The sequence below is a fragment of the Adlercreutzia muris genome (assembly GCF_008831045.1).
In the GTDB taxonomy this organism is placed as follows: domain Bacteria; phylum Actinomycetota; class Coriobacteriia; order Coriobacteriales; family Eggerthellaceae; genus Adlercreutzia; species Adlercreutzia muris.
In genome coordinates, this window is record NZ_WAJS01000002.1 from 115,344 (window position 1) to 170,094 (window position 54,751).

Annotated in this window: 20 protein-coding genes (1 of these 20 running past the window's edge); all 20 read right to left on the reverse strand. The window is 63.4% G+C overall.

Annotated elements, in window-relative coordinates; all coding sequences use genetic code 11:
- Nucleotides 1-317, reverse strand: the 5' end (the start) of a protein-coding gene (locus tag F8D48_RS01280) for a hypothetical protein (protein WP_151429635.1). The gene continues 850 nt to the left of window position 1, outside the view; only the first 317 of its 1,167 coding nucleotides appear in the window; the start codon lies at nucleotides 315-317; its stop codon lies beyond the left edge, outside the window.
- Between the two features lie 153 nt (nucleotides 318-470).
- Nucleotides 471-38,309: a hypothetical protein gene (locus F8D48_RS01285; protein ID WP_151429636.1), complete on the reverse strand. Its 37,839-nt coding sequence runs from the start codon at nucleotides 38,307-38,309 to the stop codon at nucleotides 471-473.
- A gap of 379 nt (nucleotides 38,310-38,688) precedes the next feature.
- Nucleotides 38,689-40,080 carry a peptidylprolyl isomerase gene (locus F8D48_RS01290; RefSeq protein WP_151429637.1) on the reverse strand — a complete coding sequence of 464 codons (1,392 nt, stop codon included), beginning with the start codon at nucleotides 40,078-40,080 and terminating at the stop codon, nucleotides 38,689-38,691.
- A 583-nt stretch (nucleotides 40,081-40,663) separates the two neighbouring features.
- Entirely contained in the window at nucleotides 40,664-41,710 is a 1,047-nt protein-coding gene (locus tag F8D48_RS12065) for a GH25 family lysozyme (RefSeq protein ID WP_151429638.1), read from the reverse strand.
- Entirely contained in the window at nucleotides 41,691-42,395 is a 705-nt protein-coding gene (locus tag F8D48_RS01300) for a C39 family peptidase (RefSeq protein WP_151429639.1), read from the reverse strand. Before F8D48_RS01300 ends, F8D48_RS12065 begins: the two co-directional genes overlap by 20 nt.
- Nucleotides 42,382-42,666: a phage holin gene (locus F8D48_RS01305; RefSeq protein ID WP_151429640.1), complete on the reverse strand. Its 285-nt coding sequence runs from the start codon at nucleotides 42,664-42,666 to the stop codon at nucleotides 42,382-42,384. The genes F8D48_RS01300 and F8D48_RS01305 overlap by 14 nt, the downstream gene beginning before the upstream one ends.
- 10 nt (nucleotides 42,667-42,676) lie before the next feature.
- The gene (locus tag F8D48_RS01310; protein WP_114538741.1) at nucleotides 42,677-42,997 is read right to left on the reverse strand and encodes a hypothetical protein; all 321 of its coding nucleotides are present in this window, start codon (nucleotides 42,995-42,997) and stop codon (nucleotides 42,677-42,679) included.
- Nucleotides 42,997-43,434 (reverse strand): carbohydrate-binding protein, encoded by a 438-nt coding sequence (locus F8D48_RS01315; protein ID WP_151429641.1) that lies wholly within the window; start codon nucleotides 43,432-43,434, stop codon nucleotides 42,997-42,999. The genes F8D48_RS01310 and F8D48_RS01315 overlap by 1 nt, the downstream gene beginning before the upstream one ends.
- A 70-nt stretch (nucleotides 43,435-43,504) precedes the next feature.
- Nucleotides 43,505-44,614: an RNA-directed DNA polymerase gene (locus tag F8D48_RS01320; RefSeq protein ID WP_151429642.1), complete on the reverse strand. Its 1,110-nt coding sequence runs from the start codon at nucleotides 44,612-44,614 to the stop codon at nucleotides 43,505-43,507.
- A 210-nt stretch (nucleotides 44,615-44,824) separates the two neighbouring features.
- Entirely contained in the window at nucleotides 44,825-44,932 is a 108-nt protein-coding gene (locus F8D48_RS12210) for a hypothetical protein (RefSeq protein WP_366143068.1), read from the reverse strand.
- A 42-nt stretch (nucleotides 44,933-44,974) separates the two neighbouring features.
- Nucleotides 44,975-45,382: a hypothetical protein gene (locus F8D48_RS01325; protein WP_151429643.1), complete on the reverse strand. Its 408-nt coding sequence runs from the start codon at nucleotides 45,380-45,382 to the stop codon at nucleotides 44,975-44,977.
- 63 nt (nucleotides 45,383-45,445) lie between these two features.
- Nucleotides 45,446-46,348: a DUF6273 domain-containing protein gene (locus F8D48_RS01330; RefSeq protein ID WP_151429660.1), complete on the reverse strand. Its 903-nt coding sequence runs from the start codon at nucleotides 46,346-46,348 to the stop codon at nucleotides 45,446-45,448.
- A 13-nt stretch (nucleotides 46,349-46,361) separates the two neighbouring features.
- Nucleotides 46,362-47,471, reverse strand: a complete 1,110-nt coding sequence (locus tag F8D48_RS01335; RefSeq protein ID WP_151429644.1) for a BppU family phage baseplate upper protein — start codon at nucleotides 47,469-47,471, stop codon at nucleotides 46,362-46,364.
- On the reverse strand, nucleotides 47,468-47,869 hold the full coding sequence (locus tag F8D48_RS01340) for a hypothetical protein (RefSeq protein WP_151429645.1): 402 nt from the start codon (nucleotides 47,867-47,869) through the stop codon (nucleotides 47,468-47,470). The genes F8D48_RS01335 and F8D48_RS01340 overlap by 4 nt, the downstream gene beginning before the upstream one ends.
- A 10-nt stretch (nucleotides 47,870-47,879) precedes the next feature.
- Entirely contained in the window at nucleotides 47,880-49,820 is a 1,941-nt protein-coding gene (locus F8D48_RS01345; RefSeq protein ID WP_151429646.1) for a phage tail protein, read from the reverse strand.
- The gene (locus F8D48_RS01350; RefSeq protein ID WP_151429647.1) at nucleotides 49,799-50,536 is read right to left on the reverse strand and encodes a distal tail protein Dit; all 738 of its coding nucleotides are present in this window, start codon (nucleotides 50,534-50,536) and stop codon (nucleotides 49,799-49,801) included. The genes F8D48_RS01345 and F8D48_RS01350 overlap by 22 nt, the downstream gene beginning before the upstream one ends.
- A complete protein-coding gene (locus F8D48_RS01355; protein ID WP_151429648.1) occupies nucleotides 50,526-53,078 on the reverse strand; it encodes a phage tail tape measure protein in 2,553 nt (850 codons plus the stop codon). Before F8D48_RS01355 ends, F8D48_RS01350 begins: the two co-directional genes overlap by 11 nt.
- 280 nt (nucleotides 53,079-53,358) lie before the next feature.
- Nucleotides 53,359-53,766: a hypothetical protein gene (locus F8D48_RS01365; RefSeq protein WP_151429650.1), complete on the reverse strand. Its 408-nt coding sequence runs from the start codon at nucleotides 53,764-53,766 to the stop codon at nucleotides 53,359-53,361.
- Nucleotides 53,766-54,404: a major tail protein gene (locus F8D48_RS01370; RefSeq protein WP_151429651.1), complete on the reverse strand. Its 639-nt coding sequence runs from the start codon at nucleotides 54,402-54,404 to the stop codon at nucleotides 53,766-53,768. The genes F8D48_RS01365 and F8D48_RS01370 overlap by 1 nt, the downstream gene beginning before the upstream one ends.
- A 15-nt stretch (nucleotides 54,405-54,419) precedes the next feature.
- Nucleotides 54,420-54,638: a hypothetical protein gene (locus tag F8D48_RS01375; protein ID WP_151429652.1), complete on the reverse strand. Its 219-nt coding sequence runs from the start codon at nucleotides 54,636-54,638 to the stop codon at nucleotides 54,420-54,422.
- Nucleotides 54,639-54,751 lie beyond the last annotated feature (113 nt).

Genomic DNA, 54,751 nt, shown 5'->3' on the forward strand with positions numbered 1-54,751 from the left:
TCATCGGCCCGAACGGCTGCCGGAGCCTCGACCTTGGCTTCCGCGGCGCCCGCCGCAGCCTCAGCACCCGCCACCGCCTCAGCACCCGCCACCGCCTCGACCGGAGCCCCGCCGTTGGCACTGTCGGCACCATCGGAGGCCATCGGAGGCATGACGGGCAGACCCCCGTCAGTGCCGCCCGATAGGAGGGCCGAGGGGGCGATCGCAGAGTCAGAAGCGGCAGCCGCGGCGGCCGAGGATGTCGATGGCAGGCCTGAAAGGGGCTGCGCGGGCGAAATACCCGGACGCTCATCATCGGGGGAAAGCAAATCGGCCACAGTGGCCTCCTTTTCAAAACACGGGAACAAGGCACGGAATATGCTCCAAGCCAAGAATACCCCATAAAGCGGGGAGCGGCCCTCAGGACCGCTCCCCTCCTCGCTTAATCTAGACGATCAGCCGGCTGCTCCGTCCGAAACGGGCCCGGCGCCCTAGATGGTGATATCCACCCACCGCTCAGGCTCCTCCTCTTCACGGCGACGCAGCAGCGAGAGAACGAGCATCATGGCCGCAAGCCCTGCCAGGGATGCCAGGATGAGACGCAGCAGCGAGGCAGGATCACCGGTCTGGGGCAGCAACTTGTGCGTCACCTTCGCCAGCCAGTCCTTCTGGAAGATCTCCGTCATCCAGTCATCTTCCTCTCCAGGATCGGGAACAGGATCAGGCTCCACGTAGTAGCCCGGATCCACGGCCCGTCCAGCATCGCGCGTCCACTGCTGGGGCGCGAGCACCTGGTAGGCGACGCCGTAGGCATTGGGAGCGCCCCGCGGGCTCAGCACGCCGAGCGGCTCACTGATGCCCACGTTGTCGTCCACATCCTCACCACGCAGGTTCATATGGGCCACATCGTTGTCGAGGTTGTCGTCCTCGCCCACATTCAGCGGCACCCATTCCGCATCCGTCGGTTTTTCCATGCGCACGCGATACACATAGGGACGACCATAGCCATCCACCGCCGGCAGGCCGACGAAGGAATAGCCGCCCTCCAAGTCGGTCTTGGTCGCGGCCACCCGCTCCCAGATGCCCTCGGAGAGCACGCCGTCATCCTGGTTGCGGTCGAGGCCGGCCGCTGGGTCGGGCACATCCATGGCCAGCAGCTTCTTGAGCCGCGCTGCGGCCTGACCCTCCCCGTCGTCGGCGTTGCCATCGTCTGGGTTATCGGCATCACTTCCGCCCGGGACGCCGTCGCCGGCATCACCGCCAGAGGCGTCCCCACTCGGGGCATCGCTGCCGCCGTCGCCGGCATCACCGTCGCCCGTGCCATCGGCCCCGTCGTCGAGGCCGTACACCCGGGTCACCCACGTCAGGGCCGTCACGTACGCCGGCTCATCAGCCGCATCGTCCCCGTCGGCCCCTTCTGCGGGATCGCCGCCGGAACCGGTGTCTCCCTCGGAATCAGCGCTACCCTCGCTGTTGCCGCCATCGGGATCAACCGGGCTCTCGTCCTCGTCCTCATCGGGACTGCCGGGAACCTCGTCCCCGCCCGAAACGGGCGGCTCTTCCACAGGCGGCTCCGCGCCGTCCACGATCCAGGCGATATCCAAGTAGCGCTTCGTTTCCTGGAGCGGGTTGCCCTCAGCATCCAGGTCGCTGCCCGGCGCACCGTCGGTGATACGGCTCATCCAGCCCGCATCGACCGCATCGGCGAAGGTGGCCACCGAGCGCTCCAACACCACTTCTGCATCGATCACGAGCTCGTCGTCTTCGGCCTGGAGGCCGTCTTTGTCGGCGTCCTTCCACACCCAGCCGCTCACGCTCGTGCCCGCGAAGGGAATGAGGCCGGCATCGTTGAAGTGGCTCGACCGCGACCCGAGCGTGGACCAGCGCAGCCCATCGGGGCCGTCCACCTTGGACTCCTCGGCATCGGCATCGTCGGCGGCCATGGCGAGCACCATAAGACCGTCCACAGCCACCTCGCCCTCGGGATCGAGGCGCGTCGTGGCCTCGTCGAGATCGGAGTCGGTCTCGATGTCCTCGCCGTTGTTCAGACCCGTCACGGCGAAGCCGCGCGGCATATCCACCACGTTCACGCGGTAGCCGTAGACCACCGTCTGCTCGGCATTGCCGATGACGCGCACCTCCGTGGCGGGCAAGTCGTTGAATTCGTAGTAGCCCTGGGGATACTCGATGACCTGCTCCTCGCCGAGGAAATCTTTCACGCGGCGCTCGAAACGGCCGGTGGTCACCACCCGGCAGGTGCTGGCCTGCTCCTCGGCGGAGAGATACACCGTGGCGCCGCCCGGCTGCACCACATTGCCCTGGGCGTCCACAAGGCGGTTGAAGTCGCGGTCGAAGACCCACTGGTCCTCTTCCCCGTCATACCAGTAACGGGTCAGCTCCACCGTGGCGCCGGTGATGCCGGCCTCTCCTTCCTCGCGCAGCCCGTTGCGGTTGCCGTCGTTCCACACGGTACCGGAAACGGTATTCAGATTCGGGGCCTTCGCGCCGGCGTCGAGCACCGTGCCACTGGGAGCGGGCACGTCGAATGCCACCTTCTTGTCATCGGCATCGTCATCGTACTGGGAACCGAACACGGAATCCGGCTTGTTAGTGCTCTCGCGGCTCAGGTAGGCATAGCCATCGTCGATGGTCATGCCATTGCGATAGGTGATGGCCTGGCGCAGGGTAAGCGCCCCCTCCTCGCTGCGGGTGAGGTCGGAATCGGGGCCGCCCACATGGAAGCGGGACATCACATAGCCGTTGTTCAGCTCTGCCATGTAGACGCGGTAGCGCGTCTGGAACACCTCGTCGGCGGCACCGGGCACCCCGTAATCCACCAAATCGCCCGCCGCGTCCTTCTGCACGTAGCACTGGAGGGCGCCGAAGCGGTAGCCGCCATCGGCACCGGTGGTGGTGGAGAGCGACCCGGGAGGCGCCGGCTTCACGGAACCCTGGCGGTTCTCGGGGGTGTCGGGCAAGCCCTCGGGCAGATAGCCGTTGGAGTCGCCCACCTTATCGGCAGGGGTGCGCACGGCCCATACCTCGGTTCCGTCGGGATCGGGGAAGATCACGGCGTCACGAGCGCGGGTCGCTGCGATCCGGGAGGCCTCGGATCCCTCGGAATCGGTCGGGTCGCCGGCCGTCCTCAGACGGGCCACCAGCTGGTAACCCGTGCGCTGGGCCAGGCCCTCGATGGAGACGATTCCGGCCTCGTCGGCTACCGCCCAGGAGCCGTGGGCCGCGATCTCAGCTGCCGTGGCTCCCTCGGGGACCGCTGCGTACTCCCAGCCGTCCCAGGCGGGACCGGCTTCAACGTCGGCAATGGCGTCGTCGCCGACCTCCTTCCACCATCCCTCGCGCTCCGTGAAGGTAACCGCTGCGGCAGTCACATCCACATCGCCCTCGGCAAAGGGTACGCCAGCCACCGCCGTGGCCCCGCGGGTGGCCACGTAGAAGGGCTGCTGGCTCGTCACCAGGTTGCCGTCCCGATCCTGCTGGCGGCAGATAACGCCGTACTGGGTGTTCGGCCTGATCTCGATGGTGTGGGTCGTTCCATCGAGAGCCGTCACGGTCATGCCGTCGCGGAAGCGGCCCGGATACTTGTCCTCCCAGGGGAATACCGTGACGAAGTCGGCATCTTCCGCATCGGCGAGCCACAGCGGCTGCCAGTCGCCGTTCCCGTCGGTGTACCCGAAGCCCTCGATGGAGTATTGGGTGTTGTCAGTCACGTGGCGCACGCTCACGGAGCTGTCGGTAGCAGTCAGGTCGCCCGGGTGGGGATCGTCCACCGGATTGCCGAAGGCCGGGTTGTGCACCCACGCCCCGGCCCCGCCTGCAGCGTGGGGATCGTAGTACTCCTGAGTCAGGTAGATCGTCTCGCCCACAAGCGGGTCTTCCAGGGGAACGAGCGTGCCCGGCTCCTCGCCGTCGTCGCCCTCGCCCGCGTCGCCGTTCTCCTCACCCTCGCCGTTGGCCCCATCGCCGGCGGCATCGTCCTCGCCCGGGACGACGCCGTCCTGTCCCGAGCCACCTTCCTCCGTCTCACCGCCGATGACCTTGTAGTTGCGAATACCATCGTAATTGGCATCGTCCCATGCCACGCCGGAGATGACCGCCGTGCCGAAGGGGCCGAAGCCGCCGTTCATGCAGTCGGCATCGCGAATGGTGGACAGGTCGAAAGCCATGCCGTTGGCTCCCACGTAGTACGCGGGATCCGTCGCACCCACCGGATCGGCCTCGGTCGTCGCCCGATCGGCCAGAACCAAGCGGCCGTCGAGCACCGACTTCTCCTCATCCTGGGCGTTCACCTCGCTCAAGGTGATGGCGTAGTAGTCTTCGCTGTAGCCGGCATCGTTTGCAAGGCGATCATTCAGCACAGCCGCATCCCCGGGACGGTGCACCTTGGAGGCCGCCGCGCTCACCGGCTCGTCGCCGTCATCGGATAGCAGGCGAGTCACCGGCATGCCGCGCACGGTGCCGTCCTGGCCCGCGCGGCCCTCCACCTGCAACGTATAGCCGAGCAGATACCACTCGTCCCAGTCGTCGGTCACGAGCACGTCATCGTTGCCCTCGTCGTTGCCCGCCTTCACGTTGCGCGTCGCCGCGGGCAGGTCGTCGAAGGCGAAGCGACCCTCGGCGTCGGTGATGGCCCGCACGGTGCCGTTGGGCTCGGGCACCCATTCGTAATGGTAGCCGGCCATGGGCTGGCCCGCGGCATCCCGGGCCTCGATGGCACCCGCCGCTGCCGGCCACGATCCCTCGTCGCCGGCAGCGGGATCATCGCAGGCGCACTGGTCGTCGGCCACCAGCTTGAGGCCCCAGGCCCGCAGGTACACGTGCTTGCCCGCCAGCTTCGGCTCGTCGGCCTGGTTGATGCCATCGTAGTTGCCGTCCTGGAACAGCACGCCTTCGATGGTGGCGGTCTTGCGCTTCAACAGGGCCGCGTCGTTATAGGCGCGATCGCTGCCGGCACCCAGGTCGTAGCGAGCACTCACAGCCGCTTCCCCGACCGCCGATGCCGCGGGCAGCGCCGCCAGAGCACGGGCCACCGTCGCGGCGGCACTGCGGGAGGCGCCCCGGGAAGCGGGCTTCTTCTGGGCCAGGGCCTCGTCCAAGGGCAGCAGGCCCTTGTCCTGGTTGTCGTTGTTGGACGGATTGCCCTCGGTCAGGTTGCCCAGTACCGAGCTCTCGTCCTGGCGGTTCAGCAGCACATCGTACTCGTCGGCCTGCATGAGGTTGGCATTGACGTTGATGAGGTCGGAGTCCTGGGTGAAGTTGTCCTTCTGCTGGTACTTCGCAATCATCCAGGCCCGCTGCTTGAAGCCGGCATCGGTATAGCGCACCTTGTAGCCGTAGATGATCTTCTCGCCGTTGGCACCTGCCCGCTGAGTGGGCAGATCCTCGAAGCGATAGACGCCCGAGCGCACCACCGGATCGCCGCCCTCGACCACCGGGGCGTACTCCTGCACCTTCGTATACTGCACGTGCTGGGGGTCGCTGCGCCAGGCCGTGGTGGTGTTCTGGTCGTAGTAGTCCGGGTCGGCATTGCCGTCGGTCCAGCCCTCGCCGGGCAGCGCCCACTCGGGATCGCGCACCCAGTTGCCGTTCTCGTCGGGGATATAGCGCTCCAGGGTCACTCGGGCGTTGTTTATGCCGTCCTCGCTGGCATTCTCGTCATAGACGGTGCCGTCGCGGTAGGCGGTGCCGCCCACGGCCTCTTCCGGCTCGTAGACCACCGGCTCCTCGATGCCCGTGAGCTCGTTCGCGCGCATCACCGGGGTCTCGGCGCCGGCATCGTCCACGGCGTACAGGTGGATCAGGCCGTCGGGCTCCAGGCGCGAGCGCTTCACCACATCGCCCTTCATGAGGGGAGCGCCCTCCCCCTCGCCGTCGGTCGGCGTGATGGCCTCGTACACCGTGATAGTGCCGTCCTCGGCGTACTCGATGAGCAGCGGCACGAGCTTATCCGGATCCGCGGGATCCGCAGCATGCACCACGGGCAGGCCCGTGGCCTCGTCGACCGATTGCACGCCGTCGTTGTCGGCATCGTTCCAGAAGATGCCCACGATGTCCTGGGTCGGCGGGGGCAGCTCGCCCACATCGCCGGCCTTCACGGCGTCATCGCCCGCGGCATAGTCGCGGGCGTCCATCCAATCGAAGGTGAGCCGCCCGTCCAGATCGTTCTGGAAGTCGGTGGCGGCAATGGTCTCCTGGGCCGTGGCGCTGCGATCCTTGCCCTGGGCGGCCAGGATGATCTGACCCTCCAGCATCTCCTGGCGCTGACCGAGGTAGCGCTTGGGAGTCGTAAGGGGCGCGCCATCGGCGCCTGTGCCCTCCTCGGCCACGAAGGCCTCGCGACCGATGATCGGATAGTGCTCGGTGATGCCCAGATTGTCCGGCAGGTCGGAATCCACCGTCAGGGCCCGCTCCTCGGTCCCCTCGTGGTAGCGGGTCATCATCCAGGCGCCCTCCTCGGGCATGCCGTAATGGTCGCGGTCGTAGTTCTCAGTGAGGCGATCCAGCTTCACGCGATAGGCGGCCAGGTACTGCTTGCCGGCATCATCGGTGTAGGCGCAGGGAAGGTTGTCGAAGCGGTAGACGCCCTCGTCGTTAGTGCGCACGGCCACCGTACCGTCGGTCACGACGGCGTCGGCGGTATCCCAATCGCCGGTCACCAGGGGGTGGTCGCCGTCGCGCAGCGTCGTGTATATATCAGTGCCGAAGTCCTCGTTGCGGAACCAGTGGCTCGTGTCATAGCTGGCCGAGATCTTCCCCGACAGGTTCAAGGTATCGTAGTCGAAGTCATCGGTGAGGAAGACCGGAGCGCTGTCGGGATTCACCGCATCGGGATCGTAGTACCACTGCTCCAAGGTGACGATCTGCCCCTTAAGGCCCTCCTCCACGAGCTTGGTCGTCGTGGAGCCGTCGGGCAGCGCCACCTCCTCGGTCGTCTTCATATCCTGCAGGCCATCGTAGTCGGCATCGCGCCACACGCGGCCGGTGAGCGAGCGGGTGGGCACCGGCAGCTCGCCGGCATCGCCGCCATCGTAGCGATCGGCCCGCGCCCGCATAATATCGAACACCACCGAACCGGTCGCATCGCTGATCACCTGGTTGTGGGGCACCGTGACCAGGGTGGTCTTGTCGGCAGCCAGGGTAGCGTCGGCATCCTTGGGGGCCGCGAGGATGATCTGGCCATCCTCGGCGCGCGTCCCCTCGTCGATGGCGCTCTCGAAGGCCCCCTCGCGGCCAGTGAGCGGGTAGGGCACCACGGTGTCAACCGGCGTCGATCCGAGGCCATCGTCGATATCGGAATCGCTCGCGAGGGCGCCCTCGTGGTAGCGGGTCATCATCCACGGAACGCGGGACACGACGTTGCCCGCGCCATCGCGCACGTCGGTCTGCTCCAGCCCGTTCAGGGTCAGGCGATAGGAGGCCAGATAGAAGGCACCGGCATCGTCCACATAGGCCGTAGGCAGGTTCTTGAAGTTGTAGAGGCCATCGCCATTGGTGGTCAGGGTCACACGGCCGTCATCGCTCAGCGTGGCCTCATGGGGCTCGCCGGCAGCCCAGTCGTCGGTGGCGATGGCAGCCAAGGCGTTCATGGCATCGTGGCCGAACTGCTCGTTGCGCTTCCAGGTGCCGTCGGCCGGGTCGAAGTACCATTGGGTAAGGGTCACCGACTCGCCCTCGATGCCCGGCTCGTCGTAGCGCTTCACCGTCCGCTTAAGCGGCTCGCCGTTCTCGTCGAGCACCTCTTCCTCCACTTCCGTGTAGGCCTGCTCGCCATCGTAGTCGTCGTCGCGCCATACCCGGCCGGAAATCTCGCGACGAGGCACGGCGATCTCGCCTACGTCGCCGCCCTGGACCTCGGCAGCTCGACGGGTCAGGTAGTCGTACTTCACCGTACCCGTCGCGTCCTGGTACACATCAGCGAGCGGGATGCTCACCTGGGAGGGCTGGTAGGCGTTCTCGCGGCCGGTGCCCACCGGAGCCGCCAGGATGATCTGGCCGTCGCGGTCCAGCGATCGCTGCTGCACGGCCGTGCCCGTGCCCGTATGGTCGAGTTCGCGGCCCACGATGCGCAGGGCCGGCGCCTGCTGCCCCTGGTTGTCCTCCACGTCCGAGTCGCGCTGTTCATCGTCGCCCTGGTGGAAATGGGTCATCATCCACGGCGTCTCGTAGAGCAGCTTGGTCGGGTCGTCCTCGTCGTACTTCTTCTCGACGCGCAGGCCGTCCAGGCGCACACGGTAGGCGGCCAGGAAATGCTCGCCCTCATCGTTGGTGTAGGCCGTGGGCAGGTTCTCGAAGGTGTAGGCGCCCTTGGCATCGGTATGCACAGTCACCCAACCGCCGTCCTGGGTCTCGCCGATGGGCAGCGTAGATTCCTCGTTGGTCGTCTCGGACTTCGCAAGGGCGCCCGTGGCGGCATCCAGGTAATCGCGTACCCACACCGTATAGTCCTTGCCCTGGAAATCCTGGCGAGTCTCGGTCTTCCAGCTGGCAGCCACCGAGGTGCGCACATCGTTGCCGAAATTCGGGTTCTGCACCCAGTTGGCACCGTCGTAGTACCACTGGCTGATGGACACCGCCTCGCCGGCCAGGCCCTCCTCGTCATCGGCACGCACGCCGTCGTAGTCCTCGTCGTTCCACACCACGCCGGTCACTGAGGAGCGCGGCACTTCCACCAGGCCCACGTCCCAATGCTCGATGCGCTGGGCGGCGCCGAGGTCGTAATCGTAGGTAATGGTCATAGGGCCGTTCTTGCGGGAGACGCGGCGAATGTTCTCGCGGGCCGTGGTCACGTCGTCGGCACCGCCGGCCATGACGATCATCTGATCGAAGGATACATCGTCGTCGTGACCGCCAGTCACGGTCAGCGGACCGGTGCCGGGCGCCGGCGCCTCGGTAGAGCCGGATCCGCTCTCGTTCAAATAGTAGGCGTAGACCTCTTTGCCGTCGCGCACGTAGGGGTTGCCGTCGGCGTCCCGCACGAGTGTGGCGCTCATGGCGGCATCGGAGTCCAGTTCCTCGTCGAATTGGCCGGTCAGCGGATTGGTCGGCGCGTTGCGCAGGGAGATGCCCCAGTCGCGCTCCGCGGCCTTCAAGTTGTCGCGGTCGATGCGCACGCGATAGCCGGCCAGATACTTGGTCTTGTCCTCGTCCTTCACGGTCTTCGGCGCGTTCGGGTCGGCCACGTAGGTGAGCACGCCCTTGAACACATAGCTGCCGGCCGAGGAGGTGCGGGCCGTCTTGTACTCCAGGTCGTTGAGCACCCAGCGGCCCCGGCCGTTGCCGTTGTCGCCCGGGGTGCCGGGGTTGTAGTCCCGAGCCGCGAAGGCATCGGCGTCCTCGGGCAGCCAGTAGTACTGCTCAAGGGTCACCGTCACCGCGCCCACGCCGATGTTGGGCACGTCGCCCTGGATGCCGTCGTAGAACACCGGGTTGCCCGCAGCGTCAACGCCGTCGTTCTTGTCGCTCCACACGTAGTTGCCGAGGAAGCCCTTGGTGCCGTCGATCCAGCCCAGGGCCAGCTTGTCGTAGACCTTATAGCCCTTCCACGGGTTGCGCGGATCCTCGTAGACCGCATGGCCCTTGGCGTCCACGGGCACCGCCGCGTAGAAGCTGTTGGTCTCGCCGATGCCGCCCTTGAGCCACAGGTCGTTGTCCCACATGGCCGCCACCCGGTCGGTCGGGTTGCCCTCGGCATCCGCTGTCTGATCCTCGGCATTGGCGACCGGGCGCTTCAGAGGATCGTTCTCCCAGGCCATAACCGATGGCTTCAGCACGCGGTTCTTAGTATCGGTGCAGACGATCTTGTAGTTGTGCTCCGGCTCCAACGAGAAGCTGAAGGCACCGGAGGCGTCACCCTCTACGGGCTCCCAACGCCAATCTAGGTCATCCAGGTTCTCGGCCGCCACAAGCTTGTTGCCTGCGTCGTCGAAGGCGCGAGTCCACTTGTTCTGACCCTTCTCCGACACCATGAGCACGCAGTCGGTCTGGACCTCGGCGCGGTTGCCGTCGGTATCGTAGGCCTGCTCCCATGTGTCGGTGTCCTCGTCGTACACCTTCACGGACACCTTCATGTTCTTGAGGCGCAGCTCATCGACGGCCAAGCCGTACTCATAGGGATTCGACTCGTCCAGGTTCACGTTCACCCAGTCGAGCACGCCGTCGATAAGCTCAGGGTCGACCGCGCCGTCATTTTCGACGTACTTGTTCAGGTTCAGGGTCAGCTTGCCGTTCACCATGATGAATGGCGGCAGCTCGCCCTTGGAGGCGTCGTAGTCGGGCACGTTGTCCGGCGTGAGCGACAGCGGCGCGATGCCGGCATCGTCCCCAGAGCCGCCGTCCTGCTCACTCGTTGCGACCGAGGCGCTCTGCGGGTTGAAGATGTCGCCACCGCCGTCGCCGCCGGGGTTGTCGCCGCCGTCACCGTCGCCCTCGTCGCCACCCTCTTCGGGATCCTCTTCCATATCCTCGTAGCCAGCCAGCTTGTCATCGCGGAAGGCCACGCCGGAATACACCACCGGGCGCGCGATGCCCACGTTATAGCTGGTCATCTTCGCGTCGTAGATCTCATTTTGCGGATCGGCCCCCACAGCGTAGCGGTCGGCGTCGAAGGCCACCGCATCCACGCGGATCACCTCGGAGGTGGCCGTCATGGCATCGCCGGTGCGGTTTACGGACAGGTAGGAGGAGATGTCCTCCGTATCTCCGGTGGGAGCCCCCTTCTCGTTGACCACGGGCGCCGAGGCCGCGCCGATGTGCTTGGTGGTGAGCGCGTAGTTGGCGTACTGCCGCGGGAAGGTGAAGCGCAGGCGGTAGTTGCCCGGCTTCAGCATGGAGAACATGTAGTAGCCGCGGTTGTTGTAGTAGTCCGACTCGGTGGTGTACACATAGGCGCCCAGGTCGACGCCCTCGGCCGTGGTAATGGGCTCGTAGCCGTAGATGCCGCGGATGGGCTTGCCGGTCTTGGCATCGGCCTTCACCCAGATCATCTTCGAGGACGTGGTGCTCTCGCGCACCTGGGCCACGGCCTCGCCGTTGCGGTTCACCGGCACGCCCCACTCGTTGAGCAACTCCACCTTCACGCCGTTCACGCCCGGATCATCCGGCTTGCCGTCGTAATCCAAGTCGCGGAACAGGGCGCTGGTGTCCTTGCCGCCGTCGTAGGTGTAGGCATAGGCGCCGCGAGCACTGTCGATGGACTTCTCCGTAGACAAGATGTAGCGGCCGTTGGCCCCCTTGTGGTACGTGGTTTCGTTGCCCAGGGTGTCCGTGGTCGTCTCGCCCAGGGTATCGTTGGTCAGGCCGTCCCAGTTGTTGTCGAGCCACACGTAACTGCCCAGATAGCCGTAGCCTTCCGGAGCATCCACGTACACGCCGGCCGGCTTGTTCTCTATCTTGCGGTAGGTCAGGCCGCTCTCGCTGGAGCGGTAGTCGGCCATGGACATGAAGGTGTTCCACTGACTCGTCTCCCACAGGCGCTTCTGCAGCTCGGTGGCATCTTCCTTCAAGCCATCGATGGACTTGTAGGTCTTGCCGGCGCCGCCGAGGTACTTGGGCAGGTTCAGCGGGGCCGTCAGCTCGTACTTCAGGCGCACGTCACCGTTGTTCGTCATGAGGTACAAGTCGTCGTCAAGCACGCGGCACCAAATGGTGCCGATGCAGCGGGTGAGGGCCTCGGCCTCGTCGGGATGGGCCTTCACGTAGGCCTTCAGGTCGTTGAGATCCACGAGGTTCACCTCGGCCATAGCGGCGGCCACTGCGGTCTCGCCGCCGTTGCCGGTGACGTGGGCCACAGTCCACTTGGTGATGTACTCGTCGATTTTATCGGCTTCCATCTCGGTCGCGTCGAGGTTGGCGCTGGCGATATCGATGGGCTCCACGATGTCGTCGGTGGTCAGGGGCCGGTAACGCACGTTGGCACCGCTGCCCTCGGTGGCGATGGGCCCGACCCACACCTGGCCCTGGGCGTGGATCTCCTGACCCGTCACCTTGTCGTAGCCATCTTCCAAGGCCAGCTCGTATTTGCCCTTGATATCACCGACGGTCTCGTCGTAGGTTGTGTCCGTGTACTCCATCTTGATGGAGTCGAGGTTCTTGAGCCAGCCAGACCACTGGGACTGGCGCAGATTGTACTTCTTCGCGTTGTTGTCGTAGGTGGAGGCCTCCTTGTCGCCGACATGGGGCAGCGTGTCAATGAAGGTGGAGTGCTTATAGAGCATAGCCGTCGAGGAATTGTTGCCCGTGTACTGCTGGATGAGCTCGTAGATATAGGTGCCTCCCTCGGGCACGGCCGCTGTCTGGGTGCGCTTGGAGAACTTCTCGTCAGTATAGGTGGGCTGCACCATCTTCTCCTGCACCACCTGGTCGTTATTGGTCCAGCCGATGGAGTCCACGTCCTTGCGCAGCAGCGTCTCGGTGCGGTCGCCGTTGCCGTTGCCGTCATTGAGGTCGGAGCGGTAGGAGGAGTCCTTGGAAACCGCAGTTTCCGGATCGTTCAGCGTGGCCTTGTCCACGAGCACCGTCTGCTTCGTCTGGCTGTCAATGCGGAAGAGGGGCCAGTCGTAGAAACTGTAGGAGCCGGCTTTGTCGGCATAGGCCGACAGCACCAGGGCGCTGCCCACATCGGTGGTGGCCGAGGAATTCGGGTTGAACTGCATGGTGAAGTCGATGATGATGGCCTCGCCGGCGTTCAGGGTTCCGCGGCTGCCGTTCTCGCCAGTGAAGTTCCAGGTAAAGCTGCGGCGGGTGTTGGACGTCGCGGCGCCATCGCCCTCGCTCGGCGCCACGGCGTCGTCTTGCGGAGAAACGGAGGCTTTGGAAGCGCTGTCGCCGTACAAGTAGGCGAACTCGTCCTTGGCCGAGAGGGTCGTACCGCCGTTGGCAATGAGGCCGCCGCCGAGCTGGGCCATGCCCTCTTCCTCGCGCAGGGCCGCCGTGGAGCCGGTAATGGCCACCGGATCGGACTCGGTAAAGCTGCCGTACTCCACCAAATCGCCCACGGGCTTATCGGGAATGGGCTTCTCTTCGGGAGCAGGGGCCTCCCCCTCGTCTCCGCCATCGCCTTCCCCGCCATCGCCTTCCCCGCCGGAGCCATCGGCGTCGTGGATGTTGCGGATATAGGTGTAGCTGTCGTCGGCGTTCTTCGTCCACAGGTTGCCGTCGTCGTCGCGCAGGTACTCCTTGAAGCGCACGACCCGGTAGGTCCACTGCGGAACCTGGGTGTTCATATGCACCGCATCGCCGGCCGAGGGCGACGAGGGATCGTGGCGGTAGTTCTCGTTCAGCGGGCTCGCAGGCTTGCCGGCGGCGTCCGTCTCGAACATCTTCTGGTAGGGAACGTACTCGAACACGCGGCTGTAGGGCCGTTCCTTGGACACGCGGTTGATGAGGTTGTTGCCCTGCACCACGAGGTTGCGGCCGACGGATTTCGCATCGGATGCCTTCACGGTGCTGATATCGTAGTAGGGCTCGGTCACCTGGCCGGTATCCGGATCAACGGTGCGCGGGTGATAGCCGATGATGGTCTCGGCCTGGGCAGCCACCGTAGTCTTGATGGCCTCCACGGCCTCCTTCGAGGTTTCGGGCACGCGATCGCCGGAGATGATGTCGATGGCCTTCAGCCGCCCGCTCAGCTCCTTCAGCTTCGCCTCGAAGGCGGCGCGGTCGGTATCGACGAGCCCTTGCAGCTCCCGACCGATGGCCTGGATCTGCTCCGCCTGCTGCTCGCGCAGCTTCTGATCGGCCGTCTTGTCCGGCAACTTCGAGAACATGGAGCCCGGCGTGGGCCCGAAGTTCTGGATGCGGGGCAGCAGCGTGGAGACCGAGGGATTCGTGCACGTATCGCTCGGGTACTCGTCCGCATCATAGCCGAGCAGCGTCATCTGACCTCGGGAGATGTTGTACAGGGTAATCTCGTAGCGCATGAACAGCGAGTCCTCCGGATCGAGCATGATTGACTCGCTCGTCCAGCCGTAGCCGTTGTTGGCCGTGCCGGCGAAGTACCACTGCTTCGCATCGATCTTGATAGTGGGCCGCTCCTCGGAGCGGAAGAAGCCGGCGCGGCTGCGCTCGAAGGAGGCGTACTTGGTGTCGTCGTAGCGCGGAACCACCGTGGCGAAGTGGTTCACATGCACCGAGTCGGACACGGTGACCGTGGGATCCTGCCCGTCATCAGCCGCCGTCTGGACGTTCACATCGGCGCCGTTGGCCGTCAGGGCGTCGGCCACGGTGTCGGTCACCTCAGCCGGGGTGTCCTCATCGGCCAAAAGCGTAATGGTCTGGCCCCGATCTGGCGTACCGAGGGAGAACTGGCGCCCGAGAGGGCCGGTCACCTGGATCTTGGGCATCTCGGTGATGAAGGCCGATCCGTGGACGCCCGCGGCGTTCTTCGTCACCGATTCGGGCAGCGAGCTGCCCACTACCCATTGGGGCTTGTACTCGTCCACGAGCAGGTCGCCCTGCATGGTACGCACCCAGCAGTCGTCGCCGCCCACGGCGGGGTTGGGAGCCACGCCTTGCTTGGCCGCTTCCATCTCGGCCGCCGACAGGGTGCGGTCGGCTCCCTTGCCCTCCTTGGTGGTGATGATCTCGCCGTAGAAGTAGAGGGTGTTCGGGGCGATCTTGTAGACCTTGCTCATATCCAGGTAGTTGATGTTGCCGAGGTTGCGCTCGGTGTATTTGTAGATGACCTGGTCGTTGTAGTCCTTCTGCTTGGCCCAGGCGGTGTTGTTGCGGTTCGGGTCCACCGCGTCGGGCTCTTCCACCTCAACGGTATCCGGATCGGCATCGGTGGCCAAGCGGAAGCCCGAGGGCACCGGCACCTCATGGGAGAGCGTCTCGTCGTCGAGGATGGGACGGCCCGCCTCATCGGTCTCGCACGCGCGAATGACCCAGCGCACCTGGCGCACCTGCTTGCCGGTGGCTGCCACGCCCTGGGTGAAGGTGATGTTCTGCTTGTCCGACACGCGCGCAGAGCCGACGAACTGCCAGGTGCCTGCGGCATCGTCGGCGGTGTTGAAGTCCGAGGCGTCGTCCTCGCCGAAGAAGTAGTCGCGGTCGGCGTCGGTGCCGGGCACGGCGAAGTTCTCGCGATCCTGGCGAACCGCGCCGTTCTGCTCCACGTAGCCGTTGTTGGGCTTCGTGACGTTGGTGGTGTTGTGGCGCACGTACACGAGCACGAAGAGCTTCTCCTCGATGGCGCGGTTGGCCTCGGCCTCGGGCGTGTCCACGGGCACGCGCACCGTATCCACCGGCAGCACCCAATCGATCTCGTCGGTGTAGACGATCTCGCCCTTGCTGTTGGTCACCACGTTGCCGGCGGCATCGGTCTGGGGCTTGGTCTGATGGTGGTTGTCGTCGTCCTTGAAGTAGGCGTACCAGGTCTTTCCGTCGATCACCTTGGTGGTCTTGCGGTCTACGCGCCAGGCGCCCACCTCGGCGCCGACGGCGTTGAAGTAGTAGGTGCCCTGGCCGGCATTCCGCTCGGCGCCGGTCACGGGATTCGTCAGCTTATGGTAATAGGTGCCGGGAATCTCCCACACGCCGGACTTCACCGAGGTGATGGTGGGAGCCACCTTGCCCGTGGGTATGGTGGCGCTGTTCAAGGGCGCGTTCTCCGCTGACTGGGTGCCCAGGGCCCACAGAGGCACCTGCCAGTCCACGATGAAGCTGTTCACCGCGGCGCCGGTGTTGATGGCCTGGGTCACGAACAGGTCGTTATCGCCCGATTGCGTGCAGTCCGTCGAACTCGTGTCGTTAGTGGGCACGCGCACGGTGCCCGTGTCCACGCGCACCGAAGCCGAGGGCTTGCGAATGTCGAAGGTGCCGGCCCTCGAGCTCATGTGGCGCTCGGGACGGCCGCCGCTCTCGTACTTGCCGTCCTGGTCGTAGTCCACAGCGGGCACCACATCCTGGGTGTCCGGGTCCACGTGCTCGGCGGCATCGTAGACCAGAGAGTCCTCGTCGTTGTACTGGAAGTACTCCGGAGATTGGTTGTTGAAGCCAGACACGCCGTACTGCTCCTGGGAGTTGGCGCCCACCGTGGGCTTGTAGTACAGCTCGCCCTTCTTGAAGGTAACGGTGCCGTCGGCATTGCGGCTGACGGGCACCGTCTCGGGGAAGCCCGTCTCGTTGTACTTGATGGCGCCGTTCTCCTTCACTGCCTGGAGGATCTTCGCGTCATCGGCCACGGGCACCGTCATGTCCTCGGCGAAGCGGTGCGACCAGCCCGTTTCCGTGGGCAGCCAGGTCACATCGCGGCTCTCCGTGGCGAAGTAAGCCGTGGAGGCCTCGGTGGACCAGGTGCGGATGGCATCGATCTGCTGGTAGTAGGGCAACGGCTCGCCGTCGGCGTCGGTCAGGTCGGCCAGGGCCTCCTCCTCGTCGCCGAGGTTGTCGATGCGGGTGCGCACCTTCACGGTTACGGAATCGCCGGCACCCACATAGCCATCGGCTCGCACCTGGGCCCAGAAGGCGGCCAGCAGGCTGTCGTGCTTCACGAACTCCTTGTCGGAAGCGTCGTCGGGAGGCGTCAGCTCGAAGACGATAGTCTCGCCGCCGTGACGGCGCACCTTCACATCATCGCTGTCAGGCATATCCTCCGGATCGTCCACATCGGGCTTGCCGAAATCGGCGTGCTTGCGGTCTGCGGCGCCCGCGATGCCGTAGCCGTCCCTATCGTAGTCGGGCTGCACGCGCACGCGCACGGTCCAGCCGGCCTCCACCAGCTGCTTGGGGGTCAGCCGCTCGTACTTCACCGTCTGCTGTTCGCGCTTGGGATACAGCGCCTCGCCCGTGTCGGGATCGCGCACCTCGGTCTTGCCCACGAGGGCCGTGTCGGTGTGGCGATCGCGGTAGGTGCGCTCCACATAGAAGGAGAAGTCGTCGCCCTCGTAGTCGGTGAACAGGCGCTCGTACTGATCGGGCGTGCCCACGGCCTCGCCGAGGTTCTTCAGCTGCTCCTCCTGGTAGAAGGTCACCTGCTCGGGCAGGTACAGGGAGAACACGAGCTTGCCGTGGAGCAGCGCGCCTTCCTTGCCCTGGTTGCCCGAGGCGGCCTTGTCGCCGATCACGGCGTTCTTGAACGTGGCCGCCAGCCAGATCTCGTCATCGTACTCGAAGGCGCCCTTCTTCGCATCCGGATCGGCGTCGGCCAGTTTCTGGCCCTCGGCCGCCCCGGTGCCGGTCACCGCATGACCGGGCACGGAGGTGGTGCCGTTGCTGTCGGAGGGCAGGTCGGCCGGGGTGTTCTCAATCTCGTAGGCCGAGCCCAGGGTGGGGGTCTTCAAGCGCAGCTTCGTGGCGGCGAACACGCCGCTATCGGTGTGCACTGCCGCGGTGCCCCCATCCCGCAAGGCGAAGGCCTCGGCCTTCTGGGCGTCGGAGTTCGTGGAGTCGACGGTGGGGCGCCCCTCGCCATCGACATAGTTGTTGTTCAGGTTCTTCGTGGTGGTCTCCGATAGGCCGTACTGGGTGCGCCAGTTGAACTCGGAGATGTTCAGGCCGCGATTGTCGGCCGGACCCGTGAGCGGGGTGGCCGCCGTACCCACCCGGGCACCGCCGCCCTCAGTGTAGGTACCGAAATAGCCGTTCAGATGGTTGTACTGCACCTGGTCGTTGGTCTGGGTGCCGGAATTGTAGAAGTTGTACTTCAGGCGATCGACGAACTCCACATTGTTCCACCAATGGCTGCGATGGTACCACGACCCGTTGGACTGGATGTAGCAGCCGTTGTGCTGATAGGTGTAGGAGCCGCTGAACACGTTGTCGTACTCCCACTGGAAACGGTAGGCGTCCCAGCCGTGGGCATCGCGATACAGGGCGGTGCCCAGTTTGGAGTCGGTGCGCCACACGTTGTTGTTCCAGTTGCCGTTGTTGTCCCAACGGGTCGCATAGGCCGCCGACAGGGCATCGAGGCGCACATCGCGCTGGCGCGAGTCGCCGGCGCCGCGATAGCGGGCCGGAGCGCCCACGGTGTAGGGGTCGGCGCCGCAGCTCGGATGGGAGATATCGTTGTCGGTCAGAGCCGCATAGCCGGTCATGGCGCTCGTCACGTAGGTGCGGATGGATTCCGTGGCCCGGGCCGCCTCACGGTGGTCGGGCAGCTCCGGCCACTCCGGCTCGTTGGTCATGGCGATGGAGAACTTGAACGTGTCCATCTGATGGGAGCGGATGCGCTGCTCCTCATCGGGGTCGCCGTTCAGATCGTTACCCTTGGGCAGGAAGCGCACGACGAAGCGATAGTTGTCGTTGTTGATGTCGGCAGCCGGGTACTCCTCCGGATCAGCCTCCACCTTCTCGTAGGTCACCGTGGCTCGGAAGTTCTCCTCGAGCCACGCCCGGGTCTCATTGCGGTTCACCTCGCCGGCCGCGCCCCACTGGGCGTTGGTCGACTGGGCGATGTCCCAGTCCTCGTAGAGGAACTCCTGCACCCGGTCGGGCCACAGACCGTAGGGCTGGCGGGTGGTACGGTGCACCGGCGCGATGCCGTAGGGCAGCACCACGGTCACCACGGGCAGCACCAAGTCGCCCATCTGGCCGCCGATCTTGGAATAGGTGGCCCAGCGGTTCTCGTTAATAACGTAGCCGCGGTAGTTGTTGTCGGCATAGACGCGCGTGAAGGCGTCCCACCAGAAGCGGTTCTCCACATGCACGTTCACCTGGCGCGTGTCGGTCTCCGTCTCCATGTAGTAGTTGCCCGAGGTCACACCTACGCCATCGGTCACCGATCCGGCGTCATCGGTCGCGACCTCCAGCACGTCGGGCAGACTGATGGAGTTCCACACACGCACCACGGGCTTGCGCATCACGGCGCTCGTGCCCGTCTGGGCATAGAGTACCGGTCCGGTGGTGGTGGCGTCCTTGTAGGCCCTCTTCCAGAAGTCCAGGTTGGGGGCGGCGGTGCCCATGACGTCTACAATCTCGCCGGTGCTCGCCGCATCGGTGGTGCGCACGGTATTGTTCTGCACCGTCCAGCCGTTGACTGCCGGCATGTTGGGGGAGCCGGCTAGCTGCATCTCGCCGTTGCGCAGGTGGTAGCGTTGGAGCGTGTACTTGTAGTCCATGCCGTAGGGCTGCATATGGCGGGTGCGATCGCGGGCCAGGCCCTCGTAATGGTCGATGTCGAAGATCTGATAGTAGGCGCTCGACCGGCTCGGCTCCTCGCCGGCGGCCGTGTCCTGGCCCTCCCGGTACAAGTTCACCGCCCGCTCGGCGCTCGTGGTGAAGGTAGATGCCTCGGGGGAAGACGCCTCAGTGCGCTCCCAGGGACGGGTGAGCACGCGGTCGTACCAGGCACCGCTCTCGTTGTTGCCGAAGACGTGGGAGGGGATGTTCACCTTGATCTGGTAACCGCCGCCACCGGCCAGGGCCGCCTTGATCTCCTCCGCCAGGCGGACGTACTTGGCCGCCTGGCCCGCATGGACGTAGTCGGGGTCGGCCGCGTCGGTGGCGGTGCCGTCGATGGTGCGGCCGTACCACTTGGCCAGATCCTGCTTCACCGTGATCTTGAGCACCCAAGGCTGGGAGCTGTCACGGTAGCCTACGGACTGGTTCGACGTGCCCGCCGCCGCATCCACGTCCTGGGCCGCCACGGCGGTATAGCTGCTCTTCTCGCTATGGGTGGTGGCATCCACCGTCGAGCGGATGGGATCCTGGTGGGAGGCGGGCGCATAGTAGGTCACGCCGTCGTCGGCCTTGGCCGTGGGGGTCTGGATCACCTCCACCTCCATGAGATCGGAAATGTCGATCCATTCCGACCCCACCTGCGGGTCCTGGGAGTAGTTGCCGGCCACTGTCGTGGTCTTCTTCAGCAGGTAGGCCTTGGGCTTGATCTGCCGAGCCAGCTTCTCCAGGTCGGTGGTGTCCACCTCGCTCTCGGAGGGAGCCACCCCCTCCTCGCCGGCACGGGCCATGGTGAAGAAGGCCGTGTCGTTCTCATCGGCGGTAAAGGCATCGGCGGGCATGGTGGGATCGGCCGTCGACACCTCGGCGCCCACACTCTCCTCCAGGGAGGTGAGGGAGGCGAGGAACGCCTCGTCGCCCTCGGGACCCGGCGCGGTGGCGTCGGGCTCGGCCAGAGCCGAGGAGAGCGCCGCCCAGGCAGAGGGCTTGCCCGTCACGCGTCCTTGGGGCGTGACGGTGGCAGGAGCCGACGCAGACGGCGTCGCGCCATCGCCGGCCGGCGCCTCGCTGGCGCCGGGGGCCTCTTCGGCCAGGGCGGCCAGGGGCGCCACGGCCTGGGCCACTTCGCAGGCGGCCTCATCGGCCAGGGCCGCCAGAACGCCCAGGCCGAAGGAGGCCGCGGCGGGCTCGGCAGTCGCGCGCACATCGATGGCCTGGCGCACCGGGGCCGCCGTGCCGTTCACCACGAGGGCCGTGCTCCACAGATAGGGGGCGCCGGACCAGGACTGCTCATCGATGACCAGGGTATAGGCGCCCGCAGCCAGGGTTCCGAGGACCATCTCCTCGCTCACCCCGGCCGTCCGCTCGTCGACAGGGGTGCCGGAGGCATCGTTGATGGGGACGCGGTTACCCGCGCTGTCTTCCACATGGAAGGTGAAGGTGGCACCAGCCGGGAAGGAAGTCCCCGAGGGCGCCGCGCCGACGGTCACCGTCACCGGGCTGCCGTTAGCACCCCGCTCCAAGGTCGTGGCCACATCCACATGGGTGCCGCCCTCGGGCACGGTGAACTCCACCGGCTCGGCGGGCAGGGCGAAAGTGCCCCCGTCGGGCAGCAGCGGAGACTCGGTGAAGTACAGCCGGTAGGTGCCCGGCTCGAGGTTGCGCAGGAGCACCGGATGGTTCAGGCGCACAGTCTGGTTCTCGGCGATGGTGGACTCGCTCTCCACGGCCTCGTCACCCTCGCCGGAGACGGCAACGCTCACCAGGCGGTACTTCGCCTCGGCATCGGCGCCGGCGCCCTCCGCGCCAATGAGGGCGCGAACCACGGAGGTGCCCGCCACCACGGAGGGCGCGTCGCCCAGCTCGCAGGGAAGCGGCACCTCGATGACGGCGCCATGGCCGTCGGCGACGATCTGCGCGGCATCCTTAGGCGCCCGGTACTCCCACGTGCCCGTCTTCTCCATGGGCACATTCGCACCGGAGCCGTCCTGCTCCACCACGGTATAGGTGTAGGACACCACCGGCGCCTGCACGAGCGACACGGTGTAGGAGCCGCGGGGCAGCGGCGTGGGCAGCTGGGTCGTGCCATGGGGGGCCACGACGATGCGATAGGGCTCCTCGTCCACCACGTCCTCGCCTTCGGCGGGCAGCACCGGCAGACCGGTGGCGCCGTCGATGACATCCCCGTTCTCATTGCGAATGATCACGAAGGTGGGGGCATCGTCATCGGCGTAGGGGGCATCCACCGTCACCTGGACGGGGCTGGCGTCCCACACATGCTCCAGGGTATAGGGCTCAAGCTCCACTGCGTCCCCGAGGCCCACAACGTAGAAGTGCTGCACCTCGGCAGGCAGGGTATAGCCCAGGCCGCCCTGGCCCGCCTCGGGGGGCATCTGAGGCGAGGCGGTGAACTTCAGGCCGTAGTGGCCGCGGGGCAGCGTGGCGATGACCGCCGGCGCGTTGGCCACGATCTCCACCTCGGCCACCACCTCGCCGGTCTCCTCGTAGGTCACCACTTCCTCGGTCAGGGCCTCGCCGTCCTCGCCCACCACCGGTTCGCCGTCCTCGCCCACCACCGGACGAGTCTCGCGCTTCTCCTCCATGGCCACAATCTGGGCCTTGGCAGGGAAGTCGGGGCTGGCGCCCTCGGCGTTCACGGTCACGGAGACCGCGCTCTCCCGCTCGATACGATTCAGGGTCAGCTCGCCGCTCACCTGAGAGGGCACAGCGGCATCATAGTCATCGATCTCGACGAAACGGCCGTCCTCGGTGCATGTCACGTACTTGCCGTTGGGATCCTTCACGTAGGTCTTGGTGCCGATGGTGACCACTTCGTCGTTCTCGCCCGGCACGCCCTCCAACTTCGTGAGGCGCACCGGCTGGCCGTCCTCGGCGTACACCTTGCGCTTCTCGCCCTTCAGGGCGCCGCTCACATCCACGGTGATGCCCGTGGGAATCTGCTCATTGTTCTCGCCGGTCGTGAAGGAGGGGTTCTTCTCGGCCATGGCATCGTGGGCCACGATATGGAAGCTCAGCGGCTTGAAGGCGGTCGTGCGCTCCTCCACTTTGCCGTCGACGAGCACCCGATAGGTGTAGGAGCCCTCCTCGAAGGGCAGTCCCTCCGGAGTGGTCCCCACCGATTTCACGACGATCCAGTAGTCGCCCTGGGGCAGCTCCATGTCGTCGCCACCGAGGGTCATCTTCTTGTTGGGGGTCAGCTTGAAGTTCTCCACCACCACCGTTCCCGTGGCGCTCACCACGTCCACGATAATGGGATCCTCCAGGCCCTCGGCGTTCACCGTGAGGGATACCTGGCCGGAATAGGATACCTCGTCGGCATCCAAGTCCTCGCCCGGCCCGGGCACTACGGTGATGGAGCCGTCGAGCATTGGCTCCACGCCGCGGGGCATGATGTAGGTGAACTCCACGCCGTCCAGGTTGCGGTCACCGTAGTTGTAGGCGGTCAGCTCGCTGATGAAGTCCTGATTGTACTGGAGAGCCGTGGTGTACTGACCCCTCAGCACACCACGATGGGCCTGACGGTACTCGTCGGCGTAGTCGTAGTTGGCCGTCCTCCAGCCCGCATAGGTATCCTCGGTCTGGTAGAAGCGCTGGGTCTCATAGTTGGATACGCCAGAGCCCTCGGTGGCCAGAGAGCCGGAGATGAAGCGGCTCGAAGTGGCGAGCCACGCCTTCTGCATGTGCAGGCGCGTCTCCGACCACACGAGCGGTGTGGAGGAGTGCCAGCGCGTGCCCGCGGGAACCTCGATGGCCTCGCCGGTCTCCTCGTCGGTGCCGGGGGTGGTGTCCAGGGATGCAGAGCCGAAGGTGCGGGCCTTGGTCACATAGTGGTACCAGTCGCGCACATAGCGATCGGCATTGCGCAGGGCGCCGGCGCCGTTCTCCAGGTCGTTCTCGGCAATCTGCGCCTGGTACCCCGTATTGAAATCATTGTGGCCGTAGTACCACCACAGGTAGTGCACATCGTTGGGCAGCTCGGAGGCGGCCTCGTCTTTAGTCGATTGGCGCGGCCGCGGCGTATAGCGTACCACCTGGCGGTTGTTGGATACCTTCATGTCGGTATCCAACAAGTAGCCCGCCTTGTAGCTGTCGGCGTTGCCGTTGGCCGTGCGCAGGTAGCCGTCCTCGTAGGGGGTCATGCCGTTGGTGCCCCAGCCGTTCACATCCAAGCCGTTGTAATGGCCATAGGACAGGCCCTCGCCGGGAATATAGGTATAGGAGCCGTCGAACATCTCCCAGGTATCGGTGTTCTCGGGCTTGTCGCCGGAGAAGGCCGAGTCCAGCATCAGGTAGTCCATATCCATGAGCACGTCGTTGGTGACGACCTGCCAGGCGGCCTGGCTCTCGCCCACATGCTGCATATGGTAGCTCGCCCCGGGCGTGTTCAGATTATAGTTGCGATAGTAGCTGGCGCCGATGTTCCACGCCCCCGAGCCCGTGCCCCCGAGCGGGCTCACATGACCCGGCCAGTTGCTGCCGTAGTTCGGATGCCAGTCGGCGTAATAGTACTCGCCCACCCGCGGAAAGTAAGCCGGCTCGAGGCCCGCCGTGCCACCGCCAGTCAAATCCTGAGCGCCTGTGATGTTGTTGCGCTGGTACACCTGAGGCAGGTTGTCCACCGAGGCGTACACGTCGAAGTACAGCTCGATGACGTCGCCCACCTCCATGCGGGTAGAGCCGGCCTGCACGAGGTCGACGGGACGGTCGTAGGCCAGGCTATCGCCGATAATAGAGCCCGATTCCGCCCCCGCACCCGGCGCCGGCACGCTCGACATGGGGCGCTTCACCTCTGCCGCCCCGGCGGGCAGCGGCTCATCGGCAGCGATCCAGGCGATCTTGAACAGGGTGAACTTCGTGTCCCGGCTCACGCCGGCAGCCCGCGGGTCCATATCGGCGAAGTAGTCGCCATGGCCGCCGAAGACGTTGGAAAAGCCGTTGTCGTAGGTCATGGCCCCGCCATAGTCCGGCATCTCGTAGCTGTCCACGGGGACGACGATGAGCTTCATACCGTGGGTGCGGGCGTTGTAGACGTCCTTATCCTTCACAGTGACCGGATTGTTCGGATCGGTCATATCGGTGCGGTTCTCAAGCCACTTCACCTGGAGATGATCGGCCAGGTACCGGGCATCGAGGGTGCCGCCGGCCTCGTTCTTCAGGTATTCCGTCGGAATGAGCTCGTAGAAGACGGGGTTGTACAGCTCTCCCTCCAGCTTGGTGATGCCGGCGTTGGTGCGCTTCGGCACGTTCTTGAGGGTGTTCTTGTACCAGAACCGCTCGCCCGCCACGTATCCGGTCTTCTGGGCCGCCTCGGGGTCGTAGGCGGCAGCGGCCTGGGCCTCGGTCTGGAACACCTGGGACTGGAAGCGCATGACCGGCGTGCGGCGCCACACGGTGGTGACCTTCTTCTTGGCCTCATCCTGCTTGGTGAGCAGGGTGTCGTGGGTCACGGGATCGTTGGCCGCGAGCACCGTCGCGCCCGAGGCGTTGCTGGCAGCCACATCCACGAAGTCGAGAACCGTGGCCTGGTTGTCGCTATGGGTGAAGCCCACATCCACCGAGCCGTAGGGTTTCCACAGGTTTTCCTGCTCGCCGCCGGCATGGCTCACCGCCGTGCTGTCCTGGCGCGTGTCCTGATAGCGGGCTACGCCGAGCAGCGACACATCGTCGAGGGGGAAGGCCACCACGTCAGCGCCGGAGTTGTTGGCACGGGCCACGGCGGGCACGTCGTAATAGGTCCAGCGCACACCGGTGACGTCGCGGAACAGGTTGCCGTTGGCAGTGTGGCCCTCGTCGGTGGCCTCCTGGCCGTAACGGTCGCCGCCCACATCGTAGCGGGCCGCCAGCTCCTCATAGGTGACCCAGGCCCCCTCGCCGCTGGCCGCATTCGTGGCGAGCGGGGTGATGGAGGCTCGCTCATCGTAGGCCGCGGCCGGGGATGCGGCCGGGGTGTTCCAATCGGGCACGTAGTACTCGATGGCCACGGCGGGGCGGCCCGGGTCATCCAGGTCGGGGCCCGCCTGGCTGTCGGGCAGCAGCGCCTGGGCGCGATCGGCGGCCGAGGAGGTGTGACTCAAGCCGAGCACCTGGGCCGGCGTGGTCTGACTCCAAGCGGCCTGGGCGGTCACATCCTGGCCGAGGGAACCGTCGGAAGTGGGATAGCCCAGCTCGTCGATGGTCTCATCAGCCACATAGGTGGGCTTGCGCGTCAGCTCGAAGTAGCGCTTGCCGGCAGGATTGCCGTTGGCGTCGAAGCCCGCCGTGCCGTCGCCGTCGGCACCCTGGACGATGCCGGTACCGTTCACAGATCGCATGAAGGACACGGTCACGGTCATCGTGGACTCGTGCCAGGTGGTGTTGCGAATGTTGGAGATGCGCAGGCGCATGCGGTTGCCGTCGGCATTGGCCGCCTCCCCGGAAGAGGATACCGGGTCGAGGGTCTGGGTGTCGGGGTTCCAATACTCCGGCGTGATGTCGATACGGTCGGTGCGATGGCGGTGGAAGGCCACGCTCGAGTAGTTGCGGGCCGTCAGCTGTTCCTTATCGCCGAAGGCCAAGTCCGTCGTGGAACCGTCTTCGGCCCCTGCCGCCGGGGCGCCGCAGGACCAGGAATAGCGCAGCAGCGAGGCATCGCGAGCGCCGGCCATATCCGTCGAACCGCAGTTGTCCGTCGTCTGGCCCCCGGCGGCCACGGTATGGGCGCCGGTGATATGCCCCAGCTCGGCGGCATCGGAGCCGTAGGGTTGTCCGGCGTTGTTGCGGGAGCCGGTGCCGCTGTTGTTCGTCACCCGATACTGGGCAAAGCCGTGCAGGGGCGCGGCCGTGGCGTAGAAGTTCGCCTGGAGGTGCTGGCCGCGGTAGCTCGGATGATCCGAGCCATCGGATCCGTTGGCCTCGTCGTTGTAGGCCGGATCCTCTTCCAGCTCGTCGGTCACCTGGGTAATGACGCGGACCCAAACGCCCTGGCCCGGCTGAATCTGGCTCGTGGCGTTGCCGTTGTCCTCATCGGCTTCGTAGGCCTGACCCACCGAAAGGCGCAGCACGCGATTGCCGTCGTACTGCTCGGTGGCATTCGGCCCGTCACCGAAGGTGCGCGAGGCACCGTCCACCGTGGCCTTCGAGAGATCCGTTTGCTCATCGACGGCCACCGCGTCCGTGCCGTCGGCAGCCGACAGCTCGGCCGTCACTCCGTGGCCCGTGGTGTTGTTGTCGGCCCACCGCGCACCGGTCTTGGTCTTCTCCACTTCCCAGCCGACGATGCGCTGGCCACGGGGCACCTCGAAGCGGGCGTCCACGTGCTCAAGAGGGAGGGCCTTCTGGCTGAAGGTGCCGCTGTGGCTTCCCTGCAGCGTGCCCCGATCGGTGCCGATGTCCCCCGAGCCGGCTCCCACGTAGAGGCGGTACTCCACGTAATCGCCGGCGTACAGATCGCCGTTGGGAATGCCGTTGCCGTTGCCGCCCTGGGTTGCGGCGGGGTCGTAGCTCACGGGCGAGGACACCGAGCGGTCGTCGAAGTCGTAGGCGAAGATGGACTGGGTCGTCCCGTTCATCTCCACCTTCTTGCCGCGCTGCATGTCGGTGACCAGCGAGCCCAGACGGTGGAACAGGTCGTAGCCCCGATCGTTGGCCTCGCGCTTGGTGAGGCTCTTCTTGTTCGGATCGCGAGTCACCACGTTCGACACCGTCAGGTGCTCATTCATGTGCATGCCGCCGAAGGCGTTGCCCTGCTTGTCGAAGGTGGGCGTGCTCCAATAGTTCCATTTGCCGGCGGCCAGATCGGTGCCCGTGGCGCGGGCGGTGCGGAAGTCCTCCACGGGACGGTCGGCGTACACGCCGTCATAGGCGAAGGCGAAGTTGTCGCTATTGGCCGCCCCCGGCACGGTGGCGTTGTCCGCGTCGTTGTCGTTGTAGTAGATCGCGCCGTCGCTGTGCTCGCGGTAGTTGGCCTTGCTCGCGTTGCGGTTGGCGCCGAGCACCTGACCGGAATCGAGCATGGTCTCGGGGCGCTCGCGTGTGGCATTGGGCGAGGAGAAGGTGAACTGGACGCTGGTCACATAGGGCGCGGCGTAGGTGCGGTTCACTGTCTGGTCGGCCGCCCAGCCAGAGCCGGGCAGCGTATTGGTCTTCTGCACGGCGGTGTAGTAGCCTACGATGCCGTCGCGCACGGCGTCCACCACCTGTTGCTGGGCGGCGGCCTCCGTCAGACCCGCCGTGGCGAAGTCGTAGCCGGCCAGGTTCACGTCGTAGTCGGCCGCCAGGGCCGCAAACAGCTCTGCGGTGGTGATGGCGGGGTTGTCCGCCTTCAGCGCGCGCTTCGCCTCGGTCATGCGCAGGTACTTCTCCACATCGATGACGTAGCAACCGCCGTAGCGGCCCTCGCCGATGCGCGGATCGCCCGTGAACGTCTGAGCGGTGCCCGCGCCGGCCACGGTGCCCGACAAAAGCCCCAGGTTCACCAGGTCTGCCCAGCTGAGGGTCACGGGGGCCGAGGTGGTCTGGGTCGTGGTGTTGTAAACGGTGAACTGGAAGCCGTCGGCCTGGAACCAGTCGTCGTCACGGGCGGTGAAGCCGTCGTTGCCGGCCACGGCGGCGGGCACGAACTGGGCCGGCACGTACACCTTCTGCAAACGGATGCCATCGGGATTCGGATCCCCGTTGTTGTTCCCGGTGAACCACGGGGACCAGTGGCTGTTCAGCGTGACCGCGCTGATATGGGCCACGCGGTTCTCGTCGTCTTTGGCCTCGTCCTTGTCGATGTTGTTCCAGAAGCGAGCCTCGAAGGTGGCCACGTTCGGCGTCAAGTTGTCATCGCCGTAATCGGCCATAGAGGGATGGTCCGTGCCGTTGGCCTCCAGGGAGAGACGGGAATTGTAACCGAAGGGGATGAGGTAGCCGAGGAAGTAGGCCGTGTCCTCGTTGCGATGGGTCACGCTGGCGTTCGAGCTGCTCTTCCAGTTGCTCGCCCCGGGATGGGTGCCGTCGCTGTTCAGGGACAGACTCTGATTGAAGGGCGCGTTGTCACCCTTGGAGGTGCCCAGCTTGGCGAAGCTGTAGCCCCAGGCATAGGCGTAGTTGAGGGCGTCCTTCTTGTCGCCGCAGCTGTCATGGGCCGCGCCCTTGAACGCCGGATGCTTCTGCCCCTTATATATGTAGGGCCGGCCGAGCAGCTGGATGTCCACGGTACCCTCGTTGGCATCCCGATCCACGTTATGGCCGGCGCCCTCGGCGGTGATGTCGCCGTTGCCGGAGTAGGGACCCAGGTCAATCTCGTAGCTGGTCACGAACTCGTTGGTGGCCAGGGGCAGCGCCACCACATCGCCGGTCTTCTTCAGGTCCACGATGGCGCTATGGGAATCCTCGCCGGGGCGGGCGAACTCCAGATAGGCCACGTCTGCCTTGCCTCGGGTCAGGTGATCGATGCCGAGATCTCCCACGCGATCGTCCTTGCCGCCGGTAATGTCGTAGACGCCATCGCGGCGCACCTGGTAGGTATGGGCGCCGGCGGCGTCCTCCTCGTAGATCGTGAAGCCCTCGTCGTTCAACTCGTCGGAGGCCTTCCACTGGCGCGTAGTGAAGGTGATGGTGGCATCTTCGTAGTCGCGCAGGTGGTCGAGCACGCCGTTTTGGAAGTGCAGGCCCGTGGACAAGAACCCGTAGAAGGACAGGTCGTCGTCAGGCTGGCACCAGGGCAAACGATCGGTCAGCTTCACCTTATCCGTGAAGGAGGTGTAGTTCCAGCCCCAGTCGTTGGGGTAGTACTGGTCGTTGCCCCACGTGCTGGAGTAGCTGGCGTCGCCCGAGTAAATGCCCCGGTAAATCGTTTGGCGATAGAAGGCGATGGCGAAGTTCGTATCGCCGCCGAACAGGCCGTGCTCGGTCATATTGTAGGGGTTTGAATTCCACGCATCGGCCGTATCGCCCAACCGCGTGGCGTCCTTGCCGTTCCAATTGATGCCCTGCATCGTGTAGTTGCCGTCGTTGCGGGCCACCACGTTGGTGCGGCTGCGCAGGTGGCGCATATAGGCCACGCCGTCGTAATGGTGCCAGTAGTTGCCGGTGCGATGGTAGTCCTGATAGGACCACGCGCTGCAGAAGCGGTTCTTATCGGCCTGCTGGTTCTTGTTCTCGCTGCCGCTGGTATTGGCCCGGGAGTCCTTGGTGTCGGAACGCACGATAGCCTGGTGGCCCGGACGGTCGTTGCCGGAATTCGTGCCGCCCACTTCCAGGGTCACGTCGGTGTACATGTTCATGCCACCCGTAGGGGTCTCGGCGTACATGCGGCCGTTCACTTCGAAGGACATCTGGTTCACGATGTCGGCATAGCTGTTGTTCACTTTGCCGAACCACTTGCCATAGTCGGGCTGGTTCAGGGTGGTGACGTCGCTGTCGCTCTCGGTCCAGTCGCCGGTGACGTAGCGATTGTCGCCCGAGGCGTACTGGTTCTGGTTGATGCGGATGTCGTACTCGATGCGCGTCACCGTGAAGCGCGGGGCCCCGGGACGGGTGAGATTCTGCAGGTAATAGTCGTCAACCGGATCGCGGTAGGAGTCGCTGCGATCGGCCCCCGTACCGAAGCTGGCCTCGGGCTCGCCGGCCCCATCGCGGGCCAGCAGATTAAGGCGGAAGTACTTCGCGCCGTCGTAGTCGCTCTGCACCGCGTCGGCAGCCGTGCCCGCCAGCTGCCGCTTGATCTCGTCGCCCGTCAGCGTCAGGGTCTTGCCGTCAGAGTAGGTGATCTTTAGGTTGTCCACGTACTCAGCGGCCTGACGGCGAATCTTCAGGTAATAGGCATCGAAGTACTGGGAGGGATCCTTCAGATCCTGCACCATATGCAAGACCATGCCAGAATTGTAGGTTTCCGCACCCACCCAGTAGAGGTTGCGGCCGCTGAAGTTGTAGGAAGTCCAGGGCCCCTGCTCTGTATGGCAGGTGCGCTCCGGACCGTACTCGTTGTACTGGGTGTTCACCTGGCGAAAGTCGGCCAGCAGCGACACCTGGGACTTATAGCCCACGTCCAGGGCGAAGTTGCGCTCGGCATCGGAGGCATAGGAGTCGTTGTGGGCGATATGGCAGCTGTCCCACGAGCCCCAGCTGTACTGGGAGAAGCGGTTGCCGTTGGTGGGGGCGCTCGCGACGCCACCGGCGTTGGAGTCGTAGAGGCCGGCGCGGTTCAGCGTGTCGAAGTACATCTTCGACATATAGATCCAGGAACGGTCGGTGCGCGTGACCGGCGTGTTCTTCATGCCGGGAATCATGGCATCGCCACGCAGCTTCAAGAGGTAGTTTTCTGTCCGAGCGCTGAACAGGCGTTCCGTATCGAAGTTATGGTCGGCGAAGCCGTCGAACACGATGTTTTGGCCATCATCCCAGCTGACCGTCGCGGGGGCGGTGGTGTTGTTGGCACCAGGCGCGGCGTCCTCGGCCATATCCTGCCAAGAGACGAGCTTCACCTGGGTCAGGTTCTCAATACCGTGATTCCGCAGCATCTCCTCGGTGATGACCAGGTCGCCCTCGGCCGTGAACTCGTAGGTTTGGGTCGCATCCGTCGCGTCCTCGAAATGGTCGGGCAGGGCATCGGCGGCGGGAACGACCGCACGATCCAGGGCTCGGTAGACCCCGTCGGGGCGGATGGTCCACGACACGGCCGCGGCTGCGTCGGCCCCGGCCCCCTCTTTGCGGCCCGTGAACGTGATGGCGCCCACCGTGCCATGGCGGAAGGTGTCGAACAGCTCGTGGTTGACCGTCACCTTCGTGGTGTGGAAGCCGGTGTAGTCAGACACCGTGCCGCCATCCTTGTGCTTGTCGTTGGCGTCCAGCTGCAAGACCTTCTCATAGTTCATCTGCAGGTCAACGGTCACGTCCACGTCGTCGAGGGTGGAAGTCGCATGCTCGTTGGTCAGGTTCGCCCACATCTTGAAATCGCGGTCATAGGGCACGCCAGTGCGCGTGAAGGAACCATCGGAGCAGTTGGCCGCGTCGGCGAAGGTGTGGTGGTTCATGTACTTGTTGAAGGTGGTGCCGTACTGGCCGAAGGTGTGCACTGCCATGGCCGGGAAGTACACCTTCAGGAACGCATCGGCCTTGCCCTTCTCGCCAGGGTTGTCCAACTTGGCCGTGACATCCACCTTGGCCTGGGCGTTCACCTTGGCGAACTGGCCGGCGCCGTCGCTGCTCACATTGTTGTACCAGGAATTCGCCTGACCCCGCAGTTTCACGGCGAATTGCTTGTCGGCGCTCACGTAGGGGTCGATCTCGCTGTAGCGGATCTCGATGCGCTCCAAGTAGAAATCGCGCTTCTCCGTTGCGGTCCCTCCGGCGGCCAGGGGCCGGTCGAAGAGGAAATGCAGGGCGGCGAAATCTGGATTGTCCGAGGTCACATCCACAGAGAAGCCCGTGGCCGCGCTATCGGCCGCTTTGGCCGCCTCCAACATCGCCAACAGCTCGTCGCGGTCGTAGCGCACCGAATAGCCCTGGTCGGCGAAGGTGCCGTCTGAAACCGTCTCGTAGGACGCGGAAGCGCCCGAGCCGGTCTCCACAACGCGGCGGAAGTAGAACGTGACGTTCTCCAGCGAGCTGTTGTCGGTGGCACCCACGGTGTTGTCCTTGCGCACCGTGGAACCGAAGTTGAAGAGCTCCTCGCCGAAGGTGACTTCCTTGGTCTTGAAGCCGCGCACGTCGTTCACGGGATCTTTCAGGAAGCCGCTCAGATCCTGATCGGTGCGAATGGTCACCACGGCATCGTCGGCGCGATTCAGGCTGTTGTTGCGCACCGTGAAGTTGTAGCCGGTGCCATCGGAGAAGTTCGCCACTTCCACGTTCTTGCCCTCAGCGGCCGCGCCCGGATTCGGGCGCACGCCGGCGGGCTTCACGGCAGACCAATCCAGGGTGGCGGCAAAGGTGCCGAACTGCATCTTGGCCGTGGCCCGCAGCTTGTTCACATTGCCCTCGAGGCGCACCGCGTCGGGCAGCATCATGTCGGGCCCGTAGGCCGACTTGGTGGCGAAGGCGCGCACCTCGGTGGTCACAGCGACGTTGTCGTGGCTGTCGGCCCGGCCGAAGACGTACATCACCGGAGCCGTGTTGGCCGCCGGGGGCACAATGGCCCCCGAATCCGAGGTAATGGCCCCTTTGTTGATCTTCGCGAAGCGCACGCGCAGCATCTTCACGGGCGCCTTCTCCGTGGCCCCGTCGGAAACCGTCCCGCTCACCAGGCCATCGGTAACGATGTCGCCCGCCGAGCCGTTGGCGGCCACATTCAGCGTGAGCATGCCCGTGGCGCTGTCCATGGTCAGGGTCGCGCCGTCGCCGAGAGTCACCGTGCCGCCGGCTGCGCCCAGGGTATCCAGGGCCGCGGCTATGTCGTAAGAGGCGTTCGGGCGCAGCCCCTCCTCGGTATGGAGGATGGTGGCCGTGGGATTCAGCACGTCCAGCACATCCACCGAGGAGATCTCGCCGTAACGGTAGTGCCAGCAGGTCTTCGTGATGGGATCTCCGGTCGTCTCATCGTAGGTGGGGTTGCCATCGGCATCCAACACGGGCACCGCCCCATAGGCGAAGCCAGGCACCACAAGGGACCGGGCCAAAAAGCCCCGCCATACCGACGGCGCGCCGGCCTCATCGGAAAGGGCCTCCTGCTTCGTGCCGTTGATCACCATATCCACGTCGAAGCTGCTGATGTCATAGGGAGAATTGTTCGACAGATCATAGCGGAAGTACGCGATCTCATCGGCCTTGTCGCCCCAGCGATAGGGTACGGCGGCGTTGCTCTTGCGCGCCCCCGTGTTGTCCACATAGCCGTAGGAAGCAGCCACGGCGGGCTTGATGGGCACGAACATGGAATTCAACGTAGCCTGGCCGCTCACTGACTTGTTGCCGGTCGGATTCTCATAGTCGGTGCCGAAGCGGGCGGCCACCGTCAGCTCGCCGACGCTCTCGGGGGTGCCGATGATCTCCACCATGGCCCGAGCGGCGTCCACGGTCTTGTTATTCGTGAACTGCTCCAGCTCGATATCGACGTTCAAAAGGTACCCGATGTTGAAGTTTGCGCAGGTGAGCACATAGTTGCCCGTACGCTCCATGACGCCAGTCGTTGGGTTCTTCTTCGTTTCGGGCTTGAAGTAGTCCAGCAGCTTGCTCCCCGGAATCTCCAGCGTGCGCTTGGTCACGTCGCTGGCAGCCGTGGTGGCATAATAGGTGAGGGTGACCTTCTCCACCTTGGCCCCGGCATCGTCGGCATAGGTGTTCGTATCGGGGTCGTAGGTGCCCATATAGGCAGGGCCCAGCTTCACCGCGCTGGCTACGAACTGCGACTTCTTCGACGAGGTGGGGTCGAGCACCATATTGCCCGTGGCGGGATCCTTGATGTACTTGAAGCCATCGGGGATAGGGCCGATGTTGATGAGGGCCGGGGCCATGCGCGAAGCGGAGGTGTTGCCGAAGCGGAAGCGCCATCCGGCGTTGGGCTCGTTCACCAATGCGTTGCGCTTGTCGGCCTCCTTCTCCATGGCCGAGTCGGTCGCGCCAGACCCGTCGTACATGGAGAAGACCTTCGCCGTGATCAGCGGATTGGTCTGCACCTGGCGGAACGTGGCCTTGGCCGCCTGGGTCGTCTTCTTCGGCTGGGAGAAGGAACCGTAATCGGGGCCCACGCCGCTCGGAGTCCACAAGCGCTCGCCGTAGGTGAGGTCGGCCTTGTTGTCATAGTAGCCGTTCGCGCCGTCGGATGTGGCCTCCATCATAACGCCGTGCACGTCCACCGAGCTGGCAATGCGCATGGTAGACTCGCCCGCTGCCGGCTGGGGCAAGGTATGTTTGAACAGCACACGGAACAGGCCGGTGAACTTGCGGGTCGGCGCAGCGCCGGCTTCGTAGCGCCGGCCCGGCACCGCCGCGATACCCTGGGCCTCGAGCATTTCGGCAATGCCCTGGCTGGCGCGCTCGTCGTCGCCGAGGCGGTAGAGCACGTACTTCCCGTCAGGACCGGTTCCCTCTTCCACTTTCTGGGGCAGCGTCAGCGAGACCCACTGGGGGTTCTTGCCGCTCATATCCGTGGTCTGGAACTGCACCACATTGGTCTTCTGCTGGGCGCTGCCGCCCTCGGTCACATTGGCCTGGGTGCCATCGGTCGTATCGTACCAGTCCGACAGCTGGGGGTTGCGCGTCTCGGTCACGACGGGCTCGCCGGGCTCGCCGTCTTCCCCAGGCTCACCGGGAGTCTCGGTGCGCACGACCTCGGATTCATCGCTCTCGTCCACGCGAATGGTAATGCCCGCCAGCTGAAAACCGCTCGGGAGCTGGTCGGACAGCTCCACGCCATAGGACGTATCGGGGTTTTGGCCGAACAGCGGCGTATTACCCTTGTTCTGCATATTGCCGATGCGGTAGGTGACCATCTCACCAAGGGGCGCGCTTTGGGCGCTCTCCCAGTTATCGGCATTCTCCGGGTTCTGGGCCAGCTTGGTCAGCGATGGGTCCCGCGTCGGCGTGGCGAACGCCGAATCCACGCGCAGGTTCTTCATCCACTGGTAGTCGTTGGAGTTGCCGTCCTCATCGTAGCCTCGGTTGCCGAAGTTCACCGTTGCATAGGCATCCAGGTAGGCCTTCTCCACTCCGCCGGATATGCTGCCGTAGTTCGTCGTGTAGGGCATGGCCACGAGCAGCGTGTGCACATCGGACTCGTCCTCGGGCCGGGGCGCCCCCTCGAGGGTCTTGTCGGCCTCGGGCGTATGGGAGATGAGGTGCTTGCCATAGGGCATGTCATCCTCGTGGATATCGACAGTGATCTGGCCTTCCTTGCCACCAGTACCATAGGGCAGCTCTTCGAGACCCAGCTCGTCCACGTTGGAGAACTCCGTCAGATCGATGGAGGCGATCTCCTCATCGGTCAGGGTGGACACGTCGTAGATGAGGGCGCCGCCCTGGCCGGGCACGCCAATGTAGCTCGCGCCCTTCTCGGTGGCGCTGAAGCTCTCGTTGGGCACGTAGGCGCCGCTGGCGTCGCGCTTCCAGGTGAGCAGGTCCTGGAGACGGATGCCCGAGGTAGCCGCCGAACCTGCCTTGAAGAACAGCACGTAGTTCAAGAAGTCGATCTCGGACTCGCGGGTATCGGAGGTGTTCTCCACCTGCACCTTGTAGACGGCGTAGTTGTACTTGTTCCACAGCACCGGCGTGTTCAGACTCTCGTTGTGCAGAGCCCAGCGCAGGTTGGTCTGGATGAAGGTGGCCACGAGCACGTTGGCGGCACCGGGGGCGCGACCCGTGCCCGGCGCCACCTCCGTGGGCCACGAGGCGCTCTTCTCAGTGCCGTCGGCGTTGGTGTAGTTGTTGTAGGAATAGCCGAGCTTCGCCGTGGCGCCGGTGTTGTCGGGCACCGAGCCCTCGAACTTGATCTCGCCGGTCAGCGTTTGGGCGCCGCTGTGCAGCTGATACTGCTTGTCGTTGCTGGTGGACTTGTAGCGCAGGTACCAGCGCCCCGACAGGCCCTGTTTGATCAGGCCGTTCTCGGGATCGGTCATTTCCTGGGACGTGTACCAGTTCACGCCGTCCTGGGAGAAGTCGTAGCGGTTCACCGCGTCGGAGTCGGGCTTGTAGGACAGGCGCTGGAACTGGTTCGGGTACTTCGGGTTCGCAATCTGCTGGCCCTTCTCCCACTCGGCGCGGTCCACAGTCTCCTTGGGGCCTTTGGCATCGAAGTACAGATAGGGAATGTCCAGGGTGAATATGACCGCGGCCGCGCGACGATCGGCCATATCGTAGCCGTCGGAGCGGCCAAGATAGCCGTCTTTGTACGTGGGGTTCGGCTGCAAGGTCATATAGATGGTGTCGCCCGTCTTGATCATGACGGTGTTGGTCTGGCCGGGCACGGCGGTGCCGTTGCCGATGTGCAGGTTCGGATCCAGGTACGTCGTGGGCAGACGCTCCACGGTCTCGCTGGCGAAGGGGCGGATGCCCGGCGATTCCAGCATGGTGCGCGTCAGATAGGTGGAGCCGGTGAAGGCCGAGAGCAGCTGGCGCGGAGCCAGATCCGGGCGCTCCCGATAGTTCTCGGGAGCATCGCCGTCGTCGGGATCCTTCGCGATCACCGGGGCTTCGGGCTCGGGGGCCGGCGCGGATGAGGGGTCATCGGCCTCGGCGTCCTTATCGGGCTCGGGCACCACCAGCTCGGGGGCCGTGGGCACAATGGCGCCACTGGTCTGGTTGGCCGCCTCAGACTGCTCATCGGTGAGGAAGCCGTCGCCCATGGCCGTGGCGGCAAAGGGCGTCTCGGTGGTGAGGCACTGGGAATACACCCCATCGACCCCGTCGCCGACCGCCGCCACCTGCACGTCGAACACCGCCGTGACCGGGAAGGACTCCCGCGCCCCCTCGGCAAAGGTCACCGTCGCCTCATGGAAGGGGGCAGCCACGTACAGCGTGCGGCTCTCGCCGGGGGCGATCGCGCCGTCCTCGCCGGTGCGGGACAGCTGCACACGACCGTCCTCGGTAACGGCGTAGGGCACCGGGGCCAAGCCCAGGGCCTCCAGGGACGAGGCCTTCATGGGGTTGAGGCTCGCCAGCTCTTCTTCGGACAGGTCGGTCACATCCAGCACGATGAGGCCGTCTTCGCCGGGCACGCCCACGAAACGCTCCGCCTCGCGCACCTCATCGGCCGTGTTCACGACGCCGTTTATCCGGTTCGCCACGGCATTGCCCTCGTCATCAACCCGGTAGGCCATAAGGGTCTCAAGGCCCAAACCGCCGCGGCCGGCGCTGTCGGAGGGGTAGAACGCCCCCAGGGCGCAGGCCCGCACCGCAGGCGCATCCTCGGGCACCTCGTAGCGCACGAGATGGGCCAGATAGCCGGCACCGGAGACATCGCTGGTGCGGGGCATCTCGGCCCGCACCACTTCTGCGCTCAGGTTCGCTGCGATGCTGCTGCGCTCGTTGGTGAGGGCATAGGTTCCCACTGCCCCGCGCTTCACATCGTCGTACTGGGGCTCGGGCTGGGCGCCCTCGGCGTCTTCAGCGTCATCGGGCGCAGCGGTGAAGGAATGGAGTTCGTATCCATAGTATATGGATACGGGAGTGCCTTCGGGCACTCCGCCGACGAGACCGAACTCAAGGGAGGGCAGCTCCGTCGCCGCATCCAGCTTGCCGTCGTTGCCGTCGTAGCGCAGCACGAGCTTGCCCGACACACCCGCAGCCAGCTCCTCGTCGGTCACGGCGCGGTACATCCCGTAGTGCTCCTGCCACAGCGACCATCCCTCAGGCAGGGCCTCGGCGAACACGGCCGCCCGCATGGCGCCCGCAGCGGCCTCGGCATCGAGGGCGGCCTCGGCCGCCGCGGCCCGCGCCTCGTCCAGCGTAGCGGCGGCATCCTCGGCCCCAGCCGTCACACGATCGGCCTGATCGGCCAGGGCATGGCGCAAGCGCCATTCCTCCTCGGCATAGGTCGTGGCCACGGCTCCCGCATCATCGGTATACAGATAGGGAGCTTCCAGGGTGAAGACGAAACGGTCGCCGGGCTTAGAACCAGCCAGGTAGCCACCTTCCAAGCTCTTGCCCAGATCGCCCAGCTCAAAGGCGGCCTGTACGCGACGGCCCTTCACATAGAAGCCCGCCTCGGCACTGAAGGGCGCCCCGGAGGCCACGAGGTTCGGGCGCAGCCGCGCCGCGATGGCCGCCTCCTCGGCAGCCTGCTGGGCCTCCTCGGAGTCGCCCCACTCGGTGGCCACGGTCACCTGGGGAAGCACTTCGGTCGGCTCCACCAGCCCTTCGGGAAGCAGGGCTTCCAGGGCATCGGGATCGAGATCTTGGGACTGAACGCTGGAGGCCCAGGCCAAAGCCGCCTGGCGGCCCGCCTCTTCCGCATCATCTGCCCCGCCGTCATCGGTCGCGGGCACCTCGTCGCCGGGCAGCTCATCGGCATAGGAAACGAGCGCCGTCGCATCGAACATGGTGAAGGCCAGCAACAGCGAGAGCAGCACCGAGAGCACCCGCACCCAGGTCTTGGTGGTGAAAAGGTTCACGGGCGGATGCCCCTCGGCCAGGCGCACCGCCGCCGTCGCGTTGGCAGGCACCCGCGTGCGCCAATGGGCCCCGCTATCGACCGCGGCGGGGCGGCCTGTGTTCTGCCGCGCATCCACTTGCACGCCACCATCTGTCTTCTCAGAATTATGATGATTTTGCTTATATTCGCTCATTGCCATACCTTCAATAATCCTGTTATCCGCTCTCGCTTCAGCGTCTCCGTCTCTCACCTTCAAATCACCAGATCAAAAGGCTCTTTTGAAGTGCCCCCCCCCGTCCTCACAAATCGCCAATCGTCATGAGGATAGAGTCTGGGTACAGTAACACTTAGTAAAGGATTGTAAAACTTCTCTCCTTGTTGTCAAAGGGGTAACGGCTTGCTAACGGTCATGTTGCTAATTTGTTACTTTAACGGTCTCATCTGGCTTTTTATGAGCGAGAAACTAAACGTTGAGTCAGTTTTCCCCTCTTGCCCATACAAAAAAGGGAGCCCGCCGAAGCGGGCCCCCGAATGGAACCGAAGATATAAGCGGAACCGTGAATGAGCGGCGGCTACTGAGCCTGGTCGGCCCCGTCAGCAGCGCCGGCGTCAGCGGCCTGATCGCCAGCGGCGGCATCTTGCTCGCCAGCCGCGTCGGCCTGACCGTCAGCGGCGGGCGCATCGGCGCCCTCGGCAGCCCCATCGGCCGTCGCGTCGCCCTGATCGCCCTCGGCGGCAGCCTGATCGTCGGCAGCAGCGGCATCGGCGCCCTCAGCGCCCTCGCCGTCGGCGGCCGGAGCCTGCCCGTCGGTCTGGTCCTGGGCGGTGGGATCGGCGGCGTCGCCCTCGGGAGTCGCCTGGTCGGCAGCGGCCTGCTCCTCATAGGGGGTCAGGTCGATGGCGTAGGGCAGACCCTCGGGCATCGGGTTGATCTCGATCTGGGCGTTGTTGCGGTACTCCTCGAACCAGGTAGCGAAGTTCTGGCTCGTGTTGGCCTCCTGCATGTAGCTCAGCGTGTCGAGGAACTCGGCCGGCAGCTGATCGGTGGAGGTGATGCCGCCCTCGGGAACCGTGAAGACATCGGTGCACTTGATGATGTGGTAGCCGTACTCGCTCTTCACGGGGGCAGCCACGATCTGGTCCTTCTCAAGACCGTCCAGGGCCTCCTGGTACTCGGTCACGAAACCGGTGCCGAGCTTGTCCCAGTTCACGTCGCCACCCTGGGCAGCGCTGCCGGAATCCTGGGAATACTGGGCAGCGGCATCCTCGAAGGAGATGTCGCCATTGTTGATCTGGTCCAGCAGCTCCTGAGCACGGGCCAGCAGGGCCTCATCGGTCTCGTCGCCCTCGGCGGTGAGCAGGATGTGGCTGGAGCGCTTCGCGCCGTTCAGCTGATCGGCCATGGACTGGGCCTGGGCGAGCAGGGCATCGTCTCCCTCGCCCTCGCCCTCGCCCTCAGCGGCAGCCACGGCATCGGCCAGCTTGGTCTGGAGCAGATTCGGGCGGATCACCTCGTTGATGTAATCCTCCTCGGTCATCTGGCTCGCCTCAAGAGCCTCATTGAAGGCCTCGTCGCTCTCGAACATGCTCTTGGTCTGGCTCAGGGCCTCGTCGATATCGGCCTGCTCCACGGTCACATTGTACTCAGTGGCAGCCTGATCGTAGAGATCCTGGTTGATGTAGTAGTCGATGACTTCCTGACGCACGGTCTCGGGGGTGTAGCCGTTGGCCACCATCCACTTGCCCCACTCCTCATCGGACTCCAGGCCGCTATCGGTGCGGAACTGCGCGACGTAGTCAGTCACGGTCTGCTCCATAATCTCCTGGCCGTTCACCGTGGCAGCCACGGCACCGCCGCCGATGCCGCCACCGCAGCCGACCAGGCCCGCGCCCAGGGCCACGGTCAGCACCATGGCGCCGGCACCCTTCAGAGCGGAGCTCTTCATAAACGAGGTGAATTTCATGAATCCCTCAACCTTTCATTCGCTGCCCAGCCAGTATGCCGGGCATCTCTGCCGCGCGGCTCACGCCGACGCGCTCTTTCTCATCCCACAGCGCACGGCCCTCCCAACCGGGCCCTGTGTTCTGCCGTAAAAGGCAGCTGAGATAGTTTCCCCACTGTGGTCAGGGCGTTATTATTTCAATCCTGCCGACGGGGCGAAAGCGAATCACGAATACCGCACACCCCGAAAACGAAACCCACACACACCTGAAAGCAACCTGAAAGGTTTCCCTAAAAGCGAGCCTCACCAGCCAAAACACTTGGCTGCGAACGAACCTGGGGGCTGTTCGCCCCTCGCGGGGCCCGACTCCCTGCGCGGTATACAAAAACGAGCGCCTACCGAAGTAGGCGCTCGATAAGTCTTGGTGGAGCCTAGTATAACTAAGGCGAACACGGTTATAAGCCTTGAAACCTGTTATTTGCAGATTAACCGCAATTGGTTTGCGGTCATAGGCAACCTGCAAAATACCAGATAGACGGCTTGCGTATTTGCCCTGTAACGCACGAAAACGGGGCACCCCTTATCAGGGTGCCCCGTTTGAACGTCAGATTTTGAGCCGTTGACCCGGATAGATGATATTCGGGTTCGTGATGCCGTTTTTGGCGGCAATCTTCTGATAGGTCGTGCCGAACTTAGCCGCAATGCCTGAAAGCGTGTCACCAGATTTGACGGTGTACGTCTGGCCGCTTTCAACGTTGCCGTTGATAATCGCCATGACTTCATCATAGCGGTGCGCCAAGATCGCTTTTCGCTCTGAACCGTTGCGATAATCGCCCGCCCACGTCTCTTTCGCCAAGGTTTCAGCCGAAGCGCTGCAAATGTGGTTGACGATCTTTTGCACCTCGTCATAGCGTGAGCCAAGCGCCTTGCGCCGGTCATCGTCCTTGCCGTATTCGTCGCGGAACACCCCGGCCACAAGGTCTAGCGCGTCCATGTTCTCAACGCCGGTTGCTGGCGCGGTCGGCGTTGGCGCTGGCTGCGCCGCGCCGCCGACGGCTGCGAACTGCTGCCATTTCGCAGCGTCCATATAGGCTTTGTTTAAGTCAAGGTTGCCGCCCCATCCGTCCAAGCGCCCGCAACTAGAGTATTGGCGAATGTCACATGAATATGCGCCCTCGTTCCATGGGTTGCTTTGAAGCCCGGTCGTGTTGTTGTTGGCGTATTGCGCAACCCACGTGCCGCAACCGTGCTTCTTGGCAATGTCCCAAGGGAAGACGCTTTGGCTTGCGTAGATCAAAGGTGTTACGCCGGTGAGCGCCTTTACCTTCGCAACCAGCGAATCAAGATAGCCGGTGTTGCCCCATGCGGCATTGTCGCCCTGCTCCCAATCAAGCACAATAAGCGCTTTGCCAAGGTAGCCTTTAATGCTGTTGGCGAAGTGCTGCGCTTCCGCGTCAACGCCAGCGCCGTTAACGTAGTGGTAAACGCCAACCAGAAGCCCGCGTTTCATCGCCTGTTGCATTTGCCGGTCACAATCCGGCGAAACGTAGCTTGCGCCCTGCGTCGCTTTGCAGATCGCAAAATCAATGGCAAGGGCATCAAGGTTGATACCCTTCTGCCAATTGCTAATGTCAATGCCCTGTAGTGCCATAGAAACCACCTTCCAAGCATACGAAATAGAAAAGTTTTGCCGTTTGAAGTTCTTCAAGTGTCCATGGCCGCGCGGAATTGACGGGGCTTGCCGGGTCGCGAACCCACCACATACCGTTTTCATCGTGCCGCCAGATCGTTATAACGTGGCTGTTGTATTCGGTATCGCCGAACGCACCGCGCACGCCCGCGAAGCAGACCGCGCCAGCGTCAACCTTGGCAAGCGCTGATTGCAAACTGTAAATCTTGCCTGTGTGCGTGATGCCGTATGGCTCATAGGTCGCGGCAATCCACTGCGCGAACTTCTCCATGTCGTTTACACCGTCAGTCAGACACGCGGTGCCAACAGCGCCCGCAACGGTAAGCGGCGTAACGTCCTGTGTCGTTATGTACTTGATAGCCATTGCGGCGCAGACAAGCCCGCACCCGCTGTCACCGATGGTGCCGCCCGCGTATCCGATATGTGACCACTGCACATCATCTTGAAGGTAGAGCGGCATATAAGTGCCCGCCGGTATAGGCTTGTACGCGGGTTCATCAACCGCAAAAACGATTTCGGGCGCTGATGCTTCGCGCGGCTGGTCGCTTGCGTAGGCAACCATGAGCGCGAAGCAGACAACTATAGCCATGAGCGCCCCGCACGCAAACGCCAGAATCTCGCGCCACGTCCGTTTACTCGCTTCCATGGGTGGCTTTCTTGGGTTCGGTGTAGGTCATCGCCTGTGCGCTGTCGCCCAAACCCTCGGTGGTTGGGTCAACCACCACGCCAAGGATTACCAGCACGGCAAACAGCGCATCAACGGCGGCAACCACACGGCCTTGCAGTTCCGACAAGTCGAAATTGAAGCCGAAAATAGCGGCCACCATCTGCACAAGCAGGAACAGTGCAGGGATTAGCGTCATCCAAAACAGCTTGTTCTTTGCACGTGCAAGAAAGTTGATTTTCAGATCGTTCATAATGTCCCCCTTAGTCGATTATTAGATAAGGCTTTAGTGCCTTAATCTCGTTCATGTAGCGTTCACCAGTGCCATTGCCGCCTAGAAGCTTGTATGCTTCGTATTCCTCTAGCAGTTCGTCATAGGTCGAAATGCTCATTTTCTTGCCGTCTATGACGTACTTTTGATAGGCGGTTTTGATATGCTCTCGCGCTGATGCTTTGTCGATAATCAGCCGCGCCCGCTGGTACTTGGTCAGGTTCTTAACCTGCGCGATAAGGAAGCCTATAACGCCGCTGGCCAGCAGCCCAACGATTGACGTTATAAGCTGTTCGGTGGCGGCGCTAATCATTAGTCCACCACCTGCCAAAGCGTTTCAGTGCCATCCGCCCCCGGCTCCCAAACGTTGTTGTCAACAAGCGATTGCCACTTGTTGCCGCCGTGGGTTACCACTGCGCCGGTTGGGTAGCCGTTCGTTGCGTCCGGCTGCTCCCATGCGGGCACGTCCGTTGCGTCCGGGCTATCGGCTGCGGCAAGGTTACGCGCCCAAAGGCTAGGCGCTGCTGCCGGTGTCCAGTCCGCTTGCGACGTGTGCGGCTGCAAGCACACATAGAGCGTGCCGCCATGCTCCACGCGCTCACCGGCGGTGTAATAGTGGCCGTCGCCCGTCCACTGGTCGTAGAGCGCCGGGGCAATCTCTGCCACGTCATCGGACAATGACGGCGCTTGTGACTTGTAAATTGCGATGATGCCGCGCAATGCGGCTTCCTCTTCGGCTGTGAATGCCATGTTTTGCCCCCTAACAATAGGAAAGCCAGCACAATGGCGGGCTTGGCTTGCTGTTGGTGTGTTTGTGCTGCTATCCGAAAAGCCGGGTAAACAGCGCATCCATGTTCGCGACGGTTCGCCGCGCGTCAAGGCGCATCATCGAACCGCGCCAAGATTGGTAGCTTTGCAACGCCTGATCGCGGGTCATCTCGCCGCGCTCCACGAACGCTGCAAGCTTTTTCAGCTTGCGCCGCTCCCGCGTTACGGCGGAACGGCACGGGCGCACAATGACTTTGCCAGTCTCGCCATAGTTGAACCTCTTCTTTAGGAACGTGAAACCGCGTGTCAGCTTCACGATGCGGGTTTTCTTCTCGTTAACGACAATGCCCAGCTTCGCGCACTCGCGCCGAATGTCGGCAAGCACGCCGCGCAAGTCTGCCTTGTCAAGGGCGATGCAATAAAGGTCATCCATGTAGCGCCCACTTGCCAGCACGCAGGGCGTGCGCAGCAACATATGGTCTACGGGGCTTGGAAGTGCCACGGCTAGTATCTGGTTCGGCTCGCTGCCAAGCCCAAGGCCACGTGTGCCGTGGGAATCAACTTGCGCGTACATAAGCGCCTTGATTCGCTCGTCATCTAGCGCCCTGTCAATTAGCCGCTTGGTGGCCGCGTGGTCGATGTTCCCGAAGAAGTTAGAGAAATCGACAAGCAGCACGTAACATTCTGCGCCGTGCTTCTGATAGTGCCGTACAAGCTGCTGTTTCAGGCGCGATATGGCAAAGTCAGTTCCGCGCCCCTTGATGTTGGCGGTGCAACCCGGCGCGAGCGTCGGCCAGATCGCCGGTGCCAGCGCGTAGCGATTAAGCGCCTTATGCACGACGCGTTCAGAGTAATGCACGGACGTGATATGCCGAAGCTTGCCCCGCTCGAATATGTCAAACTCAACGAAGCCGCGCCGAATGTCCTTGCCCGCCATCAAGTCGGCGTGCGTCCTTAGAACGTTCGGAATGATGTTTGCAAGGTAGCGTTGAACGGCAGACTTCCACGCCACGCCGTGGGCGCAGTCGCGGGCGCACCTGTAAAGGTTGTCAATGTCGGCCACCTCTTCAAGCGTGCATGATTCAATGCGCTTGGCGCGGTTCGCCGCCCGCTTGGCATCGCGGCGGGCACGCCTTGCCGCCCGCCGCTCTTCGGATTTCATGGGCACCCCGCACGGCTTGCAATCGGCATCCAATAGCCGCTTAGGCACCGGCAATGAAACGCAAGCGAATGCCGAAACCTGCGCCATGCAAGCAGCGGTCTGCGGTACCTGCGGGGTGCATATTTACGGCCACATGGCCGAACGTTGCACCTTCCTTCCTCTTGCGCACGGATTGCGGACGTGTCCGCAATGACTGGCAGTGCAAAGGAATCACGGGCGCGGGCGAATGCTCCCATTCGTCGCCGAATTGTTGTTGGCATTGCCGTTGCTGTTGACATTGCACACGTTGGAAGCCGAACCGCCCATGACGGAACGCAGCCACCAAGTAACGTGCTAAACAAGGTGCAACGCGACGCTATTTTACCGCTGTCCAATGAGTTTCACACCCTTTCTTGCGCCCTTTATAAGCTTCGCCGCCGTTTCCACATCTTCGGCGACGCGCACGCACCGGCTTACCTTGATGATGCCAAGATCAATAAGGCATTGCAGGTCTTGCAATAGCTGTTCGCAGTCGGCAACGGCAAGCGTCATGTAATGCCGCCGTTGGGTAACGTTGTGTTCGGTGTTGGGGTAGAACGCGTTTGCGGTCACAAGGTTGTTTACAAGGCTTCTTGCCGTCTCTGCCATCGGCACGGCCAAAACGAAGCGGTAAGACTTCGGCATTGCCGCCGAAGTCACAAGCGCCGTTATCTCCTTGCGCACCCTCGTTGCGGTGGTGAAATACTCGAAGTTGCTTAAATCCCTGTAGCGTTCCAATACGGTACTCATTAGCTTGCCTTTCCAGTGCGCCCGCGCAAGGCGGGCGCGGGCATAGCGTCATGCAACGGCTTGTCAGCCTATGAGGAAGCACGGGCGCGGGCGAACGCTCCCATTCGTCGCCGAATAGTGGCTGGCATAGCCGTCGCCGTAGACATTGCACACGCTGGAAGCCGAACCGCCCATGACGGAACGCAGCCACCAAGTAACGCGCGTGCCCATGATGCGGCTTGCCGTGCTGTCGAACAGCGGAAAATGGCAGTCCATGCCCACCGAATAGCCCTTTGAACCCCACACGGCGCACCCGTAAACTTCCATTTCTGACAATGACCACACTTTACCAAGGTCAGCCCAGCCCCAGCCGCTCGCTTCGGTCAGCGCGGAAGAGCCGTAGCGCTGTTCACACAATGAACGGTGGTTGATTAGCACATTGCGAAGCGCTGCCGGAAGGGCTGGCAAATAGTCGTTGATTTCCCAGCCGTGAAGGTGGCTGGCAAGATAGGGTTCTTTGACAGTGGCGTTTCCGTTGTTGGTGGCCGTGGTGTTCCACATGATATAGCTAGTGTTGGTGGCCTTGCTGCCGCTCACCAGCACCGGCGCGGCGGGCACGAAAGCAAGGTGGTGCGGCATCGCCGCATCTGAACACTGGTAATACGGATCTACCGCAGCAAGAAGGTAACGCACCGTCTGCGCTGGCACGTTTGAGCCAGCAGCTACGGGCACGTCCATGTAATCGCCGATGCGCAAGCCCGAAAAGTCCGCAGCTTGCACGCGCGAATGAAGCCACGCGTAAATATCGCCATTCGCCGCAATCTCCGTTGCGAACGTGTCAGCAAGCGAGCGCCCCGGATACTGCCCGATGCTCTTTTGCCGGTCGAACTCTTCAAGAACGGTGGCGTTGCTCGCCACCTCGCGTGCGAAATCGTCTTTGTTAAGGCACGTTTGGCCGTTAACGTCAAAACCGCGTACATTCGGCATGGTTTCCACTCTCCTAAACTAGGGTGATTGTCTCTATATCGCCGTCAAAGGACGCACCGTTGATGCTTAGCAGTTCTTCGGTGATCGTGGCGGCGCGGCTGCTCGGCACGTAACAGATTTCATCAATGATTATGTAGCTGTCCGTTGCTTCCGCAAGCGCCCGCGCAAGCACGGCGTTGTCCGCCTTGACCTTCTCCAACTCTTCGCTAGACGCGCCGCCGCCCGAACCCGTGCCGCTTCCGCCGCCGCCCGAACCGATTATGCTTAGCGCCCGTTTGGTCGCGTCGCGGGCATCCTCGGCGGCTGTAATCGCGTCCGCTGCCGCAATGTCCGCCTTGCTCGCCGAAGCATCGGCCTTTGATGCCGCTTCGTTGGCGCTCTTCGTCGCCTTTTCCGCGTCGGCTATGGCGCTGTCCACGCGGTCGGCTGCGTTGTTTGCGCGTTGCGCTGCCGTGTTCGCTGCGCCCGCCGCGTAGTTAGCGGCGCTGGCCGCGCTCGTGGCGGCGCTAGCCGCGTTGTTTGCGCTGGTGGTCGCCGTGCGTGCGGCGCTTGCCGCGCTGTTCGCTGCCGCAGCGGCGTTGTTGGCCGCTGTCGCCGCGCTGCTGGCGCTGCTCACTGCCGTTTCTACGCGGGCGGCTGCTTTGTTCGCCGCGTCTGCCGCTGTGTTGGCGGCTCCCGCTGCCGTGTTGGCCGCGCTGACTGCTGCGTTTCCGCGCGAAATGAGGTTGTCTATAGCGTCATCCCAGTTCTGCGCGGGCTGCTGCCCCTCGGTGACGCACCGCAGAATCTCGACGGCGAAGCGCTCCGTTGAGTAGCGCACGCCGTCTTTCTCGAACGCGAAATAGGCTTCGTCGGTGTAACCGGCCACGCTGCAAAGCTTGTTTTCGTCAACCGTCACCGTTGCGGCGTTGCCCGAAATGGCGGCAACGGCGCGGTAGTAGTGGCGCTTGTCGGGCAACAGCACTTCAAGGTAGGCCGTGAATCCCGTTAGCGCCGCTTCCGCGCCGCCGTCGTAGATAAGCGCCTTGATGGTGGTTCCGTGCTTGTCGCCCTGACCGACGCGGACAAGGCCAGCGCCCAAGCCGTCCTTGCTAAGGTCTAGTTCAAGCGTGTGCGTGTTCATCGGCTCTCACCCGCCTTGGTGATCTCGCGCAGGGCGGCAAGCTTCGCGCTGAACGTCTCTACCGGGTCGCGCACCTGCGCCGGTGGGTCATCGTCTGCCGCCGCGAGCGCCGCCGCTTCGGGAAGCATGAGCGTTTGCAGCGCGTCGAACACGTCAACCACTGCTTGCATTCGCTCGTCAACATAGACGGGCTGCACAAGCTGCAAAGAACCTTCGGTACCCTTTTGCGGCTTGACTTCCGAAACATCCGCAATGCGCCTGTTGCCGTGGGCATCGACGGCCACGAACACCACGCCTTGCGATGCAGCCGCATTGAGCAATGCGGGGTCAAACTCTGTCACTTGCGCTTCGGTGTTGCTCAACGGGTCGTGAGCCATGTAGATAACTGTTTCGCCCATATCGTCCCCCTTATCCTGTTCCAACCGTGCCGTATGTGGTGCATAGCCCGTCAATATGCGAAATCTTGAAAGTTCCGTAATGCCAGCCAACGCAACCGTTGCCGTTGTCGTGCAGTTCGGAAATGATGGGCTGTGAAATGGTGCCTGTCTGGCATATAGTCGCAACCGTGCTTATGTCGCTGCTCGCCGCCACCGATATTTGCGGGCTTGAAATCCTCGTGCCGTGCTGTGCTTGAAGCTGCAAGCCTTGGTACAGTTCGCCGGTCTGCACGTTTCGGAAGTGAGCCGAGAAGTCAATAACGCCGATCTGCACGCCGTTTTCGCTTCCCCGAATCTCCCCGGAAATCAGTTGCAGCAGGTTAGACGCAAGGCCGCATGAGAACTGGCCGTTTGCGGTGATGTTGTTTGCTTTCATGTAATTTGTGGTCAACGTCCCGTTGGTCAAATCCCACGTGTTGCGCCCCCTGTCATCGGTCAGCAGCCCCGCGCGTATGCGGTCGGCTCGCATCGTTCCGGCGTTGATGCAATCGGCGGTCACGCTCGCGCCCGTTATGAACGTCTTCCAGTTCCATTGCCCGCTGCTCGTAAGGCTCGAAGCAAGGCGGATGCCGCGCCCGGAAATGTTCACGCACCACATACCCGACACGCTTTTGAGCGGCAAGCCGGTTTCGGGGTTCAAGGGCACGTTGCTGTACAAGCTGCCAAGTTCAAAGGTTTCAACCTTGTAGGTTCCAACTGAATTGAACTGATCGTTAAGCGCGTCTTGAAGCTGCACCAGCCAGCTAACCGACGTGCCCGCCACCGCGTCATAGGTCGCCGCCGCGCGGCTGCTGTTCTTTAGGGTCTGGCTCACGCTCTGCCACATATCGGCCATGCTGTTAATGAGGTTGCCGAAAGTAACGGTAGCGTCGCCGCCCAGCAAGTCGCGTTCGATCTGCGACACGCGCCCGGTAAGCCTTATGCCCTCTTCGGTAAAGCCCTTGTCGATTATCGCCACGCGGTCACCAACCGCCGCGCCTTCCCAGCTTCTCCCGAACGCGTACAGGTCAAGCACGCTCGCTTCATAGCTAACCTTCGGTTCGCTGACCTCTGCAAGGTACGCTTTCGTTTCCTTTAGAAGCTGCGCGGCATCCTCGCACTGCTCGTTCACGTAGCTTGTGCAAGCTGGCAGAGCGGTGCCGCTGGCGTTCGGATGCCCCCAAATCTTCGTTGCGGCGGCATCCTCGACGTAGGCTTTGCCGCCGTTGATTGATTCAAAGGTCAGCCGTCTGCCGTAAGCCCCCGAATCCGTCTCAACGCCCTTGCCGTAGCCGTAGACGCGCGTTTTCGGGTTGTCAGCCGCCACCGTGCGCGTGATGGTCTTAATGTCCTTCGTCCACGTGAAGCGCTTAGGGCTTGACTGGTTGCCGCGCAGCTTGCGCACGCCGACTTGGCGCGAAACCACCGAAGAACCATTGGTTGTAATGGTGGTTTCCAACTCGCCGCCCCACGCTTCCAAAATATCGGCTATGGATTCGCGGACGCTCTGGTGGTAGAGAACGACGCTTGCGCTTGCGGTCACGTCGCACGCGCCCACCGCCCAGCGCGTGCCGGTAAGCACGCGGGCAAGCGCCGTTGCAACCTGCCCCGACGGCCTTACATCGTCCGTCCAATCGTCCCAAAGTTCGGCGATTGAGTTAACGCCCGTGAACTCGGTTTGCAAGGTTCCGTCTTCGCCGTGGGTTCGGCTCGCATCGTCAACAATGTGTTCATGGGTCTTGCCCTGCGCGTCAACCCAAACGATATAGTCACCCTTGTTCACGTCATCGGAACACGTCACCTTGATTTCGTCGGTGCCGTCCAGCGCTTCGGTGTGCGTCGCCGCCGTAACGTCCAGCCGCCCAAGGTTTACGCCCCAGCGCGAAAAGCGCGTGAAGCCAACTTTTCTGATTAAAGCCATCTTTCCCGCCATTCCAGCACCGCGCTGCCGCCGCTTAGTTGCAGGGTCGTGCGGCCATTGATCGTGAAGAAATCCGAATCAAGCGTGACGGCGGCGGCTTGGCTGTTGACGGTCGCCCGCTCTAGCGCCATGTCAACGCGCACGGTGCTTGTGCTTGTGACGCTCGACGCAAGCTTTACTTGCTCGCCCGTGTCAACGTTCCTGATATACCAAGCCGCGCTTGAAGACGGCTTAGCGGTGATTGCCAGATGCGCGGGGCGGTTGCCGCCCGCGTTCACCGTGAACGTTCCCGCCTTGACTTCAACGCGGCGCTTGTTGCCGTAATAGAACGGATCGCCAACATGGAACGTCACCGTTGTGCTTGGGCAAGCGTCCGTGATCTCGCCAAGGTCTGTTGACCCGCTCACGATTGCCAGAAGGTAGCGCGTGGGGTCATCGGGAAGCACCAGCGGCGCGGGTTCGTCGGTGCATAGCAGTTCCGCCAGTGCGTGGCGAACCGCCGCCGCGTCCCGCCTGTCATCGCTTCTTAGCCAAATGTCAACCGGCAGATCATAGCCCCCGAAGTAGGCCGATTTGAACAACTCGCCGTGGCGGCCTGAAACGCTCTCGAAGTTCGCGTTTACAGGTGCCATGATAGGCCGGTTGACCTTGCAGCTTACAAGGGCGCTTAGGTCGTGCCCGTTGAATATAACGCGGTCGGTCTGCGCCCGCTTCATCTTACGTTGCAACGCTCACACCCCTTTGCTTTAGCTTGCTTGCAATCCCAAGGCCGATTTGCTGGCCTGTCTGGTACGCGTCCGCATTGCCCGCAACCGTCGCGTTGACCTCGACGCTGACGGCGATTTGCTGCGCGGGCTGTCCGCCGTTGAACGCGTTGTTAACCGCGCGTTCGATGAAGTCCCATAGCTGCTTTTCAGGCGCCACGTACTCGCCGCCCGCTTCGCCAACGCCGATGATCGAAGCTTTGTCGAAGTAGCCGCCGCGTGCGTACCAGTCAACGGACACGCTAGGCAGCTTGATTGGGCCAACGTCATTCCAAGAAACGTTGAAGTGCGGCATCTTGATTTTCGGCAACTCAATCTTGATGCCGCCGAAGATGCTCATAATCTTGCCCGGTATGTCCTTTATGAAGTTCCACGCGTTTTCAATGGGGTTCTTCATGAAGTCTCGAACACTGTTGAACACGCCGTTTACCTTCTCGCCCAAGCCCGGAAAGCCCAGCTTGTTGCCTATGGCATCGGCGACGCGCACGGCGTTTTGCTGCGCGTTGTCCATCTTCTGGCTGATGTTGTCCTTGATCGCGTTAAAGGCGTTGGCGGCTTCGGCCTTGGCGGTTGACCAGTCGCCGGAAAGGGCGGCTTGCAGGGCGCTGCCCGCGCTGCTGCCCACCTGCTTTGCCGTGTTCATGTCGTTTTGCACGGTGGAAGCAATTCCGCCGAAGTACGTTTGCGTGGCGGTCTGTAGGGTGTTCCACTTGTCGGAAACCCAATCAGCCGCGCCCTGTGCCTTTTCGGAAACGGTGCTTTTGATGTTCTCCCAAGCGTTGCTTGCGTCCTGCTTGAAGCCTTCCCATTTGCTCGCAACATCGCTTTTGAACTGCTCAACGCCGCTTGTAACGTCGTTCCAAACGCCGCCCCAGAACTCACCGGCACCGCTAAGGAAGTCACAAACGCCCTGCCACTTCTCCGAAATCCAGCCGGTGAAGTCAGCCCACATCTGCTTGCCCGTCTCGGTCTGCGTGAAGAACCACGTAAGACCGGCCACCGCCGCGCTTACCGCTGCGATGCCAAGGCCGATAGGGTTAGCGGTGATAAGGCCGGTTAGGCTCTTCCATCCGCCGCCAAGACCGCCGAACTTCCCGCCCAGCCCGTCGGCCTTTCCGCCAAGGTCAACGAAGCCGCCCGCAATGCTCTTGATCGCGCCGCCGATGGGCGCGGCGCTCTGCATGAACTTGCCAACGGCGGTAGTAACCCCGCCGAACGCCAGCACGCCTAGCCCAAGGTTCTTGACTAGTTCTTGCTGCTCCGGCGACAGCGATTTGAACCAATCCGAAGCGGCTTGAAGCGCCGGTGTCAGCTTGCCTAGAATCTCGCTGCCAATTTCGGTTACCATCTGCTTTACCGGCAAGGCCGCTTCGCCCATTTCGCGCATGGATGTTTCAAGTTCGTTTTGCGCGTCGCGGCTTGCCAACAAGTCTTTGTTGGTTTCCTGAAACGCCTTGCCAGCATCCCCGTAAACGCCCGCCAGCGCGTCCGTTACAAGGGTCGCGCGTTCCTGCTCGGTCTTGCACGCCGCCAGTGCTTCGTTAAAAGCGTCTTCCTTGGTCTGACCCTCTGCAATGGCCTTGTTGAAAGCTGCTTGTGCGGCAGAATTGCCGGAAAGGGCGTTGCTCCACTGCTCGGCGCTAGCCGTTGACCAGTTGAGCGCGTCGGCGAAACTGCCGGTTACCGCGCCGGTGTGCGCGGTTTCCTGCGCCGTTTCTGCCAAGTTCTCCAACGGCAGCGCGTCGCCGAATGTGGCATAGGCACCGGCTGCAATGTCAGTCCACTTCTTCAATTCCTCTTCGTCTTGCGTGAGCCTGATTAGGTTCTGGCTCGCTTCGGTGGCGGTGTCGCCGTCGCCCAAGATGCGGTAGAAGTTCGCATAGGTGGTCTGCGCTTGCTCAACGGTGCTTCCGGCGCTGGTGAAAGCGGTTTCAAGCTGGTTGTTCTTGGCTATGGCCTCTTCTTGGCTCTCCGCAAGGGCGGTCAGGCCGGTTGCCGCCGCCGTGATGCCGCCGGAAATAGCAAGCCCGCCGCGCTCAACGCCCTTGCCCGCCTTTTCCAGCTTGTCGGCGTTATCTTCGATGGTCTGGCCGAACTTGTATAGCTTGGTTTTCGACGCTTCGGCTTCGCGCGACGTTTCGGCAAGTTCCTTGCCGTACGATTCAAGCTGGTTTTCGCATTGCAAGATAGTGCGTTTAAGGCTGTCGTATTGCCGTTCCTCTTCGGCGGTCAGCCTAGCGCCGCTCTGCTGTTTCGCTTCAAGCTGCGCAAGCGCCTGTTTGTACGCGTCCAACTTCTGTTGCGTCTCGCCATAGGCGCTGTTTAGCGCCTTGACCTTCTGTTGCAGCAAGTCGGTATTGCCCGGATTGAACTTCAAAGACTTGTCGATTTCCTTCAAGTCCGCTTGGGTCTTCTTGGATTCGCTAGAAACCTTCTTCAAAGCCCCTTGAAGTTCGGTAGTGTCGCCGCCGAACTTGATAACAAGCCCTTTGTAGCTTACCGCCATGCCGGTTCACCTTCTTTCAATTCTCAAAGTGCATGAGCGCTTCAAACACCGCGCCCGCGCGGGTGCGGTGCCGTGAAACGTTCACTAGCCCCAAAATGCCGCTTCGGCCTTGCGTGCCTTTTCGTCGTCTTCGTAGTTGGCGACGGCATCGGCGTAGAACGCGTGAATCTCCAACAGGTCTTTGACCTGCCGGAAGCTAAGTTGCTGCAAATCGGTGATGGAAAGCCCGCATTGCTGGCAGTTGTACAGATAACGCGCGTCGCACGCGTCTGACAGGTTGCTAGGCAGTGGCGGCGCTGGCTGCTTCGGCGGGCGCGGCTTCCACTCCATCGGGCGTTGAAGGAAAAAAGTTATCCTCGACAATGCCCATCACGTCAGCCGCCCAACCGTCCCCCTTCTGTAGGTCGAATGCGGCGGGCGGAAGCGATTTCACCCACTTGTCAAAGCCAAGCCCCCAACGCGGCTTCGCGGTCTTGATGCACGCATAGGCGATTTCAAGAAGCGCCGTCATCGACGGCATACCGCAAGACTTCATCGTTTCAACGATCATGCCCACGTCTTCGTTAATGTCCTTGGGGCGCGTCGCGCCGTTGGGCTTCTCAACGCTGAACGTGCGCGAAAACACAATGGGCGTGAAGCCATTGAAGGTGGCTTCAAACTCCATCCCGTCGCCGAAGTCGATAACCATTACTCGCCCCCGTTCTCGGCGGGCGTGCCGGTGTCTTCCGCTTCGGCCTTGCGCTCTAGCAGCCCGTCAGTTTTGACGGCATCGAAGAACGTTTCATAGTCAGGCAGACCCGTGAAGCTGTCATAGCCGCTCGTGCGGTCATCGGCTGTGCCGCCGGGGGGAACAACGGGCTTCCACGTAAAGGGATAGTCAAGCTGCGTGATCTCCGGCGTGTCGCTGTTGGTGGTGATGGTCTGCGACGGCTTGGCAAGCTGGCACATCAGCAGACAGCGGCGGCGGCCTGTGACGCGTCCGGGCTGCTCGCACATGAAAGCGAACTTCTTTGGCTTCTTGTTGGCTTTCAGGTTGGTGCGTCCGTCTGCCGTGATCTCGTAGCCCACCAGATCAGCGATAAGCTGCCGAAGTTCCGGGGTGCCCTCGGTATCGTAGAAACTCATGGTGCCGCTGCCGCCGTTGTCTTGCTGCTCTTCCAACCAAACTTCGTTGTCCGCGTGGCTGGTGCCCGTCTCAACGCTCGGCTCCATGCCGATTTCAACGGTACCGGCAACATGCACCGGCTTTTCGTAGGTAAGCTTGTCTTCGTCAAGGACGATCGCGAAATGAGAATTGCGAACGCCGAAAAAACCATTGCGTGCCATTTTCAAGGCTCCTATCTACTCGGTTACGTTGACGGTGAACGACGCTTCAATGAGCCGTTCGCCGTCTAGGTGTGTTATTGCTTTCTCGAATGCGCAGCCGGACGCGTCCAGCGCGTCGGCAATCTTGCTTTCAAGGTCATATGAGCGCTGCGCGGTGTAAAGCAAGATTTCGTAGGGCATCCAACGCGCCCAAGCGGCATTGTCGGCATAGGCCGTTTCGGGGTTAAGGCTCAAAAAGTGTGCTCTTAGCATTATTCACTGTCTGTACCGGGTTGGCATGTGGAACTCGTTCCAGTCGATGCCGGACCCGTACTCCTCGGGAGCCCCGTCATCCCGCCCGCGCTTGC

What these genes read in the sequence shown, in the direction of transcription:
- F8D48_RS01285 (WP_151429636.1), bottom strand. Translation starts at nt 38,309, where the DNA reads ATGAGCGAATATAAGCAAAATCATCATAATTCTGAGAAGACAGATGGT.
- F8D48_RS01290 (WP_151429637.1), bottom strand. Translation starts at nt 40,080, where the DNA reads ATGAAATTCACCTCGTTTATGAAGAGCTCCGCTCTGAAGGGTGCCGGC.
- F8D48_RS12065 (WP_151429638.1), bottom strand. Translation starts at nt 41,710, where the DNA reads ATGGCACTACAGGGCATTGACATTAGCAATTGGCAGAAGGGTATCAAC.
- F8D48_RS01300 (WP_151429639.1), bottom strand. Translation starts at nt 42,395, where the DNA reads ATGGAAGCGAGTAAACGGACGTGGCGCGAGATTCTGGCGTTTGCGTGC.
- F8D48_RS01305 (WP_151429640.1), bottom strand. Translation starts at nt 42,666, where the DNA reads ATGAACGATCTGAAAATCAACTTTCTTGCACGTGCAAAGAACAAGCTG.
- F8D48_RS01310 (WP_114538741.1), bottom strand. Translation starts at nt 42,997, where the DNA reads ATGATTAGCGCCGCCACCGAACAGCTTATAACGTCAATCGTTGGGCTG.
- F8D48_RS01315 (WP_151429641.1), bottom strand. Translation starts at nt 43,434, where the DNA reads ATGGCATTCACAGCCGAAGAGGAAGCCGCATTGCGCGGCATCATCGCA.
- F8D48_RS01320 (WP_151429642.1), bottom strand. Translation starts at nt 44,614, where the DNA reads ATGAAATCCGAAGAGCGGCGGGCGGCAAGGCGTGCCCGCCGCGATGCC.
- F8D48_RS01325 (WP_151429643.1), bottom strand. Translation starts at nt 45,382, where the DNA reads ATGAGTACCGTATTGGAACGCTACAGGGATTTAAGCAACTTCGAGTAT.
- F8D48_RS01330 (WP_151429660.1), bottom strand. Translation starts at nt 46,348, where the DNA reads ATGCCGAATGTACGCGGTTTTGACGTTAACGGCCAAACGTGCCTTAAC.
- F8D48_RS01335 (WP_151429644.1), bottom strand. Translation starts at nt 47,471, where the DNA reads ATGAACACGCACACGCTTGAACTAGACCTTAGCAAGGACGGCTTGGGC.
- F8D48_RS01340 (WP_151429645.1), bottom strand. Translation starts at nt 47,869, where the DNA reads ATGGGCGAAACAGTTATCTACATGGCTCACGACCCGTTGAGCAACACC.
- F8D48_RS01345 (WP_151429646.1), bottom strand. Translation starts at nt 49,820, where the DNA reads ATGGCGGGAAAGATGGCTTTAATCAGAAAAGTTGGCTTCACGCGCTTT.
- F8D48_RS01355 (WP_151429648.1), bottom strand. Translation starts at nt 53,078, where the DNA reads ATGGCGGTAAGCTACAAAGGGCTTGTTATCAAGTTCGGCGGCGACACT.
- F8D48_RS01365 (WP_151429650.1), bottom strand. Translation starts at nt 53,766, where the DNA reads ATGGTTATCGACTTCGGCGACGGGATGGAGTTTGAAGCCACCTTCAAT.
- F8D48_RS01370 (WP_151429651.1), bottom strand. Translation starts at nt 54,404, where the DNA reads ATGGCACGCAATGGTTTTTTCGGCGTTCGCAATTCTCATTTCGCGATC.